This window comes from Longimycelium tulufanense, from assembly GCF_014645795.1.
GTDB lineage: Bacteria > Actinomycetota > Actinomycetes > Mycobacteriales > Pseudonocardiaceae > Longimycelium > Longimycelium tulufanense.
This window is the reverse complement of record NZ_BMMK01000002.1, coordinates 347,866-405,011: the sequence shown is the minus strand read 5'-3', so window position 1 is coordinate 405,011 and position 57,146 is coordinate 347,866. Positions and strand designations below refer to the sequence as shown.

At 69.3% G+C, this 57,146-nt stretch carries 53 protein-coding genes and 1 pseudogene (2 of these 54 only partly in view); 38 read left to right on the top strand and 16 right to left on the bottom strand.

Annotated features, from left to right (window positions below; all coding sequences use genetic code 11):
* Together IEY55_RS04180 and IEY55_RS04175 are read left to right on the top strand one after the other, a co-directional pair.
* A protein-coding gene (locus IEY55_RS04180) for a P-II family nitrogen regulator (protein WP_189054009.1) crosses the window boundary here: on the top strand, window positions 1–151 show its 3' end. It extends 188 nt beyond the left edge of the window; 151 of the gene's 339 nt are visible here — the last part of the coding sequence; its start codon lies off the left edge, out of view; the stop codon is at window positions 149–151.
* Window positions 152–157: 6 nt separating this feature from the next.
* Entirely contained in the window at window positions 158–2,566 is a 2,409-nt protein-coding gene (locus tag IEY55_RS04175) for a [protein-PII] uridylyltransferase (protein WP_189054007.1), read from the top strand.
* An 87-nt stretch (window positions 2,567–2,653) separates the two neighbouring features.
* On the opposite strand, the gene IEY55_RS04170 is transcribed toward IEY55_RS04175, so the two are convergent.
* Genes IEY55_RS04170 through IEY55_RS04160 form a run of 3 tightly spaced genes read right to left on the bottom strand, consistent with a single transcriptional unit; the run spans window position 2,654 to window position 6,627 of the window.
* Window positions 2,654–4,354, bottom strand: a complete 1,701-nt coding sequence (locus tag IEY55_RS04170; protein WP_189054005.1) for a glycerol-3-phosphate dehydrogenase/oxidase — start codon at window positions 4,352–4,354, stop codon at window positions 2,654–2,656.
* Window positions 4,355–4,375: 21 nt separating this feature from the next.
* Window positions 4,376–5,164: a class II aldolase/adducin family protein gene (locus IEY55_RS04165; protein WP_229685982.1), complete on the bottom strand. Its 789-nt coding sequence runs from the start codon at window positions 5,162–5,164 to the stop codon at window positions 4,376–4,378.
* On the bottom strand, window positions 5,161–6,627 hold the full coding sequence (locus tag IEY55_RS04160; RefSeq protein WP_189054003.1) for a xylulokinase: 1,467 nt from the start codon (window positions 6,625–6,627) through the stop codon (window positions 5,161–5,163). The genes IEY55_RS04165 and IEY55_RS04160 overlap by 4 nt, the downstream gene beginning before the upstream one ends.
* Before the next feature lie 339 nt (window positions 6,628–6,966).
* Between IEY55_RS04160 and IEY55_RS04155 the strand changes: the two genes are divergently transcribed.
* Window positions 6,967–7,728, top strand: coding sequence for a DeoR/GlpR family DNA-binding transcription regulator (locus IEY55_RS04155; RefSeq protein ID WP_189054001.1), 762 nt, complete (start codon window positions 6,967–6,969; stop codon window positions 7,726–7,728).
* 427 nt (window positions 7,729–8,155) lie between these two features.
* Here IEY55_RS04155 and IEY55_RS04150 read toward each other — a convergent pair whose 3' ends face one another.
* Window positions 8,156–9,184 carry a polysaccharide deacetylase family protein gene (locus tag IEY55_RS04150; protein ID WP_189053999.1) on the bottom strand — a complete coding sequence of 343 codons (1,029 nt, stop codon included), beginning with the start codon at window positions 9,182–9,184 and terminating at the stop codon, window positions 8,156–8,158.
* Window positions 9,185–9,347: 163 nt separating this feature from the next.
* On the opposite strand from IEY55_RS04150, the gene IEY55_RS04145 reads away from it, so the two are divergent.
* From IEY55_RS04145 to IEY55_RS04065, 17 genes are all read left to right on the top strand, one after another.
* Entirely contained in the window at window positions 9,348–11,024 is a 1,677-nt protein-coding gene (locus IEY55_RS04145) for a putative glycoside hydrolase (protein WP_229685980.1), read from the top strand.
* 1,031 nt (window positions 11,025–12,055) lie between these two features.
* Window positions 12,056–13,564, top strand: coding sequence for a hypothetical protein (locus IEY55_RS04140; RefSeq protein ID WP_189053997.1), 1,509 nt, complete (start codon window positions 12,056–12,058; stop codon window positions 13,562–13,564).
* 185 nt (window positions 13,565–13,749) lie between these two features.
* Window positions 13,750–14,685 (top strand): cobalamin-binding protein, encoded by a 936-nt coding sequence (locus tag IEY55_RS04135; protein ID WP_189053995.1) that lies wholly within the window; start codon window positions 13,750–13,752, stop codon window positions 14,683–14,685.
* A 90-nt stretch (window positions 14,686–14,775) separates the two neighbouring features.
* A complete protein-coding gene (locus IEY55_RS04130) occupies window positions 14,776–15,369 on the top strand; it encodes an AAA family ATPase (RefSeq protein WP_189053993.1) in 594 nt (197 codons plus the stop codon).
* Window positions 15,370–15,450: 81 nt separating this feature from the next.
* Window positions 15,451–16,995 (top strand): signal recognition particle protein, encoded by a 1,545-nt coding sequence (gene ffh / locus IEY55_RS04125; RefSeq protein WP_189054299.1) that lies wholly within the window; start codon window positions 15,451–15,453, stop codon window positions 16,993–16,995.
* Window positions 16,996–17,006: 11 nt separating this feature from the next.
* Entirely contained in the window at window positions 17,007–18,086 is a 1,080-nt protein-coding gene (locus IEY55_RS04120) for an amidohydrolase family protein (protein WP_189053991.1), read from the top strand.
* A 626-nt stretch (window positions 18,087–18,712) separates the two neighbouring features.
* Complete coding sequence (locus IEY55_RS04115) at window positions 18,713–19,489, top strand: CPBP family intramembrane glutamic endopeptidase (RefSeq protein ID WP_189053989.1); 777 nt, start codon at window positions 18,713–18,715, stop codon at window positions 19,487–19,489.
* A gap of 110 nt (window positions 19,490–19,599) precedes the next feature.
* Entirely contained in the window at window positions 19,600–20,403 is an 804-nt protein-coding gene (locus tag IEY55_RS04110; RefSeq protein WP_229685978.1) for a CPBP family intramembrane glutamic endopeptidase, read from the top strand.
* On the top strand, window positions 20,403–21,158 hold the full coding sequence (locus IEY55_RS04105) for a LamB/YcsF family protein (RefSeq protein ID WP_189054295.1): 756 nt from the start codon (window positions 20,403–20,405) through the stop codon (window positions 21,156–21,158). The genes IEY55_RS04110 and IEY55_RS04105 overlap by 1 nt, the downstream gene beginning before the upstream one ends.
* A 187-nt stretch (window positions 21,159–21,345) precedes the next feature.
* The gene (gene rpsP / locus IEY55_RS04100; RefSeq protein WP_189053987.1) at window positions 21,346–21,813 is read left to right on the top strand and encodes a 30S ribosomal protein S16; all 468 of its coding nucleotides are present in this window, start codon (window positions 21,346–21,348) and stop codon (window positions 21,811–21,813) included.
* Entirely contained in the window at window positions 21,810–22,049 is a 240-nt protein-coding gene (locus IEY55_RS04095; RefSeq protein WP_189053985.1) for an RNA-binding protein, read from the top strand. The genes rpsP and IEY55_RS04095 overlap by 4 nt, the downstream gene beginning before the upstream one ends.
* A gap of 29 nt (window positions 22,050–22,078) precedes the next feature.
* The gene (rimM, locus tag IEY55_RS04090) at window positions 22,079–22,597 is read left to right on the top strand and encodes a ribosome maturation factor RimM (protein ID WP_189053984.1); all 519 of its coding nucleotides are present in this window, start codon (window positions 22,079–22,081) and stop codon (window positions 22,595–22,597) included.
* Window positions 22,598–22,602: 5 nt separating this feature from the next.
* On the top strand, window positions 22,603–23,391 hold the full coding sequence (gene trmD / locus IEY55_RS04085) for a tRNA (guanosine(37)-N1)-methyltransferase TrmD (protein WP_189053982.1): 789 nt from the start codon (window positions 22,603–22,605) through the stop codon (window positions 23,389–23,391).
* Window positions 23,392–23,548: 157 nt separating this feature from the next.
* A complete protein-coding gene (rplS, locus tag IEY55_RS04080) occupies window positions 23,549–23,905 on the top strand; it encodes a 50S ribosomal protein L19 (RefSeq protein WP_189053980.1) in 357 nt (118 codons plus the stop codon).
* 34 nt (window positions 23,906–23,939) lie between these two features.
* On the top strand, window positions 23,940–24,872 hold the full coding sequence (gene lepB, locus IEY55_RS04075) for a signal peptidase I (protein WP_189053978.1): 933 nt from the start codon (window positions 23,940–23,942) through the stop codon (window positions 24,870–24,872).
* On the top strand, window positions 24,869–25,633 hold the full coding sequence (locus tag IEY55_RS04070; RefSeq protein ID WP_229685976.1) for a ribonuclease HII: 765 nt from the start codon (window positions 24,869–24,871) through the stop codon (window positions 25,631–25,633). The genes lepB and IEY55_RS04070 overlap by 4 nt, the downstream gene beginning before the upstream one ends.
* 19 nt (window positions 25,634–25,652) lie before the next feature.
* Window positions 25,653–25,976 (top strand): DUF2469 domain-containing protein, encoded by a 324-nt coding sequence (locus IEY55_RS04065; RefSeq protein WP_189053976.1) that lies wholly within the window; start codon window positions 25,653–25,655, stop codon window positions 25,974–25,976.
* A 566-nt stretch (window positions 25,977–26,542) separates the two neighbouring features.
* Here the strand turns inward: IEY55_RS04065 and IEY55_RS04060 are convergent.
* Window positions 26,543–26,791, bottom strand: coding sequence for a hypothetical protein (locus tag IEY55_RS04060; protein WP_189053974.1), 249 nt, complete (start codon window positions 26,789–26,791; stop codon window positions 26,543–26,545).
* A 167-nt stretch (window positions 26,792–26,958) separates the two neighbouring features.
* Here IEY55_RS04060 and IEY55_RS04055 point away from each other — a divergent pair, with 167 nt between their 5' ends.
* From IEY55_RS04055 to dprA, 3 genes are read left to right on the top strand one after another with little or no spacing between them, the layout of a single operon-like run.
* Window positions 26,959–27,327 (top strand): YraN family protein, encoded by a 369-nt coding sequence (locus tag IEY55_RS04055; RefSeq protein ID WP_189053972.1) that lies wholly within the window; start codon window positions 26,959–26,961, stop codon window positions 27,325–27,327.
* A 1-nt stretch (window position 27,328) separates the two neighbouring features.
* Window positions 27,329–28,840, top strand: a complete 1,512-nt coding sequence (locus tag IEY55_RS04050; protein WP_189053970.1) for a YifB family Mg chelatase-like AAA ATPase — start codon at window positions 27,329–27,331, stop codon at window positions 28,838–28,840.
* The gene (gene dprA, locus IEY55_RS04045) at window positions 28,837–30,087 is read left to right on the top strand and encodes a DNA-processing protein DprA (protein ID WP_189053968.1); all 1,251 of its coding nucleotides are present in this window, start codon (window positions 28,837–28,839) and stop codon (window positions 30,085–30,087) included. Before IEY55_RS04050 ends, dprA begins: the two co-directional genes overlap by 4 nt.
* Before the next feature lie 169 nt (window positions 30,088–30,256).
* Here dprA and IEY55_RS04040 read toward each other — a convergent pair whose 3' ends face one another.
* On the bottom strand, window positions 30,257–31,168 hold the full coding sequence (locus tag IEY55_RS04040) for a helix-turn-helix domain-containing protein (protein WP_229686048.1): 912 nt from the start codon (window positions 31,166–31,168) through the stop codon (window positions 30,257–30,259).
* 778 nt (window positions 31,169–31,946) lie between these two features.
* Here IEY55_RS04040 and IEY55_RS04035 point away from each other — a divergent pair.
* The 4 genes from IEY55_RS04035 (at window position 31,947) to whiG (ending at window position 36,616) form a co-directional block, all read left to right on the top strand.
* Complete coding sequence (locus IEY55_RS04035) at window positions 31,947–32,963, top strand: amidohydrolase family protein (RefSeq protein ID WP_229685974.1); 1,017 nt, start codon at window positions 31,947–31,949, stop codon at window positions 32,961–32,963.
* Between the two features lie 99 nt (window positions 32,964–33,062).
* Window positions 33,063–33,965 (top strand): DMT family transporter, encoded by a 903-nt coding sequence (locus tag IEY55_RS04030; protein WP_189053964.1) that lies wholly within the window; start codon window positions 33,063–33,065, stop codon window positions 33,963–33,965.
* A gap of 370 nt (window positions 33,966–34,335) precedes the next feature.
* On the top strand, window positions 34,336–35,544 hold the full coding sequence (locus IEY55_RS04020) for a tyrosine recombinase XerC (RefSeq protein WP_229685973.1): 1,209 nt from the start codon (window positions 34,336–34,338) through the stop codon (window positions 35,542–35,544).
* Window positions 35,519–36,616, top strand: a complete 1,098-nt coding sequence (gene whiG, locus IEY55_RS04015) for an RNA polymerase sigma factor WhiG (RefSeq protein ID WP_229685971.1) — start codon at window positions 35,519–35,521, stop codon at window positions 36,614–36,616. The genes IEY55_RS04020 and whiG overlap by 26 nt, the downstream gene beginning before the upstream one ends.
* Window positions 36,617–37,345: 729 nt before the next feature.
* On the opposite strand, the gene IEY55_RS04010 is transcribed toward whiG, so the two are convergent.
* Complete coding sequence (locus IEY55_RS04010; protein ID WP_189053962.1) at window positions 37,346–37,915, bottom strand: M23 family metallopeptidase; 570 nt, start codon at window positions 37,913–37,915, stop codon at window positions 37,346–37,348.
* A gap of 1,135 nt (window positions 37,916–39,050) precedes the next feature.
* Between IEY55_RS04010 and rpsB the strand changes: the two genes are divergently transcribed.
* The 11 genes and pseudogenes from rpsB to IEY55_RS03955 all read left to right on the top strand — a co-directional run bounded on the left by rpsB (window position 39,051) and on the right by IEY55_RS03955 (window position 48,861).
* Window positions 39,051–39,881: a 30S ribosomal protein S2 gene (gene rpsB, locus IEY55_RS04005; protein ID WP_189053960.1), complete on the top strand. Its 831-nt coding sequence runs from the start codon at window positions 39,051–39,053 to the stop codon at window positions 39,879–39,881.
* Window positions 39,882–39,981: 100 nt separating this feature from the next.
* Window positions 39,982–40,797, top strand: coding sequence for a translation elongation factor Ts (gene tsf / locus IEY55_RS04000; protein ID WP_189053958.1), 816 nt, complete (start codon window positions 39,982–39,984; stop codon window positions 40,795–40,797).
* 104 nt (window positions 40,798–40,901) lie between these two features.
* Complete coding sequence (gene pyrH, locus IEY55_RS03995; protein WP_189053956.1) at window positions 40,902–41,654, top strand: UMP kinase; 753 nt, start codon at window positions 40,902–40,904, stop codon at window positions 41,652–41,654.
* A gap of 66 nt (window positions 41,655–41,720) precedes the next feature.
* Complete coding sequence (gene frr / locus IEY55_RS03990) at window positions 41,721–42,278, top strand: ribosome recycling factor (protein WP_189053954.1); 558 nt, start codon at window positions 41,721–41,723, stop codon at window positions 42,276–42,278.
* The gene (locus tag IEY55_RS03985) at window positions 42,279–43,154 is read left to right on the top strand and encodes a phosphatidate cytidylyltransferase (protein ID WP_189053952.1); all 876 of its coding nucleotides are present in this window, start codon (window positions 42,279–42,281) and stop codon (window positions 43,152–43,154) included. It begins immediately after the preceding gene.
* A 308-nt stretch (window positions 43,155–43,462) separates the two neighbouring features.
* Entirely contained in the window at window positions 43,463–43,750 is a 288-nt protein-coding gene (gene tatA / locus IEY55_RS03980) for a Sec-independent protein translocase subunit TatA (protein ID WP_189053950.1), read from the top strand.
* A 20-nt stretch (window positions 43,751–43,770) separates the two neighbouring features.
* Window positions 43,771–44,412: a response regulator gene (locus tag IEY55_RS03975; protein WP_189053948.1), complete on the top strand. Its 642-nt coding sequence runs from the start codon at window positions 43,771–43,773 to the stop codon at window positions 44,410–44,412.
* Entirely contained in the window at window positions 44,409–45,596 is a 1,188-nt protein-coding gene (locus IEY55_RS03970; RefSeq protein ID WP_189053946.1) for a sensor histidine kinase, read from the top strand. Before IEY55_RS03975 ends, IEY55_RS03970 begins: the two co-directional genes overlap by 4 nt.
* A gap of 282 nt (window positions 45,597–45,878) precedes the next feature.
* Window positions 45,879–46,625 carry a class I SAM-dependent methyltransferase gene (locus IEY55_RS03965; RefSeq protein ID WP_229685967.1) on the top strand — a complete coding sequence of 249 codons (747 nt, stop codon included), beginning with the start codon at window positions 45,879–45,881 and terminating at the stop codon, window positions 46,623–46,625.
* Window positions 46,626–46,696: 71 nt separating this feature from the next.
* A pseudogene (locus IEY55_RS03960) lies at window positions 46,697–47,251 on the top strand (dual-specificity RNA methyltransferase RlmN); the annotation flags it as partial.
* 17 nt (window positions 47,252–47,268) lie between these two features.
* Window positions 47,269–48,861 (top strand): recombinase family protein, encoded by a 1,593-nt coding sequence (locus IEY55_RS03955; protein WP_189053944.1) that lies wholly within the window; start codon window positions 47,269–47,271, stop codon window positions 48,859–48,861.
* Between the two features lie 71 nt (window positions 48,862–48,932).
* On the opposite strand, the gene IEY55_RS03950 is transcribed toward IEY55_RS03955, so the two are convergent.
* The 9 genes from IEY55_RS03950 to IEY55_RS03910 all read right to left on the bottom strand — a co-directional run.
* Window positions 48,933–49,196 carry a hypothetical protein gene (locus IEY55_RS03950; RefSeq protein ID WP_189053942.1) on the bottom strand — a complete coding sequence of 88 codons (264 nt, stop codon included), beginning with the start codon at window positions 49,194–49,196 and terminating at the stop codon, window positions 48,933–48,935.
* A 7-nt stretch (window positions 49,197–49,203) separates the two neighbouring features.
* Window positions 49,204–49,479, bottom strand: coding sequence for a hypothetical protein (locus IEY55_RS03945; RefSeq protein ID WP_189053940.1), 276 nt, complete (start codon window positions 49,477–49,479; stop codon window positions 49,204–49,206).
* Between the two features lie 96 nt (window positions 49,480–49,575).
* On the bottom strand, window positions 49,576–50,205 hold the full coding sequence (locus IEY55_RS03940; RefSeq protein WP_189053938.1) for a hypothetical protein: 630 nt from the start codon (window positions 50,203–50,205) through the stop codon (window positions 49,576–49,578).
* On the bottom strand, window positions 50,198–51,700 hold the full coding sequence (locus IEY55_RS03935; RefSeq protein ID WP_189053936.1) for a hypothetical protein: 1,503 nt from the start codon (window positions 51,698–51,700) through the stop codon (window positions 50,198–50,200). Before IEY55_RS03935 ends, IEY55_RS03940 begins: the two co-directional genes overlap by 8 nt.
* Before the next feature lie 9 nt (window positions 51,701–51,709).
* Complete coding sequence (locus tag IEY55_RS03930) at window positions 51,710–52,759, bottom strand: hypothetical protein (protein WP_189053934.1); 1,050 nt, start codon at window positions 52,757–52,759, stop codon at window positions 51,710–51,712.
* 11 nt (window positions 52,760–52,770) lie between these two features.
* Window positions 52,771–53,727 carry a phage distal tail protein gene (locus tag IEY55_RS03925; protein ID WP_189053932.1) on the bottom strand — a complete coding sequence of 319 codons (957 nt, stop codon included), beginning with the start codon at window positions 53,725–53,727 and terminating at the stop codon, window positions 52,771–52,773.
* Between the two features lie 3 nt (window positions 53,728–53,730).
* Window positions 53,731–56,664: a tape measure protein gene (locus IEY55_RS03920; RefSeq protein ID WP_189053930.1), complete on the bottom strand. Its 2,934-nt coding sequence runs from the start codon at window positions 56,662–56,664 to the stop codon at window positions 53,731–53,733.
* Window positions 56,657–57,058, bottom strand: coding sequence for a Gp15 family bacteriophage protein (locus tag IEY55_RS03915; RefSeq protein WP_189053928.1), 402 nt, complete (start codon window positions 57,056–57,058; stop codon window positions 56,657–56,659). Before IEY55_RS03915 ends, IEY55_RS03920 begins: the two co-directional genes overlap by 8 nt.
* Window positions 57,055–57,146, bottom strand: the 3' end of a protein-coding gene (locus IEY55_RS03910) for a hypothetical protein (RefSeq protein ID WP_189053926.1). Its footprint extends 223 nt past the window's final position; the window shows 92 of its 315 coding nt (coding positions 224–315); the start codon falls outside the window, past its right edge — the gene reads right to left on this strand; the stop codon is at window positions 57,055–57,057. Before IEY55_RS03910 ends, IEY55_RS03915 begins: the two co-directional genes overlap by 4 nt.

Here is a 57,146-nt window from a genome sequence, read left to right as displayed (position 1 = left end):
GGTCGTGGAGGACGAGCACCTGGACAAGGTCCTGGACGCGGTCGCCGAGGCCGCCCGCACCGGCAAGATCGGGGACGGCAAGGTGTGGGTGACCCCGGTGGAGACGGTGCTGCGGGTCCGGACCGGGGAGCGCGGCGCGGACGCGCTGTGAGACCACGTGACACCACGGGCGACGAATCGGGGGAGCGCTGGCGCGAATGACCTGGTGCGGGCACGGGCGGCTCTGCTCGTGCCCACACCGGGCCAGCGCCGGCTGGACGCGGCCGCGCTGCGCGACGCGTTGACCGACCTACACGACTTCTGGCTGGCCGCGCACGCTGCCGCGGCCGGCGTCGGCGGCGGGGGAGCCGCCCTGGTTGCGGTGGGTGCGCTGGGCCGTCGCGAGCTGGCCCCGCACTCCGACCTCGACCTGGTGCTGCTGCACACCGGCCGTGCCGACATCACCGAAATGGCCGAGCTGCTCTGGTACCCGCTGTGGGACGCCGGCATCGGCCTGGACCACTCCGTGCGCACCGTGGACGAGGCGCTGCGCGTGGCCGGGCAGGACCTACGGGCCGCGCTCGGCCTGCTGGAGATCCGCCACCTGGCCGGCGACGAGGCGGTCGGCGCACACGTGGCCGAGGCGGTGCGGCAGGCGTGGCGCGCCGGCATCCGGGACCGGCTCGACGAGCTCGTCGACTCCGCCCGGCAACGGTGGGTGCGCAACGGCGACGTCGCGCACCGCGTGGAACCGGACCTGAAGAACGGCCGCGGCGGGCTCCGCGACCTGCAACTACTGGATGCGCTGGCCGCCGCACAGCTGGTCGACCGGCCCGGCCCGGAGGTCCGCGACGCGCGGACCTTCCTGCTGGACGTGCGTACCGAGCTGCACCGTGTCTCCGGCCGGGCTCGCGACGCGGTACGTGCCCAGGACGGTGACGAGGTCGCCGCCGCGCTCGGCATGACCGACCGCTTCGACCTGGCCCGCGCGTTGTCCTCGGCCGGCCGTACCGTCACCTACGCCGTGGACGTGGCGGTGCGGGCCGCCCGTGCCGCCGTCCCGCGGCGCCGGCTGGTGCCGTTGGCGCGGATGCCGTGGAACCGCACCCCACCCCGGCGGCCGCTGGACGACGGCGTGGTGCTGCACGGCGACCCCACACGCGACGGCGAGGTCGCGCTGGCCCGCGACGCGCTGCCCACCCGTGACCCGGCACTGCTGTTGCGGGTGGCCGCCGCCGCGGCCCGCGCCCGCCTGCCCATCGCCGCGGGCACCCTCGCCAAGCTCGCCGACACCGCCCCCGAGCTGCGCCGGCCCTGGCCCCGCGAGGCCCGCCAGGAGCTGCTCGCCCTGCTCGGCGCCGGACCCGGCGTGGTCGACGTGGTCGAGGCGTTGGACCGCACCGGCCTGTGGGGCCGGCTGTTCCCGGAGTGGGGCGCGGTGCGGGACCTGCCGCCGCGGGACGCCGTCCACACCTGGACCGTCGACCGGCACCTGGTGGAGACCGTGGTCGAGGCCAACCGCCTGGTCACCCGGGTCTCCCGGCCCGACCTGCTGCTGCTCGCCGCGCTGCTGCACGACGTCGGCAAGGGCCGCGGGGGAGATCACTCGGCGGTGGGGGCCGCGCTGGCCCGGCAGATCGGCGAGCGTCTCGGCCTGTGGCCGGCCGACGTGGACCTGCTCGTCTCCCTGGTCCAGCACCACCTGTTGCTGCCGCACACCGCCACCCGTCGCGATGTCACCGACCCGACGACCGTGCAGCGCGTGATCGACCTGCTGGGCAACGACCCGATGCTGCTGGAGCTGCTGCACGCGCTGGCGGAGGCCGACGCGCGGGCCACCGGGCCGGGCGTGTGGACGGCGTGGAAGTCCGCGCTCGTCGGCGAGCTGGTCGAGCACTGCCGGGCGGCCATGGCCGGCGGCCCGCTGCCCACTCCCACGCCACTGGACGGTCGGCAGCGCGCTCGTGCCGAGGCGGTCGCCGCCAGCGGCCGCGTCGACGTGCTCGTGGTGCCGGGGGAGGAGCACCTAGCGACCGTCACGGTGGTCGCCCCCGACCGTCCGGGCCTGCTGTCCCGGGCCACCGGGGTCCTTGCCCTGCACTCACTGCAGGTTCACGCGGCCGAGCTGCGCGGACACGCCGGGGTCGCGGTCGACATGTTCACGGTCTCGCCCCGTTTCGGGTCGCCCCCCGAGGCGGCGCTGCTGCGTGAGCAGCTGCAACGCGCGCTGGACGGCTCGCTGCCGCTCGATGAACGGCTCGCGGCGAAGGAGCGCGACTACGGCGGACCGCCGCAGGATCCACCGCCTCCCCGGCTGCTGTGGTTCGACGACGAGGCCACCGGTGCGGTCGTGCTGGAACTGCGTGCCACCGACCGGATCGGGTTGCTACACCGGGTGGCCGCCGCGTTGGAGTCCTGCGGCGTGGACGTGCGGTGGGCACGGGCATCCACCTACGGCGCCACCGCCGTGGACGCCTTCTGCCTGGACACCGGCAGCCGCCTGCTCCCCACACAACGCCGCAAGATCGAGCGGGAGGTGCGGGCCGCGGTCGAGCCACCGGGCCAGGACGCGGCAACGACCTGGTGAGGGGAACCGATGTCGTTGGCCGATCGACGGCGCCCGCGGTCAACGAGCAATCAGGAAGACAAGTTGGTTCTCCTGCCGCTCGCTTGATCAAGCATGTCGGGCGGTGACGGCGGTGTCGTCGTTGGGTGCTGCTTCACTCCGACGCCGGGCTTCGACGGTGTGCAGCCACCGCTGGAGTTCGTTCTCGGTGGTGGAGTAGTTCCACCCGAGGAGATGCCCGAGGATCCCGGCCACCCGGGGCGCCACGTTGGTTGCTCGGTCCGGGACTTCCATCACCGCATGGGTGCGGCGTTCGAGCACGTCGTCGAGGTGGAGCGCACCCTCGTTCAGCGCGGAGTAGGCGACCTCGGCGGCCAGGTAGTCGGGTGCACCGGGTAGTGGCTGGCCCAGTTCGGTATCGGCGGCGAGGTCGAGTACCTCGGTGATCCGGGACCCGTAGCGACCCAGCAGGTGCTCGATGCGTCGTGGGGAGAGCCCGGACTCGGTGGCCAGGCGCGCACGCTGGCGGCGTAGGTCGGTCCAGCCGGCCGCACCCACCAACGGGACCCGGTCGGTGCGGGAGGGGGACACGGGGCCTGGGAGGAACCTGGCCGCCGCGTCCACCGCATCCCTGGCCATGATGCGGTAGGTGGTGTACTTGCCGCCGGTCACGGTGATCATCCCCGGGGCGTTCCGGAGCACCATGTGGTCGCGGGACAGGCGTGATGTGGCCCCATTTCCCGCACGGGAACCGGAAACAGATGTGATCAGGGGGCGCAATCCGGCGAAGACACCGACGATGTCGTTCCGGCTCAGGGGGCTGCGCAGCCACCTGTTGGCTTGCCCCAGCAAGTAGTCCACATCGGACGCGGTGGCAAGAGGCTCGTCTTTGCCGTGCTGCCACGGAGTGTCGGTGGTGCCCAGGATCCAGTGGTTCCACCATGGGCGGATCACCAGGACGCTGTCCGGGGTGCGGGCGGTCAGCCCGGTCCGTGAGTGGATCCGGTCACGCGGCACGACCAGGTGCACCCCTTTCGCCGGCGCCACCTCGATCGGTGAGGGTCCCACCATGCCGGCGAGCTCGTCCGACCACACCCCGGTGGCATTGATGACAACCCGTGCCTTGACGTCGACGTGCTGCCCGGTCTCACGATCACGGACCCGTGCCCCGGTGACGCGCTCACCGTTGCGGCGCAAGGAGATCGCTTCAACCCGTGAGGCCATGAGTGCGCCGTATCCCGCCGCGGTTCGCGCGAGCGTCAAGGTGTGCCGGGCATCGTCGACCCGGACGTCCCAGTACTGCACCGCGCCCTGAACGGCATCGGGACGCAGGGCAGGCATTTCTCGCAGGGTCGCGCGGCGGTTGAGGTGTCGGTGGTAGGGCACCGACCTGTGCCCGGTGGCCAGCAGGTCGTAGATGGCGACACCGGCGCCCAGGTAGGCGCGCTCGACAAGTGTGGTGAGCGGAATGAGGAAGGGCTGCGGCTGGGCCAGGTGTGGGCAGAGCCGCTCGAGCATCAGGTTGCGTTCCCGCAGTGCCTGGTGGACCAGGGAGATGTTGAGCTGTTCGAGGTAGCGCAGGCCGCCATGGAAGGTCTTGCCCGACCGTGAGGAGGTTCCGCTGGCGAAGTCGGCCGCCTCCACCAGGCCCACCCGCAAGCCTCGGGTGACGGCATCCAGGGCGACGCCGCATCCGGTGACACCGCCGCCGATGACCAGGATGTCGAGGTGCTCGGTGCCCAGCCCGCGGAGGGCGTCGGCGCGCTGGTGGGGGTTCAGGCTGTCGCTGTGCGGGGCAGAAGGGTGCACGAGATGACCTCCCTCGATCCTTCAGTGCTGCTCGGCGAGAACCCGCTGGCGGTGGTGCTCGTCCTCGCGGCCCTCGATCCGGTCGGCTTCGCGCTCGGAGAGATAGTGGGGCTCGCCGACGGCCAGCGTCCCGGCGAGGATTCGTGCGGCCTTCACGGTCATCTCGGTGATCTGCCTGACCTCGCGTGCGGTGCCGCCGAGCGCGAGGATGCCGTGGTTGCGGAGGTAGATGACCTTCGGTGGCGTGCCGTGGTGGGCGACGTGGCGGAGCATCTGCACACGCACGGCACGCGCCAGGGGCAGCCCGGGGTCGGCGTAGGGCACCAGGGCCTGGTGCCGGCCGCACACCACGATCTGGTCGGGAAACAGCGCCCCCTTGACGAGGGCCTCGGCGCGATTGCTGCACAACAGTTGGTTGACCACGACAGGATGGGTGTGCGCGACGTAGCCCGCACCGGCGACCTCGACGGCCAACGCGTGCAGCATCGCCTCGATGGAGGGCCGCCCCTCCCCACCGAGCTTCGCCGCCATCAGTTCCGCGGCCAGCTCACGGTCAGACACACGTTCGGTGCCCAGCAGCTCCAACACCCGGTGGGAGTCCAGCCGCACGAAGTGACCCGCGGTCACCTGCCGCAGGCCGGCACCGCTGGCCTTGATCGCGATCCGACCCGGCCCCAGCCGGGCCGAGGTGTTGCCCTCCCCGAGGATCGCCAGGTCCCGCCCCGGCTCTCCCAGCCAGTTCGACAACTCCACCAGCTCCGCCAGCACGTCGCTGGGCTCGACATCGGTCGTCACCGCATCCGTTGTCACCGGGCATCTCCTTCGCTGTCGTCCACCAGTTCGGTCGCGCACGGCTCGAGCGCGTCGTGCAGCGCGAGGGCGTCACGTAGGGCGAGGAAGCTGGTCAGTCGCCGGGTGTAGGCCGCGTGCAGGCCAGGGTCCGGCAGGTAACGGGCACGCGAGGACCGCGACTTCGGGCGCAACTGCTCGACCCCGGCGAAGTGGTCGATCCCGAGCCCGGCGAGCAGGGCGGCGCCCACGGCGGCCCCGTGCGCCTGGGCGGGCACCTCGACCTCGTGGCCCAGCACGTCGGCCTTGACCTGCAACCATTCCCGGCTCCTGGCCCCTCCGCCGACACACCGCAGCGGAGACGGCCGCCCGGATCCCGGGGCGGTTCTCGGTCGCATCCGCTCCAGGCACTCGCGCAACGCCAACGCCGTGCCCTCGTACAGGGCCAGCAGCAGATCGCTCGGCGCACACGCCAGATCCAGGCCCACCAGCGCACCCCGGGACCGGGCCTGCCAGGTCGGCGTTCGGTCTCCCGCGAAGGACGGCAGCAGCATCACCCGGCTGGGTCGCCGCCGCGGCAGCACCACGGTGGTGGTGTCGACCCCGGTGGTCCGGCACAGCCAGTCCAGGACCGCGCCGGTGGAATTCTGCGCCGCCAACACCAGGTCCACCCCGGGCACGCAATGCCTGGTGTGGATCAGTCCGGGAAACCGGGCGCCGCGAGGGACCGCCTGGATCGCCACCGTGGAGAACCCCGTCATCTCCACCGTCGGGTCCCCCGGGGCGAACACGCCCGCTTCCAACGCCGCGCCGACCGCGTCGATACCGCCGGCCACCACCGGTGTCCCCGGCGGCAACCCGGTGGTTGCGGCGGCATTGGCGGTGACCTCACCGACGGTGGTCGTACACGGCACGGCAGGGGGAAGCAGATCGACGGGCACCTTGGCGGCCAGCTCCGGTGGAAAGCCGTCCTCCCAGCCCTGCAGCATGCCGGCGCTGCTCTCGTCCAGAGTGGACTCACCGGTCAGCTTGCGCACGAGGAACCCGTTCGCGGTGAGTGCCGCGTCGGCCTGGTCCAGATGGGCGGTGTGGCGCTGTGCCCACAACAGCTTGCTCGTTCCGGATGACGGATCGGCCGGATTCCGCGGGTCACCGCCCAGGAGCCGGGCGATCTCCTCGGCTTCGGCGGCACCGCGACGATCGATCCAGGTCAGGGCCGGGCCGGTCGGCCGCCCACCACGATCCACCGGTGCCAGGGTGGGCGCCTGGCTGGTGACCGCGACACCGAGCACCCGCTCACCGGCCACGACCGGCGGCAACACGGTTCGGGCGGCCGTCCACCACGCCTCGGCGTCCTGCTCGGCGGCCCAGCCCCGCAACCGGGTGGGATAACGCGAGACCCGCTCCCGCAGCAGGCGTCCCGCACCGTCCAGCGCCACCGCCTTCAGACCGGTGGTGCCGACGTCGATCCCGATCAAGATCATCGCCACTCCCCTCAGGAAGGCCCGGGCACGGGCCGCGGCGCGCGGCAGCGATGTGGCGTGACGCACTCCGACTGCAGCAACCTAAGAGCCTATGTTCGGAGATGTCAATAAAAACATCTCCAAACATGCTTAGACCTGGTGCGGCAGGTCGACCAACGATCGGTTTCGAGCGAATGAACAGCTCAGAGGCTTCCCTGACGCGTCGCCGACGCACGACCCGGGGGCGTCACACCCAGCTCCGGGAATTGTTCGGAGATGTAACATTGCGCCGAGAACCACGCACTCGAACGGCCCGGCGTCGCCGGGCACGTGCCCACCACGCCGTGGAAGGGGAGTCCCGTGACGGTGGCGAGCAGCATCGACGCACAGGATCGCCGGCGCCGGCTGCTGCAGCGGCTGGCAGCCGACGGGCACCTCCGCGTCGAGGAGCTGGCCGAGGCGTGCTCGGTCAGCACGATGACCATCCGCCGCGACCTCCAGGCGCTGGAGGAGCAGGGCAAGCTCCGGCGGGTCCGCGGCGGAGCGATCATCGCGGGGCCGCAGGAGTTCGGTCTCCGCGCCCAGCGCGCGGCTCCGGCCAAGCGCCGCATCGCCGAGAAGCTGCTGACGATGGTCCCGCAGTCCGCCGCGATCGGCCTGGACTGCTCCAGCACGATCTACCGCATGGCCTGCGAACTCAGGCACGCCCGGGATCTCACCGTGCTCACCTCCGCGATCGAGACCTTCCAGGCGCTGCAGGACACCCCGGGTGTCCGCGCCTACCTGACCGGCGGCGAACGCGACGAGCGAACCGGCAGCCTCGTCGGCCCCCTCGCCCGCCGCACCATCGAGTCCTTCCAGTTCCACCGCTGCTTCCTGTCCGCCACCTTCCTCGACCCACGTCTGGGCGCCAGCGAGGCAACGCTGGAAGAAGCCGAGGTCAAGCATGCGATCGCGGCGGCCTCCGAACACGTGGTCCTCGCCGTCGACGCCGGCAAGCTGGGCCAACGAGGCGCACCCGCCCGCGGGGTCTCCCTCGCCGACGTCGATGTCCTGGTCACCGACCTCGATCCGACCGACTCCCGGCTCGCCCCCTACCGGGACCACGTCGAACTACTCTGACCAGCCCACATCCGGAGTCCATTCCCGGGGCTTCCCTGCGCTCAGTTGGTGCGCGCTCCCCGGCGGGAAATCACGATCTGATCGCCCCACCTGCGGAAATGATGTGAGCGCGCAACAACGGACGAAGCTACGGTTCCGGGATGGGCGGCCCACGCCACGAACGGAGAGAAGCTGATGGAGGTTCTCCCTGTGGTTGCTCCTGACCCGCGGACGACAGGAATGGCGACGGACCCTCCGCGAGGGCGAACTCAACGACGACAAGCGCGCTTGACCAGGCGGAGCCATCCTCGGTGCTGAGCGCAAGAACGGTCTCGGCGGAGGCCCTACCACCTACGAACCACAGAGACGAGCAGCATGTCGTCCGGAGCGGCCTGCCGCCGCACCTGCCGTCCTGGGGACGGCAGGCCGCAATCCGGATCGTGGTCGGTCAGTACGGCCGGGCGCGCTGCTGGTGGTCGGCGGCCAGGGCGGAACGCTCGGTCGTGGGGAACGAGATCCGGTGGGGATCGCCGTCGGAGGTGTAGCGCGGCACCTCGCCCGAGGCGAGCTTGTCCAGCCAGGTCGTCGACCCGAAGCGGAAGTCCTCCCCGCTGGTCCCCTGCGACCGGATGCGCGGGATCTTCAGCGGGTCGAACTCCTTGGCGAACGGCGACGGCGCCGGGTTCGACCCCACCAACAACACACCCTTGTGCCGGTAGCGGGCCCCGTCGGCCATCCCCTCCCGGGCCAGCTCGGCCCGGCCCGGCGCCACCCCGAACGGCAGCGCCATCGTGGACACCTCGAGACCGGGCACCGCCTTCTGGATCGCCTGCTGGTTTCCCGCGATCTCCCGCTGCACGGCCTCCGGGCCCAGACCACCCAGGTTGGCGTGGGTCAGCGTGTGGTTGCCGATCTCGAAGCCGTTCTCGTGCAGCCAGCGTAGGGTCTGCCTACCGCCCGGATCCTCGAACGGCTCGCCGTTGACGTAGAAGCTCGCGACCGCCGGGAAGCCAGGGTTGGCGCGGGACACCTCCTGCAGGATGGCCACCGCGGTGTCCGGCTTGGGCCTTCCGTCCGGGCCCAGCTCGAGCTGGCTCTTCGTGCTGTCGTCGAAGGTCAGCACCACCGGGTGCTTCCCGGCCGGGATGTCGATCCTGCCCTCGGCGTAGTCGCGGGTCCGGATCGGTACGTAGTCCTCCCGCACGAGCCGCTCCAGCTCGGCGCGGAAGTCCTCCGGCGTGCGGTCGTAGACGCTCGTCGGCTGGGTGGTGATGCGGTGGTACATCAGCACCGGCACCGCGCCCAGCTCGTTGGCCCGGGCCGCCGCCGGGTCGCTCGCCGGCCGCGCCGACGGGGCACTGGCGGCCGGCGGCGGGACGGCGACCGGCTCCCCGCCACCCCCGCACCCGGCGAGGAACAGCGCGGACACCGCCGCGAACACCACGCCCCCGGCGGGATGAACAGCGCGTGATCTCATGGCAACCCACGGTAAGCGGAGCGTGGGGACCCTGCCGGGCGCCGAGTGTCACCGGAAAGGCTGATCGTCACCCAGCGTGCGACGAGTATCACGCTTAGCCTCCACTCCGCGGTGTGCCCACCGCCAAACGGTCGGATTGACTAAGCCAGCCGGAGGTGTCGTGATGGGCCGGCCATCTTCCTTGCGTGACGGTCCGAGACCCAGGCCGTCCCTGGGGGCGCGGATCCGTCGGCTGCGGGCCCGGGTCCGGGGGCTTCGGGCGTACTGCCGCACCGACCGCGGGCGGCTCGTGATCACCACCGTCGCCGGCGTCACCGTTGCCACGCTCGCGGCCAGCAGCACCGTCCTCGCCCGCGCCACGTGGTCGACGATGACCCTGCACGGCCCGGACGGTCGGGTGATGGTCGAAGGGCAACCCGTGCGCGACACCCTGTTGGTCGTCCCCAACCGCGCCGACGACCTGCTGCGGATCGACGTGCTGGTGGATGGCCGCCCGGCCAGCACCCGCTACCTGGACGGCCACATCATCCTCGACCTGTCCGACCTGGACGACGGCGTCCACCAGCTGCACGCCCGGGTGCCCGGCCGCATGCTCGCCCCCGGCGACCAGATCCGGCGCTCGTTCATTGTCGACACCGAACCGCCCAAGCTGGAGCTGCCGGACCGGTTCGAAACCCCGTCCCTCCGCGAGCCCGCCACCGCCAGCGGCACCGCCCGCGGCGCCGAGACCGTACGCATCAACGGCCAGGAGGTGGAGCTGGACAGCTCCGGTGCCTTCTCCGCGCAACTGCCTCCGGACACCACCCTGGCCAAGGTCGAGGCCAGCGATGCGGCCGGCAACACCGCCACGCGTGAAGTGCCGGTCCGCTTCGCACATCCCGGGATGCGCGCCGTCCACATGAGCGCCACCGCCTGGGCGAGCAAGGAGTTGCGGGAGCCCGTGCTGCGCATGATCCGGGAAGGCCGGATCGACACCGTGGAGCTGGACATCAAGGACGAGGCCGGCGAGGTCGGCTACGAGTCCGAGGTGCCGCTGGCCAAACAGGTCGGCGCCACCCGCAACCACTACGACCCGCGCAAGGCCATCGAGGAACTGCACCGCATGAACGTGCGGGTCGTCGGTCGCCTGGTCGCGTTCCGCGACCCGATCCTCGGCACCGCCTCGTGGAAGGAAGGCAAGCGGGACCGCCTCGTGCAGACCACCTCGGGCGGGGCCTGGAGCGCCCACTACGGCCAGTACTCCTTCACCAACTTCGCGAACCCCGAGGTGCGCAAGTACAACATCGACCTGGCCGTGGAAGCCGCCAAGCTCGGCTTCGACGACATCCTCTACGACTACATCCGCCGACCCGACGGGCCGATGGGCCAGATGCGTGTGCCGGGGCTGCGCGGGAGCCCCGAGGACAGCATCACCAGCTTCATGGCCGAGGCACAGCGGGCGATCCGGCCGCACGGTGCCGTGGTCGGTGCGTCGGTTTTCGGGATCGCCGCCACCCGCCCCACCGAGATCGCCCAGGACATTCCGGCCCTGGCCAAACATGCCGACTACCTGTCGCCGATGACCTACCCCTCGCACTGGGGGCCCGGCGAGTACGGCGTCGCCAACCCCAATGCGCAGCCCTACGACATCACCGTCCGCTCGCTCGCCGACTTCGTGAAGAAGACCGAGGGGACCGGTACGCGCATCTTCCCGTGGCTGCAGGACTTCTCCATGGGCCACCACTACGGGCGGGAGGAGGTGGCCGTGCAGATCAAGGCGGCCAGGGACAACGGGCTCAAGGGGTTCCTGCTGTGGAACGCGGGCTGCCGCTACACCTGGGACGCGTTGTCGCCGCCGTGATTCTGTGCGAAACAGCCGTGTTCACGGCTGCTGCGTGCTCTACTCATGGGGAAACACCGCACCGGGCCGGTCCCCTACGGGCCATCCCGAGAACGCGGTGAGTAGAAGTACGCAGTCCGGAACGAGGACGATCACGCTCATCGGGCGGCACCCACTCAGGGCAAGCTCTTCCCCGTGACCCGCTGAGAGAGCGGGACCGCGGCACAGGGGGTTCGCCCGGGCAGGGGGTGTCGGGCGAGGGGTCGCCGCGGCGGTCGCGAGGGGTCACATGCGAGCAGCCGGGGCGGCCCGTGTGAGGGGTCGGGCCGCCCCGGGCTCGCAAGCCCGGAACCGGCGAAGCCCGGCAGTCCCGAGGGCCCGGGCGCGCAGGTGGTCGACGTCTTTCGTCGTCTCGGGTGGGCACGGGCGCTCGGCCATGGTCGTGATCACCATCGTGATCCGAACCCCCGGTCCGCCACCTAATCTTTTGTTCATCAAGTGTTGACCCCGCCGATGAGTGGCGGTTTGGGTGGCGACGTCCGACCCCGAGCCTGATGAAACGCTGCTTCCCGTCCTGTGTGGCTCACGGAAAGACTGCAGGCAGTCGGAACGCTGCGCGGTCGACGGATCACACAACGACACCGGTTCAATAATCCTCATCGTTGTTTTTTATGGGGAAAGGACCGGCTCATTGTCGGACGGCGACACGTCTCGTCCTGCGCTGTTGTGGAGATCACCGGCTCCCATGTTCTGGAACGGCCCTGGGGACGGGTGGCTCCACGGCCCGGAGTCGGGGGCAATCTACCTGGTCAGGCGGTTGTCACGAGAAGATCGACACCGGTCCCGCATTCCGCCTGGAAAAATACAAACGAGATGATCTCGTTATCTGCTGTTGACCACTCGCAAAATCTGTCCATAGGCTCGGCGGAGCTGTCATAACTGTCCCGGGTCGATAGTTGTGGCACCGCAACGAAGCGCCTGCTGGATTGAAACAGCTTATAACCGAGAAGATTGCCAACCGGTCGGGGTAGAGCGCTACAGGAGGAGAATTTATGGGTCGGCACAGCAAGACCCGTCGGACACGAACCACCGCACCCGGCAAGCGGAAGGTCATGTCCGCCGCGGTGGTGGGCGGCGCGGTCACGGCCGGGGCCCTTCTCGGCCCGCTGGCGCCCAGCGCGTTCGCCGCTGGTAGCGGGCAGGAGCAGGGCGCCGGCGGGGACCGGGTGGCCGAGATCGCGGAGAAGATCTGCAACCAGGTCCTCGGGGGCGGCGGCGAGAACTCTCCCGAGCAGCCTCCCGGCTCGGAAGGCCTGCCTCCCGGCTCGGAGGACCTGCCGCCCGGTGCGGAAGGCCTGCCCCCCGGCCCGGGCGACCTCGCCCCCGGGCTGCCGGGCAACCCGGACGACCAGCTGGGCGGTGACCAGACCGGCGAGGCCGCGGACGGCCAGGGCAACGGTGGCGAGCAGGGCGCCAAGGAGTTCTGCGCGGAGATCGCCAAGCAGGTGAGCGCGGCGGCGCAGAAGGGCGGCAAGGCCGGTAAGGGCGGTAAGGCCGGCGAGGGCAAGAAGGGCGGCGAAGGCAAGAACCGCGGCGGCAAGGCCGGCGAGGGCAAGAAGGGCGCCGGCAAGACCGGCAACGGCGACATCCTCAAGCAGGTGCTCGACGCCCTGAAGAAGGCGGCCGCCGAGGGGAAGGGCGAGGGCGAGAAGCCGAAGCTGCCGAACGCCCCCGGCGGTAAGGGCGAGCTGCCGGGCGACAGTGCGGGCGGCGAGAAGCTTCCCGGTCTGCCGGGCGACGGTGACAAGGGTGGCTTCCCGGGGATCGACCTGCCCGGTCTCGGTGAGGGAGGCAAGGACGCCGGCGGTGACAAGGGCGGTCCCCCCGGGATCAAGTTGCCCGGTGAGGGCGGCAAGGGTGGCAAGCTGCCTGGTCGCGGTGGCGACAAGGGCAGTCGACTGCCGGGGATCGAGTTGCCGGGTACCGGTAAGGGCAAGGGCAACGAGGGTGCCGGCCTGCCGGGCGACGGTGACAAGGGTGGCTTCCCGGGGATCGACCTGCCCGGTCTCGGTGAGGGAGGCAAGGACGCCGGCGGTGACAAGGGCGGTCCCCCCGGGATCAAGCTGCCCGGTGAGGGCGGCAAGGGTGGTTTCCCGGGGATCAAGCTGCCCGGTGAGGGCGGCAAGGGTGGTTTCCCGGGGATCGAGCTGCCCGGTGAGGGCGGCAAGGGTGGTTTCCCGGGGATCGACCTGCCGGGTCTCGGTGGCGGTGAGGAAGGCATTGGCCTGCCCGGTCTCGGCGGTGGCGGAAAGGGCATCGGCGTGCCGGGCATCGGCGGTGGCGAGGAGGGGATCGGCCTGCCCGGTCTCGGCTCCGGTGGCCTGGGCGGTGAACTCGGCCTCGGTGGGCTGGGCGGCGAGCTCCCCATCGGCGCCCCGGGTGGCGACCTCGGCCTTGGCGGCCTGGGAGCCGGCCTGGCCGGCGGGCTCGGTGAACTCGGCGGGGTCGGTGGCCTCGGTGACTTCGGCGGGCTCGGCGACTTCGGCGGTTTCGCCCTCTGATCCAGTTTCTCGGCGAGTGTCCGGCGGTCCGAGCACGTGCTCGGCCCGCCGGACACGTCTCTTCGTTCTGAGAGCGGCTCCGCGCCGGTCGCACGGGGCGACCCAGCCGACGCGCCCGGCGTCCGGGGCAGTGTTCGCTGACCGCGGCTGCGACAGCGGCTGTCAAGAGTCCCTACCCTCGAGGCGTGCGCCTGGTCTCCCTGTTGCCGGCGGCCACCGACATCGTGGCCGAGTTGGGCCTGCTTCCCGACCTGGTCGGGCGGACCCATGAATGCGACTGGCCGCCCGGCGAGATCGAGCACGTACCCGTGGTCACCGACAGCGAAATCGACCAGAACCGCATGGGCAGCCGGGAGATCTCCGACGCCGTCGGCGGTGCCACCCACGGCGGATCCTCCCTCTACATCCTGGACACCGCCCGGCTCGCCGCGCTGCGCCCCGACGTCGTCCTGACCCAGGACCTGTGCGAGGTGTGCGCGGTCTCCTACCAGCGGGTGTCCGATGCCGTACGGGTGCTGCACGGCGCTGTCCGAGTGCTCAGCCTCGAGCCCCGCACCCTGCCCGAGGTGCTGTCCACCATCGGGCGGGTCGGCACGGAGTTGGGTGTGCCCGCCGCAGCCGAGAACCTCGTCGCCCGATTGCGGACGCGCCTTGCCGATGTCCGCCGAAGCGTCGCGGACCGGCCCCGCCCGCGGGTGGCCACCATCGAATGGCTGGACCCGATCTGGCCGGCCGGCCACTGGGTGCCCGACCAGATCGAGGCCGCCGGCGGCACCCCACTGCTCGCCGGGTCCGGCGAGCACACCCGCCCGCTGGACTGGTCCGCCGTCCTGGCCGCCCGCCCCGAGGTCCTGCTGCTGCTGCCCTGCGGCTTCCCGCCCGAGCGCACCCTCGCCGAGCTGCACCTGCTCACCGAGCGGCCGGGCTGGGCCGATCTCCCGGCCGTGCGCGCCGGCCGCGTCTGGGTCCTCGACGGCCCCGCCCACTACAACCGGCCCGGGCCACGGGTGGTGCGGGGCGTCGAGATCCTCGCCCACGTCCTGCACGACCTGCCCACCGACGTCAGACCCACGGAGGCCCGCCGGCTGACCAGCACGGACCACGCGCACCGAACGGTCTAGCGGCCGGGCCATCCCGGAGGGGAAACCCTGATTTTCCCTTTTCCGCGCTTTCGGGTGGAACGTCCGCCCCGGCAACCCCGTTGGACCGATATGCGCCCCGCGGTCCCGCTGCCCACGCCGCAGACCACCCCCACCCTGCTGACCGTGCTCCTCGGCCGCCGCGACCTGCTCGTGGTGGCCGGTCTGCCCGGCGCCGGCAAGAGCACCCTGCTCCGCCTGCTGCACAGTGGGGCCGAGATCACCGTCCTGGACTCCGAGCATGTCTGCGCGGTACTGCGTGGCTGGCTCCCTCCCCGGCTGCCCTACCGCTGGTACCGGCCCCTGGTGCACGTCCTGCACCGGCTCCGCATCACCGCCCACGCCATCGCCGGCCCGGGCCCGCTGGTGGTACACGAACCCGCCACCCGCGTCACCACCCGGCTCGCGTTCGTGCTGCTCGGCGCCCTCACCCGCCGGCCACGCCGCCTGCTGTGGATCGACGCGACCCCCGACGAGGCACTGGCCGGCCAGCGCACGCGCGGCCGCCTCATCCGGCCGCGCTCCTTCCGGCGGCACGTCCGCCGCGCCGGCCGGGTGCGGGCGCTGCTGCGCGCCGGCCGCACCCCCTTCGGCTGGACCAGCGCCACGATGCTGCATCGGTCACATACGACGGGCGGGCTGAGCCTGGCCGTCACACCCACCTGATCGGGGCGGCTACCCTCGAAGACTGCGCCGCCCATGCGGGGCGCACCGACCCATCGACGACGTAGCGAGGTCTGGCGGCACGTGTTCGACACCCTCTCCGATCGGCTCACCTCGGTTCTGAAGAACCTGCGCGGCAAGGGCCGCCTGTCCGAGGCGGACATCGACGCCACCTGCCGCGAGATCCGCATCGCCCTGCTCGAGGCCGACGTCGCGCTCCCCGTCGTGCGGACCTTCATCGCGCACATCAAGGAGCGCGCCAAGGGCACCGAGGTCTCCCAGGCCCTCAACCCGGCCCAGCAGGTCGTCAAGATCGTCAACGAGGAGCTGGTCGGCATCCTCGGCGGCGAGACCCGCCGGCTGAACCTGGCCAAGACCCCGCCGACCGTGATCATGCTCGCCGGCCTGCAGGGCTCCGGTAAGACCACCCTGGCCGGCAAGCTCGCCCGCTGGCTCAAGGAGCAGGGCCACGCCCCGCTGCTGGTCGCCTGCGATCTGCAGCGCCCCAACGCCGTCACCCAGCTGCAGGTGGTCGGCGATCGGGCCGGCGTGCCGGTGTTCGCCCCCGAACCCGGCAACGGCGTCGGCGATCCGGTCTCGGTCGCCCGCAAGAGCGTCGAGCAGGCCAAGCACGCCCAGCACGACGTCGTCGTCATCGACACCGCCGGCCGGCTGGGCATCGACGAGGAGCTGATGCGGCAGGCCGCCGACATCCGCGACGCCGTCCGGCCCGACGAGACCCTGTTCGTGGTCGACGCCATGATCGGCCAGGACGCGGTCACCACGGCCGAGGCGTTCCGCGACGGCGTCGGCTTCACCGGCGTCGTGCTCACCAAGCTCGACGGCGACGCCCGCGGCGGTGCCGCACTCAGCGTCCGGCACGTCACCGGCCAGCCGATCCTGTTCGCCTCCAACGGCGAGCAGCTCACCGACTTCGACGTCTTCCACCCCGACCGGATGGCCAGCCGCATCCTGGGCATGGGGGACGTGCTCACCCTCATCGAGCAGGCCGAGCAGGCGTTCGACGCCAAGCAGGCCGAGCAGACCGCGGTCAAGATCGGCTCCGGCGAGCTGACCCTGGAGGACTTCCTCGAGCAGATGCTCGCCGTGCGCAAGATGGGCCCGCTGGCCAACCTGCTCGGCATGCTGCCCGGTGCCGGCCAGATGAAGGACCAGCTCGCCCAGCTCGACGAGAAGCACCTGGACCGGGTGCAGGCGATCATCCGCGGCATGACCCCGGCCGAGCGCACCGACCCGAAGATGATCAACGCCTCCCGGCGGCAACGCATCGCCCGCGGCTCCGGGGTGGCCGTCAGCGAGGTCAACGACCTGGTCAACCGGTTCTTCGAGGCCCGCAAGATGATGGCCCAGATGGCCGGCCGGTTCGGCCTGCCCGGGGCCGGTGGCGGCAAGTCCAGGGGGAAGAAGGGCAAGAAGGGCAAGAAGGGGAAGAACCGCGGGCCGACGCCGCCCAAGGTGCGTGGCGGCATGCCGGGCCTGCCCGGCGGCATGCCCGATCTGTCCCACCTCCCCGCCGGGCTCAACGAGCTGCCCCCGGGCCTGGGCGGTATGGATCAGCTCCCGCCCGGCTTCGACCCCTCGAAACTGAAGTTCGGCAAGAAGAAGTAGGGGGCGCCGGCATGGCCCTGCACCTGCGCGGCGTGCTGCTCCCCGACGACGAGGCCCGCGACCTGTGGGTGGTCGACGGCCGCGTCCGCACCACACCGGTCCCTACCGCCGAGACCGTCAGCGACGGCGGCTACCTGGTCCCCGGTTTGGTCGACGCGCACTGTCACGTCGGCATCGGCCCCGGTGGTCCGGTCGAGCTGATTGAGGCCGAACTGCAGGCCGTCACCGACCGCGACGCCGGCGCCCTGCTGCTGCGCGACTGCGGATCGCCCACCGACACCCGGCCTCTGCAGGAGCGCATCGACCTGCCCCGGATCATCCGCGCCGGCCGGCACATCGCCCGGCCCCGCCGCTACATCCGCTACCTCGGCGTGGAGCTGGAGGACCCCGAGCAGTTGCCGGCCGCCGTGGCCGAGCAGGCCGCCCAGGGCGACGGCTGGGTCAAGCTCGTCGGCGACTGGATCGACCGCTCGCGGGGGGCCGGCGCCGACCTCGCCCCGCTGTGGCCCGATGACGTGCTGGCCAAGGCCATTCGCGTCGCCCACGACGCCGGCGCCCGCGTCACCGCACACGTCTTCGGCGAGGAGGCCCTTCCCGGCCTGCTCGCCGCCGGGATCGACTGCATCGAGCACGGCACCGGTCTCACCGACGACACCATCGCCGAGATGGCCCACCGGGGCACCGCCCTGGTCCCCACCCTCGTCAACATCGAGAACTTTCCGAGCATCGCCGACGGCGCCAGCAAGTACCCCACCTACGCGGCCCACATGCGCGACCTGCACGCCCGGGTTCGCACCACCGTCAGCAAGGCCGTCGAGGCCGGGATTTCGGTCTACGCCGGGACCGACGCGGGCGGCGGTATCGAGCATGGCCGCATCGCCGACGAGGTGGTCGCACTACACGAGGCCGGCATGAGTACGACCGACGCCCTGGGCGCCGCGTCCTGGGCCGCACGCCGCTGGCTCGGCTGGCCCACCCTCGGCGATGGCGACCCCGCCGACCTCGTGGTCTACCCGACCGACCCCCGCAGGGACCTGGGCGTCCTGCGGCACCCCAGCCGCATCGTGCTGCGCGGTCGCGTTGTCCGCTGACGCCGGAAGGCAGACCCGGAGCCGGCGACCCGTCGCAGCCCGGCGAACCGAGGGGAGTGGGCGCAGTGCCCGACAAGCCGCCTGAGCCAGCTCGGCCCGACCCAGCAGCAACCGCACCGGCAGCGCCTGAATCGCCCGCACAGCCCGACCCTGGATCCGGATCGGAAACGCTCGCATCGCCGAACCCTCCGCGGCCCGGCCCGGCGCCACCCGCGTCACCTGTAGGGTCCGGGCCGGCATCGCCCGAATCGCCTGACCCCGCGCGGCACGCGTCGGTCCCACCCACATCGCAGGCCCCCGCGAGCGCTGACTCCGCGTCGTCCGGAGAGCCGGGACCGGCATCTGCCGAGCCGGGATCATCCACCTCACCCGACCCCGCGCAGCCCCAGGCGGGGTCGCCCGACTCGGCGCCACCCACACGGACCGAAGCAGCACCGCCCCACCTGCCGCAACCTGTTCCCGGGCAACCTGATCCGACGGCGCAGGTACCGGCTCCGGCCGAGCCACCGGCACAGATACCGAGTCCGGCCGATCCGACAACTCAGGTACCGGCGCCAGCCAACCCGTGGGCCCAAACACCGGCTCCCACCCCCGGGCAACCCTCCTGGGCCGCCTATGGCAGCCCCATGCGCGAGGTCGCCGAAGGCCACGACCCGCGGCTGCACGAGCGGTACTGGGAAGCCCAGCTCACCGCCGCCACCCGCGGTGCCCTGCACTGGGGCTTCCTCGCCTTCTTCCTCGGCTACGGCGGCTTCTACCTGGCGAACCTGATCCTCACCGTGGCGCTGTCCCGGCACGTCGCGGCGTTCGATCCCGTCGACCCGCCCCAGCCCGGGCCGATCCTGCTCGTCACCTTCATCCCGAACGCGCTGCTCGGCCTTGCGCCCGCGATCCTGTCCTGGACCCGCGGCCAGGGCCTACGCCGCGACTTCGGCATCATCCCCACCTGGCGCGACCTGCGTATCGGCCTCGCCTGCGGCGCCATCTCGCTCGGCGGCGCCCTGCTGTTCGGCCTGTTCCTGGACAAGCTGCCCGGAAACCATCCGCCTCCCGACAGCGGCGTGGACGGCCTGGCCCGGCTGGCCGAAGGCCAAACCCTGTGGCTGGCCCTCTATGCGCTGCTGATCTTCCTCGGTGCACCACTGACCGAGGAACTGCTCATGCGCGGTGCGCTCTGGGGCGCACTGGAGCACTACCGCGTACCCCGCTACGCCATCCTCCTGCTCACCGCGCTGATCTTCGCTTTCCTCCACGAGGAACCGTTCCGGACCCCCGCCCTGTTCTTCCAAGGCATCGCGATCGGTGCCGCCCGGATGATCACCGGCCGCGTGGCGACCAGCATGATCGCCCACGCGGTGAACAACTTCCTGCCCGCCCTGGTCCTCTTCGCCCTGCTCGGTTGATCCGTTCGGGAAGCAAAACCGCCCACTAGGCTCGACCGCCTGGAGGACACTGGGCGGCGGGGCAAGCGAAGAAGCCGACCAGGCACCCTGCTTGACGTTCGGAGGCGCCTGTGAACGACCCGCAGGTACCCGACCCGCCCGACCAGCAACCGGCGGCCAGACAGCGCCTGCTGGAACCCTCGGGCGTGGACGAGGGACCGGCCAGCGACGAACCACCGCGACATCGCTGGGGATTCGGCGCCTTCCTCCTCGTTGAAGCCGTCTTCCTGCTCGCCTCCGTCTTCGTGGTCATCCCGTTCCGGCCGCCCGGTGCCAACGGAGCCCTGTCCCCGATCGGAATCGTCGTCGCGCTCGTCGTGCCCACGGTCCTCGCCGCTGTCGTCGCGCTCGTCATCACCAGGGTGCGGGGCGACGGCCCGATTCGCGACCTGCGCATCCGCTTCAGCTGGCCGGACATCCGGCTCGGCCTCGCCCTCGGCGTCATCGGCCTGGTACCCACCCTGATCACCGCGCGCCTGTGGGCGTGGTGGGTGGGCGACGACAACGCCAACTCCGCCGTCGGCTCGCTGCTCGACGGGGTGCGGCTGCCACCAGCCCTCGCCGCCCTGGTGTTCCTGCACATCTGGCTGATCGCTCCGATCTGTGAGGAAATCGTCTACCGGGGATTACTGTGGGGAGCGATGGAACGGCTGCGCTGGAGCCGTTGGAGCGCGTTCGTGTTGTCCACCGCGATCTTCACGGTCGGACACCTGGAACCGTCCCGTACCCCGCTGCTGCTCGTCGTGGCCGTGCCCATCGGCCTGGCCCGGCTGCTGACCGGCCGCCTGCCCGCCAGTGTCATCGCCCACCAGGTCAACAACTTCCTGCCCGCCCTCGGCGTGCTGCTCATGGTCTCCGGAGTGATGCCAGCGTGATGCTCGACCTCAACAGCGACCTCGGTGAGGGGTTCGGAATCTGGCGCCTCGGCGACGACGAAGCCCTGCTGGACGTCGTCACCTCGGCAAACGTCGCCTGCGGCTTCCACGCCGGCGACCCGAGCACGATGCGCCGGGTCTGCGTCGCGGCCGCCGCCCGCGGGGTGGCGGTGGGCGCGCAGGTGTCCTACCGGGACCTCGCCGGCTTCGGTCGCCGCTTCATCGACGTCGAGCCCACCGTCCTGGCCGACGAGGTGCTCTACCAGATCGGCGCCCTGGACGCCTGCGCCCGCGCGGCCGGTACCAGCGTCAGCTACGTCAAGCCGCACGGTGCCCTCTACAACACCGTCGTGCACCACGAGAGCCAGGCCGCCGCGGTCGTGGACGGTGTCCGGGCCTTCGGTGACCTGCCCGTGCTGGGCCTGCCGGGCTCGCAACTGCTGGCCACCGCCGAGACGGCCGGGCTGATCGCCGTGGGGGAGGCGTTCGCCGACCGCGGCTACACCCCCGAGGGCACCCTGGTGCCGCGTGGCGTGCCCGGTGCCCTGCTCACCGACACCAAGGCCGTCGTGGAACGCGCGTTGCGACTGGCCGAGAGCGGCGAGATCGTCGCAGTTGACGGCACGGTCATGGCGAGCGCGGCGCGCTCGCTGTGCGTGCACGGCGACACCCCGGGAGCGGTGGCCCATGCCCGTGCCGTGCGGGCGGCGCTGGCCGATGCGGGGATCCAGTTGGCCCCGTTCGCGGCCGCCTGAGGTGGGGTGGAGCGGAGCCGTTTCGTCGGATGCGGGCCCGTCTGGCACAATGGCTGGCTGTCTGCTGCGGGCGGTCCCTCTCACCGCCCCGTGGCCATGCCAACGTCCGAGCGCTCGGACCCGTTGCCCCACACGGGCCACGGGCGCTCACCCGTGAGCAACGAGAGCCTGAGGAGCACTCCGACCCGTGGCCGTCAAGATCAAGCTGATGCGGCTTGGCAAGATCCGTGAGCCGTTCTACCGCATCGTCGTGGCCGACGCCCGTACTCGCCGCAACGGCAAGGCGATCGAGACCATCGGCAAGTACAACCCGATGCAGGAGCCGAGCCTCGTCGAGGTCGACTCGGAGCGGGCCCAGTACTGGCTGGGGGTCGGCGCCCAGCCGACCGAGCCGGTGCAGCGCCTGCTGGAGCTGACCGGTGACTGGCAGCGCTTCAAGGGCCTGCCGGCGCCCGAGGACGCGCTGAAGCAGGCCGAGCCGAAGCCGGACAAGAAGGCCCTGTTCGAGGCGGCGCTGGCCGCCGCGAGCTCCGAGCCGGTCGTGGAGGCCACCACCCCGAAGAAGAAGGGTGGCAAGAAGGCCGACAAGGCCGAGAAGTCGGACAAGGCCGAGAAGCCCGAGGCCGCTGAGAAGGCCGAGGGCGGCGAGGCGTGACCGTCCTCGCGGACGCCCTGGAGCACCTGGTCCGCGGCATCGTCGACCACCCGGACGAGGTCCGGGTCAACCTGGTGACGACGCGTCGCGGCCGCACCCTCGAGGTGCATGTGCACCCCGACGACCTCGGCAAGGTGATCGGGCGCGGCGGCCGGACGGCCACCGCGCTGCGCACCGTCATGGCCGGTATCGGCGGCCGTGGCGTACGCGTCGACGTGGTCGACACCGACCGCTGAGATCACACACCTAGGTGGTTTTCGGACCCATGGACGTCGTCGTCGGCCGTGTCGGAAAGGCACACGGCATCCGCGGTGAGCTGACCGTGGACCCGCGCACCGACTCCCCGGAGGAACGGTTCGCCGAGGGCGCGGCCCTCGTCGCCCGCCTGCCCGACGGCACGTCCCGCACGGTCACCGTGGCAGCCGCCCGGCCGCACGCCGGGCGGCTGCTGGTGCACTTCGAGGGGGTGCCGGACCGCACCGCCGCCGAGTCGTTGCGCGGCGCCCTGCTCACCGTCGACACCGCCGAGCTCCCGCCGATTGGTGACCCCGACGAGTTCTACGACCACGAGCTGGAGGGCCTGGTCGCCGAGCTCGCCGACGGCAGCCGGGTCGGTGTGGTGCGCGAGGTGACCCACGGCCCCGGCGCCGACCTGCTCGTGCTCGAGCGGGACGACGGCGGGGAGGCACTGGTGCCGTTCGTGAGCGAGATCGTCCCGGAGGTGGACGTGGCCGGCGGGCGCCTGCTGCTGACCCCGCCCCCGGGCCTGCTGGACGGGGCCTGAGCAGCGTGCGCATCGACGTCATCACGATCTTTCCCGGCTACCTCGACCCGCTGCGGGAGGCGTTGCTGGGCAAGGCCGTCGACCGCGGGCTGATCGAGATCGGCGTGCACGACCTGCGGGACTGGACGCACGACGTGCACCGGGCCGTGGACGACAGCCCCTACGGTGGCGGTCCCGGCATGGTGATGAAGCCGCAGGTGTGGGGTGCGGCACTGGACGCGGTCTGCGGGACCGACCCGGACCGGCGACCCCGGCTGGTGGTGCCCACCCCGAGCGGCCGCCCGTTCACCCAGGCCGTGGCCCGGGAGTACGCGGCCGAGCCGTGGCTGGTCTTCGCCTGCGGCCGCTACGAGGGCATCGACCAGCGGGTGCTGGACCACTACGCCGAGCGGATGCCGGTCGACGAGGTGTCCATCGGCGACTACGTGCTGGTCGGCGGCGAGGTCGCCGTGCTCGTCATCGTCGAGGCGGTGGCCCGGCTGCTGCCCGGCGTGCTGGGCAACCCCGCCTCCGCGGCCGAGGACTCCTTCTCCGACGGGCTGCTGGAGGGCCCCTGCTACACCCGGCCCGAGGTGTGGCGCGGGCGCGAGGTGCCCGACGTGCTGCGCTCCGGCAACCACGCCGCCATCGCCCGCTGGCGGCGGGACCGGGCCCTGGAACGCACCTTCCACCGGCGGCCGGACCTGCTGGCCGCCCTCCCGCCCGAAGCTCTGGACAGGCACGACCGTAAGCTGGTGGAGCGCCTGCGGGCCGAACACCCCGGGCGCCCGGCCCCACCGGGGCCGATTTCCTGAAGGACGGACCGGTCTGGCACACTGGACCGGTTGCCGCTGCCGGACACCGGTCCGGCGCGCACCGTAGAAGCCCACCCCGTCAGCCGGGTCGAGCCGCCCCCGGCCGCCGGCGGCCGGGGGCCACGAGTCAATGCGAACGGACGAGGACGGACTTCCGATGAACACCCTGGACGCTCTGGACGCCAAGTCGCTGCGTTCCGACATCCCCGACTTCCGCCCGGGCGACACGCTCAAGGTCCACGTCCGCGTCATCGAGGGCTCCCGCGAGCGCGTGCAGGTGTTCCAGGGCGTGGTGATCCGTCGGCAGGGCGGTGGCATCCGCGAGACCTTCACCGTGCGCAAGATCTCCTTCGGCGTGGGCGTGGAGCGCACCTTCCCGGTGCACTCGCCGAACCTCGCCAAGATCGAGGTCGTCACGCGCGGTGACGTGCGTCGCGCCAAGCTGTACTACCTCCGCGAACTGCGCGGCAAGGCCGCCAAGATCAAGGAGAAGCGGGAGACCCCGGCCTCTTGAGCGGGTGGGCGATCTCCTGCCGTAACCTGGCGCCGTGGCCGACGTAGTGTCTTCGCAAGCACCACAGGACGACCCGGACCGTCCCGGCTCCGCCAAGGACGGCGCGACCGCCGACGGGCGGTCCGGGCGTCGCTGGAAGCAGCAGAAGAAAAAGGGCTCCTTCTGGCGGGAACTCCCGCTGCTGGTGCTCATCGCCCTGGTGCTCACCTTCTTGATCCAGAGCTTCATCGCCCGGGTGTACGTGATCCCCTCCGGCTCGATGGAGCAGACGCTGCACGGCTGCGCGGGCTGCGTCAACGACCGGGTCATGGTCGACAAGATCACCTACCATTTCCGTGACCCGGAACCGGGCGACGTGGTCGTCTTCCGCGGTCCGGAGTCCTGGGGCGTGAACGAGATCGGCTCGGCCCGCTCCGACAACCCGGTGGTGCGCTGGTTCCAGGACCTCGGCTCGGCGTTCGGCATCGGCCAGCCGGACGAGCGTGACTTCGTCAAGCGGGTCATCGCCGTGGGTGGGCAGACCGTCGAGTGGGACGAGAAGGCCAAGCGGGTCAAGGTCGACGGCAAGCTGCTCGACGAGCCCTACGTCTACTGGATAGCCGGTACCGGCCCGGAGGACGTCCGCCCCTTCGGCCCGGTCAAGGTGCCCGCGGGGCACCTGTGGATGATGGGCGACAACCGCAACGGGTCGGCCGACTCGCGGGAGCACATGGACGGCTCCGAGCAGGGCACCGTGCCGGTGGACAACGTCATCGGCATTGCCCGGTTCGTCGTGCTGCCCCCACAGCGTTGGCAGGGCATCGACGACCACAACCCGCAGGCGGCGCCGGTGGCCATGAACGCGCCCGCCTGGCAGCAGGGCCTCCCGCTCGGGGCCGGCATCGCCGGGGCGTTCCCCGTGTGGTGGGTCGGACGTAGGCTGCGAGAGGGGATGGCCGATCGGCGCGGGAGGCACGACCAGGGGTGACGGCGGCAGCCGACGTCCTGCGCCCGCCGAGGGCCGTCGTGCGACGCGGCACGGGGAGCTGGGCGCTACAGAGCGCATTGGACCGCCGGGGCCTCGGCCCGGTCGCCGGCGTGGACGAGGCAGGCCGGGGCGCGTGCGCCGGCCCGCTGGTGGTGGCCGCGTGCGTGCTGCGGCCGGGCGACGGCCGGCGGCTCACCGGACTGACCGACTCCAAGCTGCTCACCCCGCCGGCCCGGGACCGGATCTACGACCAGGTCGTGGCCCGTGCCCTGAACTGGTCGGTGGTGGTGATCCCGGCGGCCGAGGTGGACGGGCTCGGGGTGCACGTGGCGAACCTGGAGGGCATGCGACGGGCGGTCGCCGGGCTGACCGAGCACCCCGGCTTCGTGCTCACCGACGGGTTCCGGGTGCCGGGCCTGACCGCGCCGAGCGTGGCCGTGGTGAAGGGCGACAAGGCGGCGGCGTGCGTGGCGGCCGCCTCGGTGCTGGCGAAGGTCACCAGGGACCGCATCATGGCCAAGCTGCATGCGGAACTGCCGGTGTACGGGTTCGATGTGCACAAGGGCTACTGCACGGCCGAGCACAACGCCGCGTTGAGCACGCACGGACCGAGCGCCGAGCACCGGTGGTCGTACGTGAACGTGGCGGCGGCGGGCGCGGAGCACGGGATGCGGCCACCACACCGGGTGGCGCGCGCCGGTGTCCTGGCGTCAGTGGTGAACAATGGGGCACCCCGTGCCGCGGGGTCCGGCGGTTGCTGACAGGAGGAGCGCGGCGGCGATGAGCGCGGAGGATCTCGAGAAGTACGAGACCGAGATGGAGCTGCAGCTCTACAAGGAGTACCGCGACATCGTCGGCCAGTTCTCCTATGTCGTGGAGACCGAGCGGCGCTTCTACCTGGCCAACGCGGTGGACGTGCAGGTGCGCAACGCCGAGGGCGAGGTGTACTTCGAGGTGCGCATGTCCGACGCCTGGGTGTGGGACATGTACCGCCCGGCCAGGTTCGTGAAGAACGTCCGGGTGATCACCTTCAAGGACGTCAACGTCGAGGAGCTGGACAAGCCCGAGCTGCGGCTGCCCGAGGGCGGCCCCTTCGGCGCGTGATCCGCTGGGCCGCCTCGTCCCCGAATACTGCCCGTTCGGCTGATCTTTTACCGCTCTCGGATGACCCCCGCTGGTCGGGTTCACGCTGCTTGCTGCGCGATTCCGGGTGGTTCGCACGGGCCTGGCCCTGGCGACCTGCGCGCGGCCGCGCCGCGGGCGCCTGCTTGATCGGCTGGCTTGCGCCACCCTGCGCCCCGACTCCCTGCGTGGCCCTGCTGCAGGACGGTCCGAACCCGCCCGCCCCATGCGGTGCGTCGGTTCCCCGCCGAGCCACGGGCCCCGCGCTGTCGCCCTCGTGGTGGTCCTGCTGTCCGGCCCTCCCGCCTGTCGGCAGGCACCTACCTGGAAAGAGCCTCATCCGGCAGATACCTGCCTGCCGACCACCAGCTGTACGTCTGCGGAGGACGCTCGTGGCTGACTGCGTTCCCCGTCTTGGCCTCCAGGGCTGAATGGGGCATCTCGCCAGGCCCGCCAGTCGCCTCATCGCCAAGCTCCTGGCAGCGCGGCATCCGGGCCCATCTGCCGGCCGAACTTGGCCTCGCTCTCGGCAGCCTTTGGCTGCCCGCTCAGCCTTGCTGCTCTTCGTAGCTGCTCTCCTCCTGGCCAAGCCTTCCCGTCTGCCGGAGCCTCGGCGCTCCCGACAGCCCCTTGTCGCTGGCCAAACGCCCCCGCTCTTTGGTTCGACCAAGGCCCTCCTGCGCCAGACGTGGGTGAGGCAGCCCGGATTTTCCTGTTCCCGAAGCGTTTTCCTGGCCCATCTGTTCGATACCAGCCTCACCGCGCCTGAGCTGGTCAATGATCACTGCTCCGCGCATATACCACTCCTCTCCTCAACTTCCTAGACATTCACCGAATGGTGCTCCGAGTTATCCACAACCCCTCTACCTATCCACAGCCGAGCACCTCGCGCTGGCGCCTTCCCTCCCCGCCCGGCAAGGTCGACCGCGAAAGATCGACAACCGACGCCGGGAAGGAAGATCCCATGGAGAGCACCAAGCCCAGCCCCGCGGACCTCGGCCGCCGTGGCGAGGACCTCGCAGCGGACTACCTCGAAGAACGCGGTCTGGCAGTGTTGTCCCGCAACTGGCGGGGCCGCGAAGGCGAGCTCGACATCGTCGCCAGCGACGGGGAACGCCTCGTGATCTGCGAGGTGAAAACCCGGGCCGGCCCCAACTGGGGCGAGCCCGGGGAAGTCCTCACCCGCCGCCAGCGTCGTCGGCTGCGGCGCGCCGCCCTGGAATGGCTCGCCGTCCACCGTGTCCCGTGGTGCGAGGTCCGGTTCGACCTGGTGGCGGTGCTCTGGCCGCCGGACGCGCCCGCCCGCGTCGAACACCGCGAAGGAGTGTTCTGACATGGCACTCGCCCGGGCCTGGTCGGTCGCGTTGTCCGGCGTGAGCGGCATCCCCGTCGAGATCGAAGCGGACATCGGGCGCGGCCTGTCCAGCGTCCAGCTCGTCGGCCTGCCTGACACGAGCCTGAATGAGGCCAAGACCCGACTGTGCGCGGCGGTGCGCAACAGTGGAGAGGAGTGGCCGTCCCAGCGCGTCACGCTCAATCTCTCGCCGGCCACGCTCCCGAAGAACGGAAGCGGCTACGACCTGGCACTGGCGGTTGCCGTCCTGGCCGGTGCCCAGGCGGTCCCGCAGGCACCGCTGGAGTTCACCGTCCTCGTCGGTGAACTGGCGCTCGACGGCCGCGTGCGGCCCGTGCGCGGGGTCCTGCCCGGCCTCCTCGCGGCCCGGAACGCCGGCCTGCGCCGGGCCGTCGTTCCGGAGTCCGCCATGGCCGAGGCCGCGCTGGTCGAGGACATGGAGGTGCTGGGCGCCCGCTGCCTGCACGAGGTACTCGCCTGGCTGCGTGGCGAGCCGGACAGCCTGCTCACACCCGGTGATGCAGTACCGGCCGAACCACCGTCCATCCCGGACCTGGCCGATGTGGTGGGCCAGCCCGAGGCCCGCTGGGCGCTGGAGGTCGCCGCCGCCGGCGGTCACCACCTCCTGCTCATCGGGCCACCCGGAACCGGTAAGACCATGCTTGCCCAACGTCTCACCGGCCTGCTGCCACCCCTGACCCCAGACGAAGCCCTCCAGGTTACCGCGATCCACTCGGTGGCCGGCATGCTGACCTCCGACGCACCGCTGATCACCACGCCGCCGTTCGTGGCGCCCCACCACGCGACCTCGGTGGCCGCACTGGTGGGCGGGGGCGGCGGCCTCGCCCGGCCGGGTGCGGTGAGCTGTGCCCACCGGGGCGTCCTCGTCATCGACGAGGCGTGCGAGATGGGGCCGAAGCGCCTCGAGGCGCTTCGCACCGCACTGGAAGAAGGCGAGGTACGGCTGGCCCGCCGAGATGGAGTCGTCCGCTACCCCGCACGCTTCCAACTCGTCCTGGCCACGAACCCGTGCCCCTGCGCGCCGGCACGGGACACGAACTGCATCTGCCTCCCGAACGCCCGCCGCCGGTACCTTTCCCGGCTGTCCGGACCCCTGCTCGACCGAGTGGACCTTCGGGTACGCATGCGTCCGCTGACCGCGATGTCCACAGCGGACATCCAGCCGGAATCGACCGAAGTGGTCCGGAAGAGGGTGCACCAGGCTCGAGCCATCGCCGCCGAACGGTGGAGCGAGCACGGTTGGTTGTGCAACGCCGAGGTGCCGGGGCCGGCACTGCGACGCCAGTTCGCCCTGCCCCGCAAGGTCACCGCGCTGCTCGACCGCAGCCTCAACACGGGCACCCTCACCGGCCGCGGTGCCGACCGGTGCCTCCGCGTCGCCTGGACACTCGCCGACCTGGCCGGGGCCGAGCGGCCCGACGCAGACCACGTCGCCGCCGCACTGGAGTTTCGGGAACGGAGGGTGACATGACTCCGGGAGAGCGTGAGCTCCTCCTGGCGCGGGCCTACCTGCTTCGCGTCGCCGAGCCACCGGCCCTCGGCCTGACACGACTGATCGCCGAGGTCGGGCCGGTTGGCGCGGCCAGGCTGGTCCGTACCGGGGAGGCGCCGCCGGAAACCAGCGGCGAGACCGACGCAAGGGGCGACCTGTGGCGTCCGGAGGAAGACCTGGCATCGGCCGAGTCGGTAGGCGCCCGCCTCGTCACACCGGAGCACGACGAATGGCCGAGCTGGGCGTTCAACGCCTTCGATCTCGCGGTGGCGCGTGGACACCACCATCTCGTCGGCCCGCTCGCACTCTGGGTGCGTGGCGAGGCGCGGCTTGCCGACCTCGCCGAACGCGCGGTCTCCATAGTGGGTGCCCGGGCTGCCACCGACTATGGCGAGTGCGTGGCCGGCGAACTCGCCAACAACCTGGTCCAGCATGGAATCACCGTTGTCTCGGGAGCGGCGTACGGCATCGACGGCGCGGCGCATCGCGGCGCGCTGGCCGGGGACGGCCCGACCGTCGCATTCCTGGCCTGCGGGATAGACATCGGCTACCCCGCGGGCCACCGCCTCCTCCTCGACCACGTGGCGAAAAGTGGCGCTGTCGTGAGCGAGTACCCGCCCGGGACCTCCGCGGCACGGCACCGCTTTCTCGTCCGAAACCGGCTGATCGCCGGCTTCTCCGACGGAACCGTGGTCGTGGAAGCCGGAGCCCGCAGCGGTTCCCGCAACACCGCCGCAACCGCCCGAACCCTCGGGCGCGTCGTGATGGCCATGCCGGGTCCGGTCACCTCGGCGATGTCAGTCGGCTGCCACGCGCTTCTCCGCGAACAGGAAGCAGATCTCGTCACGAGGGTAGCGGAGGTCATCGAATCCATCGGCCGCTTCGGCACCGATCTCGCCGCCGAACCCAAGGTCGCCCGGCGACCCACCGACGACCTCGATCCGGAAACACTTCGGGTCTTCGACGCGCTGCCACTCCGCGGCGGTCGTAGCCCCGAGGAGGTCGCGCGCGACTCGGGCGTACCGCTCAACCGTGTCCGTGCCCTCCTCCCGACACTGGAGCTCGCCCGACTCGCCGAACGCCACCCCGAAGGCTGGCGCTGCGCCCGACCACCCCGCCCGGCGCCGAACAAGCCAAATAAGTCACCCCGCGCTGGAACCATGGCCCCCGCAACGCCTGCGCGTCCCCCACCGCTCCCGAGCGCAGGCGCTGGCATCCGAAGCTGACCACGCCACCACCCGTCCCCGCGGGCTATCCCGGTGCGCCAGACCAAGATCACCTCATTGTGTGAGAAACAATGAGTTGGGTGAAGATGGCAGTCAGAATCACGGCGCCACGGTAGTTCACGGCGTGCTCATCGTACCTGGTTGCTGCAGCGGGCGCTCGAGGTTATTCCTATTTTGCGTTGATGTGGCGGAATACGGGGTTGTTTGCGGTTCGCCATTGTCGGGGTGATACGCCGTATGCGGTTCGGAATGTTCGGCTGAAGTGTGCGGCGTCGACGAAACCCCACTGGTGCGCGATGGCCGCTATGGTCTGGGTGGCGAGATTCGGCCTGGCGAGCGTCCTACGGCAGGCGTCCAGCCTGCGTTGGCGGATCCACGCGCCGACGGTGGTGTCCTGCCCGGCGAAGAGAATGTGCAGGTAGCGAGTGGAGATGCCGAAGTGTTGTGCGATGAGTGCAGGTCGAAGCGCGGGGTTGGCGAGGTTCCGTTCGATGAAGGCGTGGACGCTGGGCAGTAGCGGGTGGGACGCCAGGGAGAGGGTTCCGCCTTCGGTGACCTCCCTGGCCGCCACGGCGAGTAGCTCCAGCGTGGCGACGTCGAGTGCGGGAGAGGCAGCGTAGGAATCGGCCTCGGTGGCCAACCTGGTCAAGAAGGGCGACAGCAGGCGCCCGATTGCCTCATCTCGCCGAATCGTTGCTCCCCTTATCCGGTGCACGGAACGGACCGGCAGTGGAAACGAGTGTCGCGGCACCATGTACACGGCGAACCGAAGTGGTCCACCGGAGTCCAGGACATTCGGGTGGTCGGTATCCCAGAAGACGAGGTCCCCGGGCCGGAGCAGTGCCTCCCGACCGCTCTGGGCTACGACGGATCTGCCGTCGAGCTGTAGGGCCACCGCGAAATGATCCCTTGGTGATCGGGAGATCGACTCGCGGCTCCGAACGATACGAAGGCCGCGGTTGGCAGCAACGGTGGCGACCTCGAGCGTTCCGATGCTGTGAGCGGTGATACTGCCGATCAAGGATTCACTGGACTCACTGTTCCGCACGGAGACGTTCAACGGTAGGAAGGTCTGGCACATGACGTCTTGCCAGTAGGATTCGCGGTCCTGAGGTCTCTGGGTGGCCGTGGTGAGGGTGACCCGCATCGGTGCTCCAACGGAGGTTCAGGTAGCGACAGTCTTGGCGACGTTGTTGTGGACTTTCACGACCATCGCCTGATTGGGTGATATTTGCTGTTGCGGATGGTCATCAGGCTTCGCCCGTGGAGGGCCACGGCAGTGTCGACGGCGAACGGAGGGCCTGACGTGGTAGGCCCGCTCGAAGGACATCACGACACCACCGGTGGGCACGCCTCGTCAACGAAACGACACGATTTGTGGTGCAGGTGTGGGGAGTCGGGGTGGAAAGATCGGCGACGTCCGCATCGCCGTGAGCTGGCCGGAGACACGATCAACGCTTGTTGAGTCCTGATTCAGGTTGTCCGGTGCGATTGCTGACGGCGAGCCCGTTGTCCTGGCAGCGGCGGGTGGCGCGGGACGAGACATCTGGTGTATGTCCAGCGTTGGTGTGCTCGTCGACAGCCGTCAAGATTGACGAAACCTGCCGCAGCGTCCTTCGCTAACCGGCAAATCAATGTTCCCTGTTGAGCAAGTGACGTCCCCGGAGAAAACTACGCTCACCGATGCGCACGCCGAGACACAGGATCTTCAACCCTGTTCGCCGGTCGCCGCGACTCGTTCGTCCTCGTAGCGGGGACGAATGGTCGCACCGATGTGAGTTTCGGTGCACGCACCGGACACGCTCTGACTGGGACGTTGTTGACGTGCGTCCCCTGACTTCGATGGGGAGACTGAAGCGTTGTCGAATCTACCGAAGATCGCTTTGGAGGAGCATTTTATTGCTCCGACCGACGTTCGCGACGGTTCAACGGAGATGGATCCCCTCCGGCAGGCGTCCTCGATCGGGGTGGATGGCAGGTTCTTCGCCGCTGTCCTCGACCAACTCGTTGACGTCGGTTGGGAGCGGATCGCCAGGATGGGCCATGCTGGCATCGATGTGGCGATCCTGTCGCTGACCAGCCCTGGTGTGCAAGCGCTCCGTGATCCGGCCGAAGCGGTGAGCATCGCGGGTGCCGTCAACGACTTTCTGGCGGACGTAGTGGCCAAGTTCCCTGACCGGTTCGCCGGATTTGCCACGCTTCCACTGCAGGATCCGGAGGCTGCGGCGGCCGAGTTGGAACGTTGTGTGAACCGCTTGGGGTTCAAAGGCGCAATGATCAACGGCTACACCAACCGTGCGGACGATGGAGCCAGCTACCTCGACGAGCCGCAATATCTGGAGTTCTGGGATTCGGTCAACGACCTCGGGGTTCCCATCTATCTCCATCCACGGGCACCGCTGGCCGATCAGCAGCGGATATATCAGGACCACCCGCAGCTCGTCGGCGCGGTATGGGGATTCGGGGTGGAGACGGCAACCCATGCGCTACGTTTGGTCTTCAGTGGCTTGTTCGACCGACTTCCCCGTCTGACGGTCATCCTCGGACACCTCGGCGAGATGCTGCCATACTTTTCCTGGCGGATTCAGAACTGCTTCGAGCACAACCCGTTCGGTGGCAAGCTCGACAGGACGATAACGGAGTATCTCTCCGGCAACTTCTACCTTACGACCAGCGGAGCCTTCCACGACCAGGCGCTCCTCTGCGCGGCGCTCACCGTGGGTGTCGACCGACTCCTGTTCGCCACGGACTACCCCTACGAGTCCATGGAGCAGGCGGCTCGATGGCTCGAGCAAGCATCCATCAGCGAAAACGATCGCCGAAAGATTGCCCACGGCAATGCCCGTCAACTCCTGGGCATCAAGACCAGCCGGTGACGAACGCGCCACGACTGTTCGCCCAGCAACGGCCCCTCGGCTCGAACACGGCTTGTTCAGCGGCGTGGTGCGTGACGTGCTCGAGTGAAGGAAACCCACATGCAGCCGACAAGTGTTCTCCGGCTACTTCTCCTCACCGGATTATGGGGATCGAGCTACCTGCTGATCAAGCTCTCGTTGGGCGCAACGAGTCCCTTCGGGGTTCTGTTGGGCAGGCTGGTGCTCGGAGCCGGGTTCCTGGTCGCCGTCACCTCCCTCCGACGCCAGCCACTGCCCAGATCGCCAAGGCTCTGGGGCTACCTCACAATCGCCGCGATCTTCGCCAACATGGTTCCCTACTTTCTCCTCGCCTGGGCGGGGCAGCGAGTGCCGTCCGCGCTCGCTGGCGTCCTGAACTCGACGACGCCGCTTTTCACGTACGTGATGGCGATCGCGCTCGGTGAACGGGCCCAGCGGCACCGAATAGTTGGGCTGCTGCTGGGACTGTTGGGTGTTGCGGTACTTCTCGCCCCCTGGCGGTCCGCGACGTCCCACGTATCCTGGACCGCCAGCGCGGCGTGCTTGGTAGCAGCGGCAAGTTACGGCGTGTCGTATATCTATATCGGACGTTTTCTCACTGGGGCCAGTGGTAATCAATGTCCGCTGTTGGCAGCCTCCGCTGGCCAGCTGGTCGCGGCCTCCGCCGTCGTCACCACTGCGCTTCCGTTCGTCGGACCGATTGCGCTGACTCCCGGCTGGACTGGGGTTGTCGCACTGCTGGTTCTCGGTGTCCTCGTGACGGGCGCCGCCAACCTCCTCAAGTACCGCCTGATCGCCGACGAGGGCCCGACCGCTGCCTCAACCGTGATCTACCTGCTTCCGCTGGTGGCGGTCACCATGGGCGTACTTGCGGGCGAGGCGTTGGGCTGGCACATCTATCTCGGGGCCGGCGTCGTGCTCGTCGGAGTCGTACTCGCCAACCAACCGCAGCCAGCAAGCCAAGCGACTGGGCAGATCCGTTGACCGCTCATCGAAGGGCGATCCACCGGCAGGCTTCCACAGGCTGGCCGTCAGTGCGCTCTGCTTCGGTGGGGGACCCAGGTCAACGCCGCCAGCACCCCCGTGCCACTCGGGTCCACAGCCGACCATTGTTCGGCCACCCGACCTGAGATCGCCGAGACCCTGGGGAGAGTGGAGAGCCCGTCCCGAGTGAGAACCAGCCGGGTTCAGCCAGCCCGCTGAACGCCGGCCGGGACACCACAACCGGCCCCGGAGGAACTCTCACCGGCACGGGCCCGGGAGACGGCGCGGAATGGCGATCTGGGTTCCGATGTGGGCTGGTCGGAGTGGCGATGCTTGACCAGGGCGTCGGTCGGGCGCAGCGTCTTGCGGCATGGCTGGGCGTCGTGGTCAAGGTCGGAGGGATCTGCGGCGGGCGCGGGAGCGGCTGCCCGCGGAGCTTGCCGGGGTGGTTGACGCGTTCGAGCGGCACCTGCGGTTTGAGCGAGGACTTTCCGCGCACACGGTGCGGGCCTACGTCGGCGATGTGGTGTCTCTGCTCGACCACTTGAGCGGTCCTGCGCAAGTGGCTGGCGCCGGGCCCGAGGCGAGCGGGCCCGAACAGGGTGCCGAGAGCGCGCCCGAGAGGAGCACGACCGGGAAGGGCGCAGGCAGCGGATTGGAGGCAAGCGAGTACCGGGACGACACGGGCGGAGTATCCGAGCCCGCTGTGCGCGAGGAGCGTGGTCGCGGCAAGCCTGCCCGGGAGGACAGCGAGCCCGATAAGAAGTCCCCCGGCACTCCCGGCGGCCTCGGCCAGCCGGCTGGGCCGGGGCTGGAAAGGCTGGATCTCGCGGCACTGCGGGCTTGGCTGGCCGACCTGCGCGAGGAGGGAGCCAGCCGGACGAGCCTGGCCCGGCGGGCGGCGGCGGCACGAGCGTTCACCGCGTGGGCCGCGCGGAGCGGGTGGCTGCCAACGGACCCGGGGGCGCGGCTGGCCGCTCCGCGGCCCCAGCGAAGGCTGCCGGCGGTGCTGAAGCAGGAGCAGGCCGCGGCGGTGATGGCGGCCTCGGAGCGCGGCGCTGTGGAGGACGAGCCGGTTGCACTCCGTGACCATGCGGTGGTGGAGTTGCTCTACGCGTCCGGGGTGCGGGTGTCCGAGCTTTGCGGCCTGGACGTCGATGACGTCGATCTTGGGCGCCGGGTGGTGCGGGTGTTGGGCAAAGGCGGACGCGAGCGGGTCGTGCCGTTCGGTGAACCGGCCGCGCGGGCGGTGCGCGCGTGGCTGTCCCGAGGCCGCTCCGCCCTGGTCAGGACCGGTTCGCCGGCCGCGTTGTTCCTCGGCGCCCGGGGTGGTCGGCTGGGCCCGCGGACCGCGCGGCGGGTGGTGTACGACGCCGTCTCGGCGGTACCCGAAAGCGTCCGGACGGGGCCGCACGGACTACGGCACTCGGCGGCCACGCACCTGCTGGAAGGGGGAGCCGACCTCCGCAGCGTTCAGGAGCTACTTGGTCACGCTACGCTCGCATCGACCCAGCTCTACACCCACGTCACCGTCGAACGGTTGAAGGCGATTCATGACCGAACCCACCCCCGTACCTGATGATGCCGGGGGAGGTTCCCGCACGGCAGCGCCGCCCACCGGGCGCACGTCGCAGCGGCGGCCCGTGCGGGACGACGGCGCCGGCACGGCCGGGTCCGTGCACGCCGCTCCAGACCGGGCCAGAGCTGCCGCGCACACGGGCGGTGATCGCCCCCCGGCGGAAGGCACGGAGCCGCAGCCCGACGAGGTGCGGGCCGAGCCCGCGCCCAGCGGTGCGGCCCAGGATGATTCCGAGCCGGTACGGTCGGCAGCGGCCGCGCCACCGGCGTCCGGGGAGCGGGCCGGATCGGGGGACCAACGCAGCCCCCACGAGGTGGAAGCCGGGATCGTCGCGTTGTGGCGGGCATATGGGCGCAGCGGGGAGCATGCCTTGCGGGATCGGCTGGTGCTGCACTACGCGCCCTTGGTCAAGTACGTGGCCGGCCGGGTCGGCACCGGCCTGCCCTCGCACGTCGACGTTGCGGATTTGGTGCAGTCCGGGATTTTCGGTCTGGTCGACGCGATCGAGAAGTTCGAGCCCGAGCGCGGGTTGAAGTTCGAGACCTACGCGATGCAGCGGATCCGGGGCGCGATCCTGGACGACCTTCGCGCGCAGGACTGGGTGCCGCGTTCCGTCCGCAGTCGCGCCCGGGACGTGGAACGTGCGCTGGAGCGGCTGGAGGCCCGCCTGCAGCGCACCGCAACCGACGCCGAGCTGGCCGCGGAGCTGGGCATCTCCGTCGCCGAGCTGCGCGAGCTGTACGCGCAGCTGCAGCTGACCAGCGTGGTCGCGTTGGACGAGCTCATCGCGGCGGGACGCGGCAGCGCCTCGCTGGCCGAGACCCTGCCGGACGACCGGGCCGAGGACCCGGTCGCCGCGCTGGTGGACCAGGACAGCCGGCGCCAGCTCGCCGATGCCATCGCCCAACTCAGCGAGCGGGACCGGATCGTGGTGACCCTGTACTACTTCGAGAACCTCACCCTCGCCGAAATCGGTCGCGTGCTGGGCGTGACGGAGTCCCGGGTGTGCCAACTGCACACCCGTGCGGTGCTGCGACTGCGAGCAAAGCTCGCCGAGCAGAACGACGCCTGACCGGACTACAGCGCTGCTGTGACCTGGCCGCTCGATCTCGTTTGGCGGGCCTCTGGTGGCTCTGGCTGGTTCTTGACGGGAAGGCGTTCGCACCGAGAGCTCGCTTCAGGCTTGGTGGTAGCGAAGCAGGCGGAGCGCGTCTCGGCAGGAGCGCCAACGTCATCAGTGCCGGATGGGTTGTGCCAGACACCGGCCGTCTCTGCCGCCCTTGCGTCGCCGGCGTCAGCAACCGGTGTCCGAGGCGCCGGCCGGTGGACGAGCACTCTGGATCGAACCGGGACCGTGTTCGTTTCCTCGGCAAGGCCCCGCGAGGTTCGTGTGATGCCGGGGAGCGAGGTAGCCAAACGAGCTGGTGGGGCACTGGCGTGTCCCACGATGAGAGACGCAAGCGAGAAGCGGCAACGGGCTGGTTGCGTGGCGCGTTCGGACTCACGGCGGAGGCGGGTTGACGCCGATGCCGCTGTCTGAGGCGTGGCTTCCCGGACTAGCGAGCGGTAACGACTGACAAGCGGTAGTGGACTGGTAACGGGAAGCGCGTTCGGTGCTTTCGGCTTGGGCGCGTCGCTTTCGTGGTTCTTCGTGGTGTGGTGTGGCTGCCGGGCCTCCTCGGCGAACGGGCTGCTTGCGTCAGCCGCCGAGCCGTGGCACAGGTGTCGATGCTTCGTAGGTGCTGATCACCTCCGATCAGGGGGAATGGGGTACCTCGTGCACCGTTGGGGCAACTGGTCGTCAGCTCCCTCGCCATGGCAGGAGCCGTACCGGGTGTGAGGTCACCAGCCGTAGCGGGTCTACGTAGTCGCGACCGCGTCGCACTCCCCAATGCAGGCATGCCTCGGCTGGGCAGCCGGCATGGCCGGCGTCGAGGGAGCCGATCACGTCGCCCCGTTGGACCCACTGCCCGTGAGTGACCAGCGGAGTGACCGGTTCGTAGGTGGTGCGTAGGCCATTGGGGTGGGCGATGGAAATGACGCCTCGGTCGACGATCTTCTCGGCGACCACGACGACACCGTCCCCGGCGGCCAGCACGGTCTGACCGGTTACGCCGGCAAGATCCACTCCACGGTGCCCCGGCCCGTAGGGATGCGGGGGCGGGTGGAAGTGCCGCGTGACGGGGGGCGGTCCGTTGAGCGGCCAACCGAAGGTGCCCCGCGCAGCAGGTATGTGCTGCCCGGGTTCGGTTCCCGTGCGCTGCACGCTCGGGAGTACGCCGCCGCGGGGGAAGTCGATCGCGGGCGGCGTGGGTGGGATGGCGACGGGTCCGGCGAGGGCGCTCAGGAGGAGAAGCGGAATGGCAGGCATGTGCCCACGTTCCACCGCGCGGCCATGAATTGCGAGCGGGTGATCGCGGGTTGTGGATGGTTTGAGGGCCTGTGGATAACTGCGTCTGCTGGGGGTGTTGAACGGAAGGCAGTAGAGGTTCGCGCAGCGTGGGGTGGGCAAACACGGCCCCAGGTCGTGGGTTGGGCCCGCGCCGGTTGGCGGCAGGTGCGAGGCTGGCCAATGTGCTGGGGGTTAGGAAGAGCGGGCGGGGGTTCGCGCAGCGTGCGCCGAGTCGGTGGGGTGGAGATCGCGGGCTGGACGTCGGGATAGGCCAGTGGGCTTGGGTTCGTAGGGTGGGCCGAGGTTGTGGGCGGGTGGGTGTGGCGGGTATGGGCCGGCGGGGAGAGCCTCGGCCAAGGCGACGGCGGGCAGGGAACTGCGATCCCGGGCGGGCGCCGCACCGGTCGGAGGAGGGACGACGTTGGCCGGCGTGCGACTTCGGTTCTGGGGAACGTCGCAACACCCGGGTGTTGATGGAACGCGATGTTCGAGATTCGTGTGGCTCGGTCGCCGGCAGGGCAGGCGGGGGTTGTCGGGGGAGCGGGCGGCGTCCTCTGCGCAGTGGGGCAGGGTGTGAGTAAGCGCGGAGGCGTGCCTGGTGGTGGGGGTGCATCCGCGGACGGGCCGGGCGTGGCTCCACGGGCGGCCCGGGCACGGGCGGCCCGGGGGTGGCAAGAAGCGGCCGCGCCCGCTGGCGCACCAGCCGATGGGGGTTGTGGTCGGGGGCCAGCGGGCCGGTCCAGGGGTTGCGGTGGTGTGGCCGAGGCAGTGCGGGTCCCCGTGAACTGTGGAAACTCCGCGTTGTGGGTGGGTGATTTCGCTGCGTAATCAGCGCTGGGCAGGGGAGGGGCCTCGGTGTGAGGCGCACTGGCTCAACCCACTACACTTACTCCGGCGGCCCGTGTGCCCACGGGCCGACTTCGCGTGTCGGCGCGCGCCCCGCATCTGGTCGGGGCACGGCGCCCGGCGGTCCCGGCGGAAGGCCCCGAGGGGCGACGGCGGGTCCGGGCGGCGGCGCGGCACCAGGGCGACGGGCCAACCGGCCCGTCGCGGCAACCGACCCGCGTGCTGGCCGAGCCAGCACGCCCGAGCGACTTGAGGTGCGAAACCGGCCATGGCCGTCGTCACCATGAAGCAGCTGCTCGACAGCGGTGTGCACTTCGGGCACCAGACCCGGCGCTGGAACCCGAAGATGAAGCGCTACATCCTGACCGAGCGCAACGGCATCTACATCATCGACCTGCAGCAGACGCTGTCCTACATCGACCGGGCCTACGAGTTCGTCAAGGAGACCGTGGCCCACGGCGGCTCGGTTCTGTTTGTCGGCACCAAGAAGCAGGCCCAGGAGGCCATCGCCGAGCAGGCGCTGCGGGTCGGCATGCCGTTCGTCAACCAGCGCTGGCTGGGCGGCATGCTCACCAACTTCCAGACCGTCCACAAGCGGCTCCAGCGCCTCAAGGAGCTGGAGTCGATGGAGCAGACCGGCGGGTTCCAGGGTCGCACCAAGAAGGAGATCCTGATGCTGACCCGCGAGAAGGACAAGCTCGAGAAGACGCTGGGCGGCATCCGCGACATGCAGAAGGTGCCCAGCGCCGTCTGGGTCGTGGACACCAAGAAGGAGCACATCGCCGTCGGTGAGGCCCGCAAGCTGGGCATCCCGGTCGTGGCGATCCTCGACACCAACTGCGACCCGGACGAGGTCGACTACCCGATCCCGGGCAACGACGACGCGATCCGCTCCGCCGCGCTGCTGACCCGCGTGGTCGCCGACGCCGCCGCGGACGGCCTGATGTCGCGTGCCGGCCGCACCGCCGCCCCGGAGGGCGAGGAGAAGCCCGAGCCGGGTGTGGCGGCCGAGGAGCCGCTGGCCGAGTGGGAGCAGGAGCTGCTGGCCGGCGCCACCGCCGAGGGCGGCCAGGGCTCGGAGTCCCCGGCCCAGTCCTGATCCCCGCTCCGCCCGTGCCGCCACCGGTGGCGGCACGGGCGGAGCGGGCGCACATCCACCCCACCACCGCCGCGTACCGAAGAAGGACGGACAACGCACGATGGCGAACTACACCGCGGCCGACGTGAAGCGGCTCCGTGAGAAGACCGGCGCCGGCATGATGGACTGCAAGAAGGCGCTGGAGGAGGCTCAGGGCGACTGCGACAAGGCCGTCGAGATCCTGCGCATCAAGGGCGCCAAGGACGTCGGCAAGCGGGCCGAGCGCACCACCGCGAACGGCCTGGTGGCCGCCGACGGCGGCGTCATGGTCGAGCTGCGCTGCGAGACCGACTTCGTGGCCAAGAACGACGACTTCCAGGCGCTGGCCGCGCGCATCGTCGAGGTGGCCAAGGCCAACCGGCCGGCCGACCTGGAGACGTTGAAGAACGCCGAGCTGGACGGCAAGACCGTCGAGGCCGCCGTGCAGGAGCTGTCGGCCAAGATTGGTGAGAAGCTGGAGCTGGCCAAGGTCGTCGGCTTCGACGGCACCGTGGCCACCTACCTGCACCGCCGCGCCGCCGACCTGCCCCCCGCCGTCGGCGTGCTGGTCGAGTACACCGGCGACGACGCCGAGGCCGCCCGCGCCGCCGGCATGCAGATCGCCGCGATGAAGCCACGCTACGTCACCCGGGACGAGGTCCCGGCCGACGTGGTCGCCAACGAGCGCCGCATCGCCGAGGAGACCGCGCGCGAGGAGGGCAAGCCCGAGCAGGCCCTGCCCAAGATCGTCGAGGGCCGCCTCAACGGCTTCTACAAGGACGTCGTCCTGCTCGACCAGGCGTCTGTGCAGGACTCCAAGAAGACCGTGAAGGCCGTGCTGGACTCCGCGGGCGTGACCGTGACCCGGTTCGCCCGCTTCGAGGTCGGCCAGGCCTGACGCACCCGGGGCGGGGCCGCCGTGCGGCAACTGACGCGCTGGCGGCCCCGCCTTCGCGTATCCACGTCCCGATCGCGCGGCACCAGCGTAAGGAGGAGAAACGGGTGACCGAGGACAGCGGCCGGCGGCCCGGCTTCAAGCGGGTCCTGCTGAAGCTCGGCGGGGAGATGTTCGGCGGCGGTGGCGTCGGTGTCGACCCCGACGTCGTGCAGACGGTCGCCCGGCAGATCGCCGAGGTCGTGCGCGAGGGCGCCCAGATCGCCGTGGTGATCGGCGGCGGCAACTTCTTCCGCGGCGCCGAGCTCCAGCAGCGCGGCATGGACCGGGCCCGCGGCGACTACATGGGCATGCTCGGCACGGTGATGAACTGCCTGGCGCTGCAGGACTTCCTGGAGCGGGAGCAGGGCATCGACACCCGGGTGCAGACCTCGATCACCATGGGCCAGGTCGCCGAGCCCTACATCCCGCGGCGCGCGATGCGGCACCTGGAGAAGGGGCGCGTGGTCATCTTCGGCGCCGGCGCCGGCATGCCCTACTTCTCCACCGACACCACGGCCGCCCAGCGGGCCCTGGAGATCGGCTGCGAGGTCGTGCTGATGGCCAAGGGGGTGGACGGCGTCTACACCGCCGACCCGAAGACCGACCCGGAGGCGGTGAAGTTCGAGCAGATCACCCACCGGGAGGCGTTGGAGCGCGGGCTCAAGGTCGCCGACGCCACTGCCTTCAGCCTGTGCATGGACAACAACATGCCCATCATCGTGTTCAACCTCCTGGTCGAGGGCAACATTCGTCGCGCGGTGCGTGGTGAGAAGATCGGCACGCTGGTCAGCACCCCCGCCGGGGAGGCCTCGGCCTGACCATGCTGGGATCGTGACGGGTGACACCCCCCACACCGGCAGCACTGAGCACACGAAGGAGCAGCCGTGATCGACGAAACCCTCCTCGACGCCGAGGAGAAGATGGAGAAGGCGGTATCGGTGGCCAAGGACGAGCTGGCCACGGTGCGCACCGGCCGGGCCAACCCGGCGATGTTCCACGGCATCGCGGTCGACTACTACGGCTCACCCACCCCCATCAACCAGCTGGCCAGCATCTCCGTGCCGGAAGCGCGGATGGCGGTCATCAAGCCCTACGACGCCAGCCAGCTGCGCAGCATCGAGAAGGCCATCCGCGACTCCGACCTGGGGGTGAACCCCACCAACGACGGCACGATCATCCGCGTGGTGATCCCGCAGCTGTCCGAGGAGCGCCGCCGCGAGATGGTCAAGATCGCCAAGCACAAGGGCGAGGAGGCCAAGGTCTCCATCCGCAACATCCGCCGCAAGGCCAAGGACGAGCTGGACCGCATCGCCAAGGACGGCGAGGCCGGTGAGGACGACGTGGCGCGCGCCGAGAAGGAGCTGCAACACCTCACCGACAAGTACGTGGCCCAGGTCGACGTGCTGGTCAAGCACAAGGAAACCGAACTCCTCGAGGTCTGAGTGGTGACGGCCAGCCAACGGGGCGAGGGGCCCGGCGCATCGGGAAGCCCCGCTGGGGGAAAGCCCTCGCGGGCTGGCCGGAACCTGCCGGCCGCGATCGCGGTCGGGGTCGGCCTGGGCGCGCTCATCCTGCTGGCGCTCCTGGTGGCGCGCGAGTCGTTCCTCGCGATCATCGCCATCGCCGTCGCGATCGGCACCTGGGAGCTCGCCGGTGCGCTGCGGCGCGGCGCCGGGATCGAGCTCGCGCTGCCCGTGCTGTTGGTCGGCGGCCAGGCCATGGTCTGGCTGTCCTGGCCCTTCGAGCGGCAGGGCGCGCTCACCGCGTTCGTGCTCACGGTGCTCGGCTGCCTGCTGTGGCGCATCCGCGGCGGTCCCACCCACTACCTGCGGGACGTCGCGGCCTCGGTGCTCACCGCGGCGTACGTGCCACTGTTCGCGTCGTTCGCCGCGATGCTGGTGGCCCCCGCGGACGGTGCCGGCCGGGTACTGGCCTTCCTGATCGGCGTGGTCGCCTCCGACACCGGGGGGTACGCGGCCGGGGTGTTCCTCGGCCGGCACCCGATGGCACCGACGATCAGCCCGAAGAAGTCCTGGGAGGGCTTTGCCGGGTCGATGCTGGCCGGGGTGGTCGGTGGCGCCCTCACCCTGACCCTGCTGCTGGGCGGCTACTGGTGGCAGGGCGCGTTGTTCGGGGCCGCGCTCGTGGTCACCTCGACCGCGGGGGACCTCATCGAGTCGTTGATCAAGCGCGATCTGGGCATCAAGGACATGGGCACCCTGCTGCCCGGGCACGGTGGCCTGATGGACCGGCTGGACTCGCTGCTGCCCTCGGCCGTCGTGTCCTGGCTGCTACTGAAGGCGTTCCTGCCGGGTTAGGGTGCGGGGGTGCCGCGACGAACCCTGCCCGCCGGCGAGCCCCGTGGCTCGGCCCGGCACCGGCGTCCTCCGATCGGTGGGCCACGGCCCGACCAGGAGGTGGCCGGTCGGCCGGTCCCGGCCCCGTGCCGGCCGCCCATAGCCTCGATCCCGACGTCCGTGGATGCGCGGTCACGAACGCATCGCGGGTGGTCGGGCGAACGCACCGGCCGATTCGGCAGGGAAGGGGACCGGTACCCCCACCCGTCCGCTGGTCCACCTTCCCTGCCGAACGTCATCTCTTCCCATCACCTTCCGCGGAGGTCCGCATGTTGTCCGGGGGGCTGAGCCTCTGGCACTGGCTGGTCGTGGCCGGGGTCTTCGTCCTGCTGTTCGGCGCGAAGAAGCTCCCCGACTCCGCCCGGGCCCTGGGCCGCTCGATGCGCATCCTCCGCTCCGAGCTGGGCGCCGACCGCGCCGAGACCGAACCCACCACCCCACCGGCTCCGCCGCAGGTGAGCGGGGGTGACGTCGGGCGCGACGGGAGCCGGGCGACCTACGATGGCCGCCAGCAGACCCGCACGCCGGACCCCGGTGAGGGGGCCGGCCGGGGGTAGTGGAACGGGGGAACGGCGGCGTGAACGGGGACCGGGTTCGCGTGGTGATCGCCGAGGATCATCCGATCTACCGCGACGGCCTGGCCCGGGCGCTGGGCTGGAACCACGACATCGAGGTGGTCGCGGCGGTCGGGGACGGCCAAGCCGCACTGGAGGCCGCCCGCGAGCACGCCCCCTGCGTGTTGATGGTCGACTACAACCTGCCCGGTCTCAACGGGGTCCAGATCGCCGGCGCGGTTGCCCGCGACGGGCTGGACTGCCGGGTGCTGCTGATCTCGGCCACGACCGAGGGGCCGATCGTGTTCGAGGCGTTGGAGCGCGGTGCGTCCGGCTACCTGGGCAAGGATGCCGAGCGCGAGCAGATCGTGGACGCCGTGCTGCGGGTGGCCAAGGGCCAGACCGTGCTCCCGCCCGAGGTGGCCACCGGGCTGGCCGGCCAGATCCGGATGCGCAGCGGCAGCCACCTGCCCCAGTTGTCGGACCGGGAACGCGAGGTGCTGCGGTCCTTCGCCGCCGGCCTCACCATCCCGCAGGTCGCGCGCAACCTGCACCTGAGCCCGAGCACGGTGAAGAGCCACACGCAGCGGCTGTACGAGAAGCTGGGTGTCTCCGACCGGGCGGCGGTGGTGGCCGAGGCCATGCGCCGCGGGCTGCTGGAGTGAGCGCGGCCGAGGGGTTCGGCCCGGTGTCGGTGCGCGGGACCGGCTGGCCACGGCTGTTCCTGGTGCTCCCGCTGCTCATGGGCGGGCTGGCGAGCACCGACGGCGCGCAGCGGGTGGTGTTCGGGACGGTCCTCGCCGGCTTTGCGCTGTGGGCGGCGTGCTGGCTGTGGCTGGCGCGCCGGCGCACCCCGGGGATCAGCGCGGCGGTGGTGGCCGCCGCGGTCGACGTCCTCGCCATCACGGTCCTGGCCGCCGTCTCGGGCGGGCCGGGCTCGGAGGCCCGCTGGGCCTACTTCCTGCTCCCGGTGACCGCGATCCCGTGGAACCGGGTGTGGTTGACCGCGGGCGTCGGCGGGGCCGGGCTGCTGGGCTACGTGATCCTGGTGGCCGCACCGTTGCATCGCAGCTACCTCGACAACCTCGACCCCAACCGTGGGTTGGCCTACGACTTGCTGCGAGCCGCCACCGACGCGACCTTCCTGCTGTGGCTGACGGTCATGTGCAGCGTCCTCACCGTGGCCCTGGGCCGGCGGAACGCGCGCATCGCGCGCCTGCTGCACGACCGGGAACGCCTGCTCACCGAGGTGCTGCGGGTGGAGGACCGGGAGCGGGCCGCCCTCGCCGAGGCCCTGCACGACGGCGCCGTGCAGAACCTGCTCGCGGTGCGGCTGGACCTGGAGGAGGTCGAGCCGGACCGGCGCGGCGACTGGTGGCGACGGGTCCGCGAGGTCCTCACCGACACCGTGCGCGAGCTTCGGGAGGCCGTCTTCGACCTGCACCCGCGCGTGTTGCGGGAGGCCGGGCTGGCCCAGGCGTTGCGCAGCCTGGGGGAGCGGGCCGCGCGCCGCGGGCGGTTCCACCTGGAATGCCGGATCGACCCGGTGCCCACCCACCCGGCGGGGCAGCTGGTGTACTCGGCGGCCCGTGAGCTGCTGGCGAACGTGGAACGGCACGCCCAGGCCGAGCTGGTCGAGCTGCGCCTCACCGCCAGCGACGGCCGGCTCCGCCTGGTCGTGGTCGACGACGGCGTGGGTATCGAGCCGGAAGTGCTGCGACGCCGCATCGCCGAGGGGCACATCGGGCTGGCGAGCCAGCAGGTACGGCTCGCCAGCGCGGGCGGCACCTTCGAGGTCCGGCGTCGCACCGAAGGCGGCACCATCGCCGAGGTCGTCCTTCCGTACTGAAGACGAGTTCGAGCAGCCGCGCCGCACTGAATCGTGGCGGCAAGCACACCCGAGACCGTTCCGTCCACTTTCGCCGCCAACCGGTGCCAACCAGGTTCTTGGCCCGCGAAGAGCTCAGCAAGCGTTGCGGCGCAGGGGTGTTGGTCCGTCAGGTCCAGAATGGACGGTGCGCCTCACGTGCGGTGTTGGCGCTGACGACGGGGCTCGGCGGACAGCGCGCCCCACGGCACCGGCTGTGGCGAGCGGTGGCAACTCCCCGACCCACCTGGTAGGGGAGAAAGGGTGAAGAGCTACCTGCGGTCCGCTGTCGAGGCGACGCGCGCCGCCCAGGTGACGCCCAGCCCGAACATCTGGCACTGGCCGGAGATCTACGAGGTGGAGAACCGGGCCCAGGACGCCACCGGGGAGATCTGGCGCGCGCTGGCAGAGGAATGCGCGTTCGCCGGGCGCGACGTGGTGGACGTGGGTTGCGGAGACGGGTTCCACCTGCCGGCCTTCGCCGCCACCGCCCGCCACGTCACCGGGGTCGAACCGCACCCGCCACTGGTGACGCGAGCCCGGCAGCGGGTGGCGGAACTGGCCAACGTCACGATCCACACCGGTTCGGCACAACACCTCCCGCTGGCCGACGCCGGTGCGGATCTCGTGCACGCCCGCACCGCCTACTTCTTCGGTCCCGGATGCGAGCCCGGCATCTGCGAGGCCGACCGCGTCCTGCGGCCCGGCGGCGTGCTCGCCATCGTCGACCTCGACGCCGGCCGCGCGCCCTACGGCGACTGGATGCGGGCGGACCTGCCACGCTACGACCCGGCCGCGGTGGAGGCATTCTTCGAACGCCAGGGGTTCGCGTGCCGCCGAGTGGACACCCAGTGGCAGTTCCGGGACCGGGAAAGCCTGGAATCGGTGCTGCGGATCGAGTTCTCCCCCGAGGTCGCCGACCGCGCCATCGCCCAGACCCCCGGGCTGACCATACCGGTCAGTTACCGCCTGCACACGCGCCGTAAACCCGCGGGGCTCCTCGTGCGCTGACCACGTTGCGGCCCAACGCACAGTCCGTTCGACCGGACCAGCCTCGGCCGCATGGGACACTGGTGGGCGCTATGACTGCGCTTCCCCTCGTGTTCGACGCTCCGCGCCGCGGCAAGCCGCCGCGCCACCTCGCCGACCTCTCCGCCGAACAGCGCCGCGAGGTGGTTGTCGAGCTGGGGGAGAAGGCGTTCCGGGCCAGGCAGCTCTCGCACCATTACTTCGGGCGGCTCACCGCCGACCCGGACACCATGACCGACATCCCGGCCACGGCACGGGCCCAACTGGCCGAGCACCTGCTGCCGGCCCTGCTGACCCCGGTCCGCCACGTGGCCTGTGACGACGGCGCGACCCGCAAGACGCTGTGGAAGGCGCACGACGGCACGCTGCTGGAGAGCGTGCTCATGCGCTACCCGGACCGCGCCACGGTCTGCATCTCCAGCCAGGCCGGCTGCGGCATGGCATGCCCGTTCTGCGCCACCGGCCAGGGCGGGTTGCAGCGCAACCTCTCCACCGCCGAGATCGTCGAGCAGGTCCGCGCGGCAGCCGCCGCCATGCGGGACGGTGCACTGCCCGGCGGCCAAGGCCGGCTGTCGAACGTGGTCTTCATGGGTATGGGCGAACCAGTTCCGATAGGTTTACAACCATGCTGCTGAGCGAAAGACGGTTGCGGGCACTCGTCGGGTCGCGGGTGTCCGTGAAGCGGAACAATAGGAAGCACAAGTCGTCCGCGAAGGTGTCCCACATCGCCCAGAAGGAGATTGGCTACCGCGCGGCCACGGGGATCGGGGCCGACGTTGTCGACTTCTTTGAGGATCTGGACGTCTCGGCTACTGTCTCACCCTTCGAGCGCCCGGACTTGCGGGATTGGCTCGACATAGAGCAGCGGGGCCACGAGTGGGACGTGATCATTTGGTCTAGCCTAGACCGAGGTTTCCGCGACCCAAAGGACGCGATTGACCTCGCTAAGTGGTGCGAGGAAAACCAGAAGATTATGATCCTTGCCGAACAGGGGATCACTCTGGACTACCGGGCCGATGGTAACGAGGTGGCCCGGATGATGGGTGAGGCGTTCCTCTTGATCGGCAGCATGTTCGCCAAGTGGGAACTCAAGAACCATCAGACGCGAGCACTAAATGCGCACTCGTTCCTGCGGGAGCTGGATCGATGGGCGGGTGGACCCGCTCCTGAAGGGTTCCAAATCATCCCACACCCCTACGGCAAGGGGAAGACGCTCGACACCGATCCGCGACGCAAGGAGCTGCTGCACTTCATGGCGTACCGGCTTCTCGGTTGCCAGCGAAAGGGGGGATGCAATTGTGGAGCTGAAGCTACCCCGCAGGGCGATAGCTTCAATGGGATTACGATATGGCTTACGCAGAAGAAGTACCTCACGAACGTGGATCGCCACAGAGAGCCCGAGGATCGGAGGCACAACCGGTGGCATGTGAGCGACGTTATCGACGCCCTCACATCGCCGGCCACTCAGGGTATCAAGATGAGTGGTGGGAAGCCGGTTCTTGGCAAGGACGGAATGCCCATCCAGATAGCGCCCCCCACATTCGATCCCGAGCTGTGGGCTAAGATTCAGGCCGCCGTGGAAAAGAGGCGCCGTGGCTATCCCAATCGCGTTCACGGGGCGAATCCATTGTTGGGTGTGTGCTTCTGCGGTAAGTGTGAGGCAAGCGCCACGCAATTTGTGACCATCAAGCGGTCGAAGGCGACCCCGGAGGGTACCAAGCATCGTTACTACCGCTGTGCACGTCGGCCCAAATCGTGTCCGAAGGTGGGCATGAAGGCTGACCAAGTTGAGGAGATTCTGGCTCAGGAGTTTCTTGAACAGTGTGGTGACCTCCCTGTCATGGAACGCATCTTCATCCCCGGGGAAGATCACACGGAAGAGCTGAGCAAGGTCAAGGCCAGTATTGCGCGGCTGGAGCGTGAAAGCGATATGGGCTTGATCAGGACTCAAGAGGACGAGGAACGGCACTTCGAGCGAATGAAGGCGCTGGTCGATAGGAGGACCGCTCTTGAGGCTCTGCCGCAACGGGAGGCCGCGTGGGAGTACCGGAAGACCGGGCAGACATACGGTGACGCCTGGCGGGCAGCAGAAAACGACGTTGTGGCGAGAAGGAAGCTTCTTGTGGATGCCGGGGTCCGTTTCGTGATCCATGGTCAGGATCGTTGGGAGGTGCAGATCCCTAAGGATATTAGGGAACGGCTGAAGGCCGCCAAGTAAGAGCGGTATCTAGAACGCAAAAGGAGCCCCTACCCGCTCACCAGGAGTGAGCCGGTAGGGGCTGTTGCTTGTCAGGCCATGGTTGTGGGCGAGTAGTTGGGGGTGCGCGGGGAGCCGGCCAGGATCGTCACCAGCCAGGCCGGCAGGCGCGGCTCCAGCCAGCGTAGGCCGGCGTACACCGCACCGAGCACGATCGGCACAATGACGGGCTCACTTGCCACACCGAGAGGCGCGGTAAGCCACTCCGGGGCTCCGAGAGCCACGAGCCAGGTAATGAGCGCGGACCAGGCTGCCGGTACGACGGTCCGGAGCCAGGCGGTTAGTCGGTCAGACATAGGTCTCTCACTTTGCCGTTAGGAACCATACGAGGAGTGGGAGGGCGAAGGAGGTCAGGATCGCGAGGGCGATCTGACGGTTCGTCGTGGTGCGGCGGGCTTGTTCGGCGTCCAGCCGTGTCCGTAGCTCTTCGATGTTGCGTCGGGCCTCGCTGAGGCTGTGCTGCACGGAGTTCATCGCGAGGTCTTGGCGGTTGATGTAGGCGGTGAGCTGTGCGTTCAGTGCGCGGATCTCCGCGTACACCTCGGGGATGCCGATGGTGTACCCGGACTCGTCGCTCATCGGCAAAACTCCATTGTGGGCTTGTCTGGGGGAGGGCGTCGTACGGCCGCCATGAAGTTGTTCGGGGTGATCGGTGTTGCGGGTTCTCGTGGGGCGTTAGCTCCTCTCTTGGTCAAGCCAATGTGCGGCACCCGTGGTGTCCGCTGAGCGGGTGTTGCTGTTGTCGTCGCGCCACGTGTAGGAGGAGAGCCCAATCACCTGGGTGGGCAGCGCGAGCCACGCGTTTCCCGGAAGACGTCCGGTGTCTGCGGTGTAGACGTCGACTTCGATGTCCATGTGTCGGAGCGAGTCCGAGGCGTCCCAGCCCACAGGGGCGCCGTGTACCCATGCGAAGCGCAGCACACGGGGATTGGTGTTGGACCAGGGGGAGCTGAAGTCCCGGGCTGTCATCCGTGCTGGGTTGGTGAGCTGGTCCCCGAAGCGGAGACGGACAGCGGCCGTGAACCCCGTCTCTGTGAGGCTGGGATGAAAGTACATCGGCAGGTCCACGACCAGAACGGGCTTGTTCAGCCCGGTGAGGTCAGTGGCGATGTGCCGGACCCACATCGGGTCTGGGCCTGTGCGTGCGGCTTGGGGGTTGAAGGGGACCATGCCTTCCACGCCCGTCCAGGCGGGGCTGAATGGCTCCGCACGGGCACCCTTGCGTGGACTTCTCGCCAGGGCTGCCAGTCGACGCTTGATGTCGATGAGTTCGCCGGCCAGTGTTGGTGGCCGCCAGTCAGACAAGGGTGGCCTCCGCGAGGTTGGCTTCGTAGCAGGTGTGCATGGTGCCTCCGCTCTCGCCGTGGACCGCATAGACGAAGAATGCCCATGTTCCCCCAGGTAATCCGGTCACGGTGTATGTCGTGTCTCGGATGCCGGGATTTCCTTGAGCCGCGTCGAGCCGTTTGGCATTCAGAGGAAACGCTCCCTTGTGCTGGGTCCCCCAGACCTCGTAGCGCACGGTGGAGTCATCCAGGGCGTCATAGGACGGGTGCCACCGGAGATCCACGTCAAACGTGCCGTCAGACCTTCTTCGGTACCCGGAGACGGCGAGAGAGGTGACGGCTGATGGTGGGGACGGGAAGGAACTGAGCGGGGCGACCGTGATGGATAGTCGCTCAGCGCCCCACGTGTCCTGGAATTCCACATCGACCTGGACGACCTTGTAGCGGCCACGTAGCTGGAGAATCCCGTGACTGACCTCGACTTGCACAATGTCGCCGACCTGGAAGTCCCCGTAGGTCAGGTCCCCTTGCTGTGGGTGGATGATCAGCTCAGGCAGGATCACAGGAGACTGCCCTTGTTCGGCAAGGGTTTGTGCCTTGTCATCCAGAGTGGACTGAATGGACACGTCCGAGTAGGACTCGACGCGGACGTACGGCAAGAATCCTCCGATCCTGTCTTCCAGGTCCGGCGTACCGTCTGATCCCTGGGTGCGGGTGTGCGTGGCGGGGTTGTAGGTCCACCGGTCCACAAACCGGTGGGAGGTCAGCATCTCTTCTGCTTCGCCCGCCCCGGTGGTGATGGCGCGTGTGGCGATGCCCGTGCCATCAGCTTTGACGGTTGTGACCTCGCAGTTGTCGCCGTGTCGCCAGACGAAGTCCGTGAGTCGGCCGATAAGGGGGTACAGGTACTCGAAGTAGTTACGGAGCTTGTACACCCCTGTGGCCGGGTCGTAGATCCATTCCGACTGGATGCGGAAGTCGAAGCCGTTGATGACGTTGGAAAGCTGTTCGACGAGTTCACCGAAGCTCTTGTACTCGTAGCCGTGGTAGGTGCTGCGGTCCCGCCACGGGCCTCGGTTCGTGGGGATGCGGGATGTGTCGACGACGGGGGCGCCGTATGTGTTCTGGGTGACGTCGATGAGGGACTTGACGATGTCACCCTGCCCGCGCTGGTCATACTGGCCGCCAGGGAAGGGCAGGTGTCGGGCGTACTCCCAGATGCCCTGGCAGTCGAGTTGGATGGTCGCGTTCTCCAGATCGGCGGACCAGGTGGTGAGGATGCCTACCCAGTCAATGTAGCCATTCTTCTCCACGGCGACGAACGTGCGGCGTGGGATGAGTCGCGTGTGGAGGTTGACATCCTCGTCCCAGCTCGGTTGTTCGAGGCGTGCGGTCAACGATGCGTTCCCTGGTGCCTTGAGGACGTGGGAGTATTTGAGGGAGCTGCACTCCAACTCCGCGATGGCTACCTCGTCGCGGAGATCGCCCCAGACCACGCGATACTGCGTGTCCATGTGCTTCTCCTAGGCCGGAAGGGCGGTGAGCCGCTGGGGTGCACCGGGGAAGAAGTACCAGAGGCTTCGGACGTCAACTCCCCGTGCGCTGCCGTTGGGCCAGGTCGGCGCGAGTTCGTATTCGATGAGTGCTTCCCGGCGGGCGGGGATCTCCAGTTCCGCAGGGATCGTGATGGCCACGCCGGGCGCGTTGCCCCACCACTGCCAGGCCAGGAGCGATTTCTTGCCGTCGATGAGTGCGTGCACGTTGTAGCTGGCGGCGTGTTCTGCGGTGCTCCAATAGCTGATTTCAACCGTGAGGAAACCCGAGCGATCATGCGGCGCGGCGGGAATGCGGTACCGGTGGAAGACGTTCGTCTCCGTCAAGGATGGGGTGGTCAAGGCGTAGTCACGGAGCACCTGGACGCCCCCGCTGAGAGGGAGCCAGGCGGAGCCGTCCCAGCGGCGGAGGTACTTGTTGGTGGTGTCCATGACCAGTTCGTCACGGACACTGCCCACAAGGCGCTTGGCGTCCAGGTGTGGGGCGAGCTGATGGGGTATCGGAGTCGCGCGCCCCACCTGGTTGCGGCGGGTGCGCGCGTTGTTGTCGATGTCTTCAGCGGTCAGGCTCTTCGTGCCCGCCTTTACCCGCACCTCGGCGAGCAGTAGCTCACCTGGGCGCAGTGTGGGGGGACTGGGCTGGCCTGACGTGGCAGGCGTGCCGGTGCGCTTGTCGACGTAGCAATACCAGTCAGTTTCGGTGTCAACGACCTTGAGAAGAACGAGGTCAATCCGATCGCCTGTGACCGCGCCCTGGTCGATGGTCACCTCGTCCTCGGGCATGTCGATGAAGTACATGTCCGACTGGACGGGGATCTGTGGGTCTCCCTGCGGTACCCACGCGGTGCCGGCGGCGACCCGAAGCGTCATGGCGGACTTGACGCTCACCAGAAGCTCACCGCCCAGGACGCTCACCACACCGGGGTGCCGCACCCCGGTGGAGGCAACCTGGTGTGTGCGGAACTCCTGGGCGGGGTAGCGGTCGTTCTGTGCGAAGTAAATCTTTCCCTTGAGGGGCATGTGTTTTGCTCCTAAACCCAAGCGTCATGCCACCGGATGTTCATGGAGTACCGGCGCTCCTGATCAGGGGGTGCGGTGTCAATCGCGGTGATGGACAGCGAGTTGTCTCCCGGCTGGAGGTCAAAGAATTGGCTGCCGGGAGCGAGGTAGGGATAGGCCGTGCGCCCGGGGTCGCTCTCGCTGGACCGCATGACGATCTTTCGGTTCTTGGCATCCAACAGGACGTGCGCGCCGGCCTCGATCGCGAACTCGGGCGCGAAGGCGATGCTGCGTCGCTGTTCGCGGTGCGCGATCGTGATGCCCTTACAGGGGCCATAGATTCGCAACTCCGGTGGGGTTGCTGTACGCCCGTTGTTGCGGGCGATGGCGGTCCGTGTGCTGGGCAGTGAGGGCGTGTTGGGGGACCGGGTGAGGACACCGCCGGGGCGGTCAAAACTCACGTCGAACGTCAGGGGGAAGGCGAAGCCGGCTCCGGGCCTGGAGGGTGGGGTGGTGTCCACCGAGAGTTGTCGGACGCTGTAGATCCGGGGATCGGTGGCACCAAACTCGACGGTGAGCGTCGCGCAGCCGCCGTAGTAGTCCTGATCGAGCGTGAGTGCACGCTTGCGGACCCGAGCATGGACGACACACCAGTCGCCATCACCGACCCCCGGAATCTTGATCTGTAACGGCTCCTCCCTGCCTCCGGAGGCAAGGTCACCGACTATCTGAGATATGTGCCGGGCGAAGGCGGCCCGATCGGCGTCGAAAATCTGAGCGGTGACCGTGATGGATCGAGCGCCCAGGTAGTCCGTGCCGGGGATCTGCCCGTCCCGCTGGAGCAGGGTGAGATCCCCGGTACGGACCTCGGGACTGTCTAGCAGCCCCTCAACCTCCTGAAGGATGCACGGCATTTCCGTGTTGATCCGGGTCGACCGCCAGTAGATTCCCCACTCAGGAACGAACTCCTCGCTGTGGAAATGAGTCATGACTCACCGTCCGGAGGTCTTGAGCTGCCACGCGATCTCACGCCCGATCTCGTAGGGGTTCGCGTTGGTTTGGGCATTGACCGTGATCTGAGGAGCCGCAGGGCTCGGACGGGAACCCCGGTCATCCTCCTCGAACGCGGGGACACGAAGCTGCTGGCGCAGGCTGCGCCCAAACTCCGCCATGCTCCCCTGCAAGTCACTGACGGACCGCTCCAACGATGACAAAGACCCGGACGCCATACCCACGGGCGCGCTCAACTCGCTGATCGCCGACGCTGGTGACGCGAGTGCCATCGGCGCGGGAGCCGTAAAGAGCATCATCGACCCCGCCGAGGACGGCAGTAGTGAAAACTCCGCTGTCATCGGAGCCGCAAACGGGTTCAATCCGCCGAGGAAATTCTTGACGGCACCCGCCGCACCCCGTACTTTGTCGACCAACCGGCCGATTGTGCCAATGACGGACTGCACTACATCGACGATCCTGCGAAAAGCACCCGCGATGGTTTCAACCACGGGTTGCAGAACACGAAAAGCCACGGCCAGCGCGCCAGCCAGCAATTCCGCCAATTTAGTGATCACGGGCATGAGTGGGCGCAGCACCGACGACAGCAGGTTCAGCATGACGCCAATGATCGGCGTCACCGCTGGAAGTAATGCCCCGATGAATTGCGCTGCGAGCTGCACCACAAGCGAGATGATCTGTGTGAAAGGCGGCATCAGGGGTCGCAGGGCGCTCAGCACCTGGCCAAAAATCCCAATGATCTGTACCGCAGGTGGGATCAGGATTTGGAGCAGTTGGACTCCGAATTGCACCACGATCGGCACGATTTCAACAAAAGCGCCAAAGAGCTGTTGAATGGCGCTCGTGATAATCGGCAGAACGGGACCCAGGGAGGCCGACAAGGTGCTGAACAGTGTGCTTAACGGCGGTAGCAATGCGCCCAACAATGTGGCCGCCAGCGACGCAACTACCGGAATGACCGGACCGAGCGCGCCAAGCAGGGCCACGAGTGCATTCGCGATCAACGGCAGGATGAAGGCCAGGCTGCCCGACAGGATGGTTGCGAGCTGCTGAAGAGCTGGAACCAGGACCGGTGTCAACTTTTCGATCAAGGAAACGAATTGGGCTGCGACCTGAGCAAGCAGCCCAGCGATGATCGGAAGAACGGGCTGAAGCGCTGTCGTCAGCGTATTGATCACATCTGCCAGGGGGCCGCCTAGAGCGGTAGCGATGGCGGTTGCCAGATTCTCAACCGACGCCCGAAAGGCGTCGTTTTGCAGCAGGACAGTTCCGAGAACACCAAAGAGGCCCAGCACGCCGATCTTCATTGCCCCGAACCCGCGTTGGGCCACGCTGCCCGCTGCCGACCCCAGCCGCTTGACTCCGCGGGCAGCGAGGTCACAGGCCCGAGAAAGGCCGTTAGCGAGCGCGACTTGAGTGGAATGTGCCGCACTCTTCAGGCGCTCCAGAGCACCAAGGGCGGTGACGCCAGCCCAGGTGCCAAAGTGGCGGAGCGCGTCCCCAGCGCGGATGACGCCAGAGCGCAGCGCATCCCAGGCGGAGATGGCCCCCACCCCGACCGCAGTCTTGAGGGTCCCCAGAGCGGAGACGGCGGAAGAAACCCCGGATCGCACCTTGTCGAGCGCGTTGGAGGCGAACACGTATGCGGTCGTCTGTGCCGTGCGGAAACCGCTACCAAGCCGCAGCAGACCCAGGCGGACACTGGTGATCGGATGAATCAACGCCTGACCGGCGCTATTGACTGCCCGAAAAGTGCTGTCGACGGCGCGGCCGAACCGTACGGAACTCCTGACCCCCCGATCGGTGTTGAACGCCCAGGACTTGAGTGCGGCCCCAGCCTTACCCAGTTTCTCCGACACTTGGCCGAAGAGTCCGATGAGTTTGCCGATGACAAGGAGGATGGGACCCAGGACCGCCCCGATGAGGAGCGCCTTCGCAATCCACATCTGCGTGGTCGGGCTCAGTTGTGAGATCCAGTTGAGGAGTCGTGCGAAGCCATCGATCAGGGGCGTCAGGAACCGCTCAATGGCCCCGCTGTTGCTCAGGTTGAGTAGTGCTGTGTTGAGGTTTTTGAATGCCCCCAGTAGCTTCTCATTGTTCGCCAGGAACGCCCCTCCGAATACCATGTTCATCTGGTTGTGGAGGATGTTGAGCTGGCCTTGCAGGGTGTTGGCGTTCGCGATCGCGCGTCCGGCGAAGTCGGGGTCGGTGTTCAGGTAGTTGACCAGCTTCGGTAGGACATCCTGGGAGAGAAGCTGTCCCTTCTGGGAAAGATTCTGGAGGTCTTGGACCGTCTTGCCTGTAGCCTTGCCCAGAATCTCCCATGCGGGAATGACCTCGCCCATTTGTTGGGTCATCTCTTCCGCGCCGACCTTGCCCTTCTGCCACATTTGGACGAAGGCGACGAAGACGCGGTTTGCCTGGTCTTGGTTGAGGTGATACTTGCCCGTGAGGTTGGCCAGAGCACCCATTACTTCCGCGACACGCTGTGCGTCGCCGGAAAAGATGCCCATGAGGCGCATACTCGTGGTGAGTACGCTGTTGTATTCGACACCCCAAGCGTTGGCGTCCTGGTAGAGACGCCGCACGAACGCATTCGCTTCCTGGGCGGACAGGCCGAATTGCTGGTACATGTTGACGGCCTGGTCCACGGACTTGGCGATGTCCCACCCCTTGCGTGCCAGATCACCCACCGCCAGGGAGAGGGGAGCGAGGTACAGGGACGCCTGAACACCAAGGTTCGTGATGGTGGTGGACACAGTGTTCAGTGCCCGGGAAAGCCGGGACGAGAGAACCCTCTCCGCGTCCGCCGCGACACGGCGGACCGCTTGTTGGGTTGCTCGAACAAAAATTGTCTCGTCGCCGAGCTTGATTTCCACGAAACCGGTGGCGAGCTTGTAGCCACGACTAGCCATCTCGCCTCCCGCTGAGCTTTCCGATAAGCGATGCAAGGCCCTTGCCCTGCCGCTGGTCGGCGACGCCTGGACGCTTGATGGGCGTGGGTTTGGAAACTGGGTTGCGCTTCGCGCCGTTGGCTTGCAGGAGCGACCCGAGGAGATAGTTTGTGACCTGTGCGGCTTCGATGAGGGTCGCCATCAGGTGCATGTCCAGGGTCCAGGTGGGCTCCTGTTCACCCCGCACGGCACGCATTAAGTGAGAGTCGTAGGGGAGCCTGTGAAGAAGCGCGTTGAACCGTCCCCAGGGCAGCGCGGCCGTGCCGAGGGCACGAAGATCGAGCCCATATATCGCCAAGAAGTCGGCGTCAATCTCGGCCGCGTACTGCCGCAGCAGTCCAACGAGCGCGATCATTCCCCCGGCGTCACGCCCTGGTCCTCCGCCAGGTGCGCCAGCACGAGGAACACATCCATGGCGCGTCCGCCAGCGTTTCGGAAACGCG

What these genes read in the sequence shown, in the direction of transcription:
- IEY55_RS04160 (WP_189054003.1), bottom strand. Translation starts at nt 6,627, where the DNA reads ATGATCTTGATCGGGATCGACGTCGGCACCACCGGTCTGAAGGCGGTG.
- IEY55_RS04150 (WP_189053999.1), bottom strand. Translation starts at nt 9,184, where the DNA reads ATGAGATCACGCGCTGTTCATCCCGCCGGGGGCGTGGTGTTCGCGGCG.
- IEY55_RS04145 (WP_229685980.1), top strand. Translation starts at nt 9,348, where the DNA reads ATGGGCCGGCCATCTTCCTTGCGTGACGGTCCGAGACCCAGGCCGTCC.
- IEY55_RS04140 (WP_189053997.1), top strand. Translation starts at nt 12,056, where the DNA reads ATGGGTCGGCACAGCAAGACCCGTCGGACACGAACCACCGCACCCGGC.
- IEY55_RS04130 (WP_189053993.1), top strand. Translation starts at nt 14,776, where the DNA reads ATGCGCCCCGCGGTCCCGCTGCCCACGCCGCAGACCACCCCCACCCTG.
- IEY55_RS04120 (WP_189053991.1), top strand. Translation starts at nt 17,007, where the DNA reads ATGGCCCTGCACCTGCGCGGCGTGCTGCTCCCCGACGACGAGGCCCGC.
- IEY55_RS04115 (WP_189053989.1), top strand. Translation starts at nt 18,713, where the DNA reads ATGCGCGAGGTCGCCGAAGGCCACGACCCGCGGCTGCACGAGCGGTAC.
- IEY55_RS04105 (WP_189054295.1), top strand. Translation starts at nt 20,403, where the DNA reads ATGCTCGACCTCAACAGCGACCTCGGTGAGGGGTTCGGAATCTGGCGC.
- rimM (WP_189053984.1), top strand. Translation starts at nt 22,079, where the DNA reads ATGGACGTCGTCGTCGGCCGTGTCGGAAAGGCACACGGCATCCGCGGT.
- rplS (WP_189053980.1), top strand. Translation starts at nt 23,549, where the DNA reads ATGAACACCCTGGACGCTCTGGACGCCAAGTCGCTGCGTTCCGACATC.
- IEY55_RS04065 (WP_189053976.1), top strand. Translation starts at nt 25,653, where the DNA reads ATGAGCGCGGAGGATCTCGAGAAGTACGAGACCGAGATGGAGCTGCAG.
- IEY55_RS04060 (WP_189053974.1), bottom strand. Translation starts at nt 26,791, where the DNA reads ATGCGCGGAGCAGTGATCATTGACCAGCTCAGGCGCGGTGAGGCTGGT.
- IEY55_RS04055 (WP_189053972.1), top strand. Translation starts at nt 26,959, where the DNA reads ATGGAGAGCACCAAGCCCAGCCCCGCGGACCTCGGCCGCCGTGGCGAG.
- IEY55_RS04050 (WP_189053970.1), top strand. Translation starts at nt 27,329, where the DNA reads ATGGCACTCGCCCGGGCCTGGTCGGTCGCGTTGTCCGGCGTGAGCGGC.
- dprA (WP_189053968.1), top strand. Translation starts at nt 28,837, where the DNA reads ATGACTCCGGGAGAGCGTGAGCTCCTCCTGGCGCGGGCCTACCTGCTT.
- IEY55_RS04040 (WP_229686048.1), bottom strand. Translation starts at nt 31,168, where the DNA reads ATGTGCCAGACCTTCCTACCGTTGAACGTCTCCGTGCGGAACAGTGAG.
- IEY55_RS04030 (WP_189053964.1), top strand. Translation starts at nt 33,063, where the DNA reads ATGCAGCCGACAAGTGTTCTCCGGCTACTTCTCCTCACCGGATTATGG.
- IEY55_RS04020 (WP_229685973.1), top strand. Translation starts at nt 34,336, where the DNA reads ATGGCTGGGCGTCGTGGTCAAGGTCGGAGGGATCTGCGGCGGGCGCGG.
- whiG (WP_229685971.1), top strand. Translation starts at nt 35,519, where the DNA reads ATGACCGAACCCACCCCCGTACCTGATGATGCCGGGGGAGGTTCCCGC.
- IEY55_RS04010 (WP_189053962.1), bottom strand. Translation starts at nt 37,915, where the DNA reads ATGCCTGCCATTCCGCTTCTCCTCCTGAGCGCCCTCGCCGGACCCGTC.
- rpsB (WP_189053960.1), top strand. Translation starts at nt 39,051, where the DNA reads ATGGCCGTCGTCACCATGAAGCAGCTGCTCGACAGCGGTGTGCACTTC.
- tsf (WP_189053958.1), top strand. Translation starts at nt 39,982, where the DNA reads ATGGCGAACTACACCGCGGCCGACGTGAAGCGGCTCCGTGAGAAGACC.
- tatA (WP_189053950.1), top strand. Translation starts at nt 43,463, where the DNA reads ATGTTGTCCGGGGGGCTGAGCCTCTGGCACTGGCTGGTCGTGGCCGGG.
- IEY55_RS03955 (WP_189053944.1), top strand. Translation starts at nt 47,269, where the DNA reads ATGCTGCTGAGCGAAAGACGGTTGCGGGCACTCGTCGGGTCGCGGGTG.
- IEY55_RS03950 (WP_189053942.1), bottom strand. Translation starts at nt 49,196, where the DNA reads ATGTCTGACCGACTAACCGCCTGGCTCCGGACCGTCGTACCGGCAGCC.
- IEY55_RS03945 (WP_189053940.1), bottom strand. Translation starts at nt 49,479, where the DNA reads ATGAGCGACGAGTCCGGGTACACCATCGGCATCCCCGAGGTGTACGCG.
- IEY55_RS03935 (WP_189053936.1), bottom strand. Translation starts at nt 51,700, where the DNA reads ATGGACACGCAGTATCGCGTGGTCTGGGGCGATCTCCGCGACGAGGTA.
- IEY55_RS03930 (WP_189053934.1), bottom strand. Translation starts at nt 52,759, where the DNA reads ATGCCCCTCAAGGGAAAGATTTACTTCGCACAGAACGACCGCTACCCC.
- IEY55_RS03925 (WP_189053932.1), bottom strand. Translation starts at nt 53,727, where the DNA reads ATGACTCATTTCCACAGCGAGGAGTTCGTTCCTGAGTGGGGAATCTAC.
- IEY55_RS03920 (WP_189053930.1), bottom strand. Translation starts at nt 56,664, where the DNA reads ATGGCTAGTCGTGGCTACAAGCTCGCCACCGGTTTCGTGGAAATCAAG.
- IEY55_RS03915 (WP_189053928.1), bottom strand. Translation starts at nt 57,058, where the DNA reads ATGATCGCGCTCGTTGGACTGCTGCGGCAGTACGCGGCCGAGATTGAC.